This is a genomic window from Streptosporangium pseudovulgare (genome assembly GCF_014648055.1).
In the GTDB taxonomy this organism is placed as follows: Bacteria; Actinomycetota; Actinomycetes; order Streptosporangiales; family Streptosporangiaceae; genus Streptosporangium; species Streptosporangium pseudovulgare.
Window position 1 is genome coordinate 1 of sequence record NZ_BMQJ01000031.1, and the last position, 56870, is coordinate 56870.

Consider the following 56870-nt stretch of genomic DNA (forward strand, 5'->3'; position numbering starts at 1 on the left):
GGGGGGGCGGACGGCGCCCCCGTCCCGGCCTTCCCCGGAAGCTCCGGGGAAGGCCGGGCCTCCGATCAGCAGGCGGCGTAGCGGGCGGCCAGCGCGCGGGACGTCTCGGCGAGGCGGGCGCGCAGCTCCGGAGGTTCCAGCACCTCGGCGTCCACGCCGAGCGCGAGGAACGTCCGGTGGGCGTGTTCGAGCGACTCGACGGGCAGCGTCGCACGGATCCAGCCGTCCGGCTCGGTGACCCCGGTGGCGGCCAGCGCCCGGGCCGCCGCGCCGTCGAGGCCCGACGCGCCACGCGGCGAGAGGCGGACGACCGCCTCGCCCCGGTGCAGGCGGGCGTGGAAGTCCTCCTGGTGGCGCCGCCAGTGGGCGGCCAGGTCGAAGTCCCCGGGCGGCGTGAACTCCTCTTCCCGTACGGCGAGCTCCAGGATCTGGTCCACCCGGTAGGTCCGCGGCTCCGCCCCGGGGTCCGCCGCCGCGACGACGTACCAGCGGCCCGCCTTGAGCACCAGGCCGTACGGCGCCAGCCGCCGTTCGACGTCGGTCGGCTCCTTCCAGCGGCGGTAGCGGACGTCCAGCACCCGGCCGCGCCACACCGCGTCCGCGACCCGCGGCAGGAACCGGAGATCGTCGTCGGCGGCGTACCAGCCGGGTGCGTCGAGGTGGAAGCGCGCCCGCATCCGGTCGGCCTGCTCGCGCAGCTCCGGCGGCAGGGCCGCGCGCAGCTTGAGCTGCGCGGCCGCGAGGTCCTGCCCGAGCCCGAGCTGGGCGGCGGGCCCGGGGACGCCGGCCAGGAACAGAGCCTCCGCCTCGGCGGCGTTCAGCCCGGTGAGGCGGGTGCGGTAGCCGGCCAGCAGCCGGTAGCCGCCCGAGTGCCCGGCGTCCCCGTAGAGCGGCACGCCCGCCGCGTGCAGCGCCTCGACGTCGCGGTAGACGGTGCGCACCGACACCTCCAGCTCCCCGGCGAGCTGGGCGGCGGTCATCCGGCCCCGGGCCTGGAGCAGCAGGATGATCGAAAGAAGGCGGCTCGACTTCACTGACACAAGATGTCAGCGGAGCGGCCCTACGGTCCAGCCATGGCTTTCAGCGAGAGATTCCTGCGGGTGCCGCCCCCGATCCGGGTGGGCGGCCGTCACGTCAAGCGCTACCACGTCACGGCGGATCCGGCCGGCATCGAGCCGGAGGTCGAGAAGGCGGCCTGCGCCCTCGACCGGCCCGGCCTCGACGCCTACCTCGCCGGCTCCCTCCCCGAGGGCGCCGCCGGAGACCGCCCGTGAACGACTTCGACTTCCTCATCGGCACCTGGGACGTCGCCAACCGGCGGCGTACGGACTTCCTCGACGGGACGAGCGAGTGGGAGGAGTTCCGGGGCGTCTCCCGGGCCTCCCGGCACTTCGGCGGCGGGGCGAACTTCGACGAGATCGACTTCCCGGACAGGGGGTTCGCCGGGCTGACCCTGCGGCTGTACGACCCCGCGACCGGGCAGTGGTCGCTGTACTGGGCGAGCGGACGCACCGGCACGCTCTTCCCCCCGGTCGTCGGCCGCTTCTCCGGCGGCCGGGGCGAGTTCTACGGCGACGACACCTACGAGGGCACCCCGGTCCGGGCGCGTTTCATCTGGTCGGACATCACCGGGGACTCCGCCCGCTGGGAGCAGGCGTTCTCCGTGGACGGGGAGAAGACCTGGCTGACCAACTGGACCATGGTGTTCACCCGCCGCTGACCTCCCGCGGCGCCCGGGGCCGTCCCGTGCGTCCCCGCCGCGGTGAGGACGCTAGCCGAGCCGTACGGTGACCGTGTGCGAGGCGCCCGCGCGGTCCGCCAGCCGGCCCCAGGTGAGGGTGAGCCTCCGCCCGGTCACCGCGGACGTCAGGAGCGGGTGGCCGTGCGACACCGCGGAGACCGGGCGGTCCCAGGTCACGGTCAGCTCCTCCAGGTCACGCCGGGGGTCCGCGACGGTCAGCGTGGCCGTGCCGTCGCCGCGCTCCCTGACCAGCACCGCGCACGGGGCCGAGGCGGTCAGCGGCCCGGCGGTCCCGCCGCCCCAGAAGTTGACGGCGGTGACCCCCAGCGACGGCACGTGGACGCCCTGCCGGTGGCGGCTGCCGGCCAGCACGCGGACCCAGCCGGGGTCGGCGGCGCGGGCCCGGGTCGCGGCCGGGCTCGCCCCCGGCATCAGCAGGTAGAGGTAACCGGCCGAGGCGGGATCGACGCCGTGGTCCAGCCAGAGCGTCACGTAGCCCCTGGTCACCGTGTCCCCGGTCGCCGCGTCCGGCCGGGCGGCGTCCCGCGTCGCGCGTCCCTCGCCCGCCGCCACCGCGGGTCCTCCGCCCGCAGGGGTCACCGCGCGCCCGGCGGGCGGCCGCTCCGGCGCGGCCGTGCGTTCCTCGCGGAGCGTGCGCAACCGGGCGCAGGGCAGCACGTAGCCGCCGTGCCCCTCAAGGTGCGCCCAGCCCGCCGTACGGTCCACCGTGAGGCGCGCGCCGGTCCTGCGGTTGTCCACGACGGTCTCCACCGGAACGCCGTCCTCGCAGCTGATCCCGGCGCCCAGGCAGACCACGGCGTCGTCGAGGAAGAACCAGGACTTGAACGCCTCCAGTGTGCTCTCCAGGCCGGTCAGGTGCTGGCCGACCGCCGCGTACCGGCCGTCGGTGGCGCCGCCCGCCCAGCGGACCGGCGGGCGGGTGTCGCCCCACGCCGCGCCCGCGCCATCGGCGGGCCGCCGGGCGGCGACCGTCGTGCCGGGCAGGCGGCAGGGGTCCACGGTGTCCCAGAAGAAGTCGGAGTACTGGTCGCCGTGGCCCTCGGCCCACCAGTGGAGCATCCCGGAGCCGGTGTGCCAGCCGCGGAGGTTCTCACCGTTGCCGTGCTCGTAGTGGCCGATCCGGTCCGAGGCCATGCTGAGGCCCGCGCACCAGCCCCGGCCCCGGTGGACGGCGCGGGCGCTTTCCGGGAACAGCCGGTGCCCGGCGGGCTCGGCCGCGGCGGGCACCCCGTCGTCGTTCAGGAGCGCGACGAGCCGGGCGTGGAACCCAAGGTCCTCGCGTTCGGCCGCCCGCGGCATGGGCCGGACGGTGTCGCGCAGCGCCCACCCCTTGACCATGCTCCGCCAGCGGGCCCGCTCGGCGGCGGAGGCCGTCTCGCCCAGCAGCAGGACCGCCGCGGCGATCGCGCGTCCCCGGGCGTGGTCACCGTACGGCCCGCGGCCGACGGCGCGCCCGCTGACGAGGTCCATGCACAGGCCGTCGTGGACGAACGGGGCGAACGACCTCTCCACCGCGTCGAGGACGACCTGCCGGTTCGGGTCGGTGACCTCCCACGGCGAGCCGCGCAGCACCGCGAACAGGGTCGCGAGCCCCGACAGCAGCGAGGCCCCGTAGGTGCCCTGGTAGGGGACCCAGGTGTGCTGGAGGAACGATCCGTCGCGGTGGAACCCGTCGCCGTCCGTGACGTAGGGGAAGACCGGCGACAGCGCGGCGACGGCCCGCGCGGCGCCGTCCGGGTCGGCGGCCAGGACGGCGCGCAGCAGCCGCACCGTGCACAGGTCCACCCGGTTGGCCCCGGTGCTCGTCCCGTCGTAGTCGTCCAGGACGCACTCGGGCGCGAAGTGGTCCACCGCCTCCAGCAGCGCCCCGGCCCGCCGTCCCCCCAGGTGGGGGTCTGTCAGCAGGGCCGCGTCGAGGAGCGCCCGCGGGACGCCGATCCGCCAGTGCCACCAGTTGCCGGTCGCCTCGGCGCCCGCCGCGTACACCCGCCGCCGGTAGTGGTCCACGCCGTCGGCGATGGCCGCGGCGAGGCCCGCGTCGCCGGTCAGGCCGGTCCCCGGCAGCGCGTACGCGCGGGCCATGGCCCGCAGCCGGGCCGGGGTGGCGGTGAAGGAGGGGAACGGCAGGCCGGGCCAGAGCGACGACGTGCCCGGACGCATGGCGTCCCGGTGCCGCGCCGCCGCCGCGCCCAGCTCCGCCAGCCGGCTCCGGTACGGCTCGGCCGCCGCGTCGAACCCCGACCCCGCCGTGACGTCCCGCCAGGCGCGACGCAGCGCGGCGAAGGGGCCGTCCTCCCGCGGATCTCCCCGGCGGGTGCCGTCCCGGCGCCCGGTCCACGGATGTTCGGTCCACGGGCGTTCGGCCGGGGGCAGGGCCAGGGCCCCGGCCGCGACGGTCCCGCCGAGGCGGAGCAGCGATCTCCGGGAGTATCCGATCATGCCGGTCATGCCGGGATTATCACGCGTGAGACCCGTCGCGCGATCGGAACGGCCGGGAGACCGCCTGCCGGTCCGGCGGCCGACGGTGAAACGGCCGTACCCGCCCGGCGGGAGGACCGGGCGGGCACGGGACGGCGTCGCGGTGCCCGAACGGCACCGCGCCGAGGTCTTCCGGGAGGTCAGCCCGCCGGCGCGTGGACCTCCCTCAGCAGCCGCGATCCCCACGGGCACCAGTGACCGCCGGGCAGGAACGCGCCGCCCGCCTCGTCGAGATGGTCATCGACGTACCGTGGCGAGGCGTCGCACACCTCGATGGCGAGCTGGAAGAACGAGATCGTGGCCGGGTCGAGGGTGAAGCTCCAGCCGGGGTTGTAAGGAGCGGGACGCTTGACGATCCTGCCCATGACGTGGGTGCGGTCCCGCTGCGCACCGCTCAGGATGTCCCGGGCCTCCTTGATCTTGGCGGGGTCGCTGAGCTTGAAAACGAACGTGTCGGGGGCCGGCGGGTAGTCGAACTCGAAGTAGGCGTCGCCGTCGGCGGCGCGCGGGCTCACGTCGTCGGCCTGCTTCGCCGCGGCGGGCTGGGCGAGGGCGAGCATCGCGACCGCCGCGAGGATGCCGATCCTGATGGTGATGGTGCGTCGCATGGGCAGCTCCGGTGCCGTCGGGCCGTGTCCACGGCCGTTCGTGACGCAATGTAACAGTAAAGTAACTTACAGTCACTGATCCGAGGCGGCGCCACGCTGCCAGGCGGAAGGCGGACTTCCGTCTGGCGTGGAAGCGGGCTTCGATCAATAGGCTGGTCCCATGCCGACCGGCCCGCGCCCATGTGACGTCACCTTCCCGAACGGGGAGGTGACGCTGGCCGGTTCGCTGACGGTCCCCGACCGGAGCGGGGGAGCGGCGGGTGTGGTCATGGTCGGTGGGTCCGGACCGTCGGACCGCGACAACGACATCTACTTCCCCCCGATCCGGCGGCACCTGGCCGACGCCGGGGTCGCAGTGCTGTCCTACGACAAGCGTGGCGTCGGCGGGTCGTCCGGTGACTGGCGCGACGCGACCATCGGCGACCTGGCCGCCGACGCGGCCGCCGCGCTGGACTTCCTGCGCGCGAGGCCCGGAGTACGCGCCGGCGCGGTGGGGCTGTTCGGTCACAGCGAGGGCGGCTGGGTCGTCCTGCGCGCCGCCGCCGTCCGGGACGACCTGCCCTGGGTGATCACCAACAGCTGCCCCGGTACCACCCCGGCGGTCCAGGAACGTCACGCCCTGACCGGCGCCCTGCGGCGGGCGGGGGCGGACGTGGGGGACACCGACCGGACCCTGGCCCTGTACGACCGTCTCGTCGAAGCGGGACGGGACGGCGCGGACTTCGCCGCGGCGACGAGATCCGTCGACTCGGCCGGTCCGTCACCGGCGTTCGCCTCCTACTGGGCCGAGGTGGACGAGCGCCTCTGGGAGTTCCTCAGACGAAAGCAGGATCACGACCCCGTCCCGGACGCGGCGCGCCTGCGCTGCCCGCATCTGGCGATCTTCGGTGGCGCGGACGAGCTGGTCCCCGTCGCCGAGAGCGTCCGCCTGTTCGGCGCTGCGGCGTGCCGCCCGGACCGTCACCCCCGGGCGGGACTGACCGCGGAGGTGTTCCCCGGGGCCGACCATCGCGTCCAGACGAGCGGTGACGGTCTCCTGGCGCCCCACTACCTCGCCACCCTGACCCGATGGATCGGGCACCACACGCCCATGACTCCCACGTCGTGACCTGACCGGGACCGCCGAGGCGATCGGCGGCGCCTGGGACGGACCGGTCTTCGTGCTCACCCACCACCCCGAGGACGCGGCACCCGCCGACGGGATCACGTTCCCGAACCGCGACCCGGCCGGTTCAGGTCCAGCTCGCCGACGAGCTCGTCCTCGCTCTTCTCGCCGGTCGGCCGGAAACCCAGCTTCAGGTAGAACGGCTCGGGGCCGCCCTCACCCGGGTGCCAGGTCACCGTCACGCGCGTCTGCCCGCGCCTGCGGACCTCCTCGCACACCTCCCGCACCGCGAAGCTCCCGTACCCGCGGCCCTGCTCACCGGCGGCGACCGCCAGCCGCCAGAGCCCGGAGCGCGGGCGATCGTCCGGGTCGCCGGGGTTGAAACGGACGTCGAAGAAGGCCATCACGAACGCCACGAGCCGGTCGCCGTCGAAGACCAGCCGCGGCCAGGCGATGTCGGGCTGCGCGTACGCCTCGGCCAGCGAGCGCGCGACCGGAGCCACGAAGCGCTCCTGGTCGGGGCGGACCTTCAGGTCGCACGCGGCGAGGACGTTGCCCGGAGTCACCTTCTCCAGGCGAAGAGACCCTGTCATGCCGGCGACCCTACAGAGCCCCACCGGGGCCACGGCAACCGAATATCCGCACCGCCGTCACCGGCCCCGCACCGGCTTCGCCGATCATGGCGATACGGCGGGACCACCTCATGGGAGACCGCCATGCGGAAGCCCGCGACCGGAAGCCGGGGGATCGCCGGCCGGCCGCGATCGGGGCGGCGCGGTCAGAGGTCGGGGGCGGCGGGGCGGACGAAGCCGCTCTCGTAGGCGAAGACCACCACCTGGGCGCGATCACGCAGCCCGAGCTTGACCAGTACGCGGCTCACATGCGTCTTGACCGTCGCCTCGGCCAGATGCAGTGCCGCGGCGACCTCGGCGTTGGACAGCCCGCGCGCCACCTGCGTCAGCACCTCGTGCTCGCGCGCGGTCAGCTGCGCCAGCCGTTCGTCCCGCTCGGCGGGCCCCGGCGTCATCTGCGGCGCGAACCTCTCCAGCACGCGGCGGGTGACGCGCGGCGACAGCGCCGCCTCTCCCGCCGCGACGTCGCGGATCGCGCTCAGCAGCTCCTGCGGCCGTGTGTTCTTCGGCAGGAACCCGGCCGCTCCGGCCCGCAGCCCGGCGAAGGCGTACTCGTCCAGATCGAAGGTGGTCAGGATGAGCACGCGCGAGCGCGGGCTGTCGCGCACGATCCTGCGGGTGGCCTCGATGCCGTCCAGGCCGGGCATGCGCACGTCCATCAGCACCACGTCCGGACGCAGGTGCCGCGCCAGCCGGGCCGCCCGCTCGCCGTCATCCGCCTCCCCGGCCACCTCCATGTCCGGCTCGGCCTCGAAGACCATGCGGAAGGCCATCCGCAGCAGCGACTCGTCGTCGGCGATCAGCAGCCGGATCATCGTGGCGCTCCCAGGTCCAGTACCGCCAGCATCCGCCATCCGCCGTCCGCCACCGGCCCGGCGTCCAGGGTCCCGCCGTAGGCGGCCACCCGTTCCCGCATGCCCGCGATCCCGCGCCCGTCACCCCGGAGCCCGGGGCGGGCCCCGAGGGCGCCGGGTACGGCCGGGTCGCGAACATCGGTGACCTCCACCTCGGCGCGGCGCGACGACACCTCGACCCGCACATCGGCGCGGGCCCCGGGCGCGTGCCGCAGCGTGTTCGTCAGCGCCTCCTGAACCAGCCGGTAGATCGTCAGCTGGGCGGCGGCGGGAACCGCCCCGGTGTCACCGGCCACCCGGACACACGTCGCCAGCCCGGCCGCGCGCATCCGCTCGGCCAGCGGACCGAGCTCGGCGATTCCGGGCGCGGGCTGAAGCATCTCCTGGAGGCGGTCCCCGCCCGAGGTGGCGCGGTCGCGGCCGGTGCCCAGGGAGCGGCGCATGTCCTGCAGGGCTTGGCGTCCCGTCGCGGCGATCTGCTCCATCGCCGCCGCGGCCCGGTCCGGCGCGCTGTGGCGGACGTAGGCGGCGCTGTCGGCCAGCGCCACCATGACCGACAGGTTGTGGGTGACGATGTCGTGCATGTCGCGGGTCATCCGCGCGCGTTCCTCGGCGACGGCCAGCCGTGCCCGCCGCTCGCGGTCGTGTTCCAGGGAGGTCACGTACGCCCGCCGCGCCCGCATCCACAGGCCGGTCATGAGGGCGGCGGCCGCCATCGCGCTCAGCGCGGCCACCGTGAGGGGGAACCGGCCGGGCGGCGCCCAGCGGGCGGCGGCCAGCAGCACCCCGGCCTGCAGCGCGAGCGCCGCCGGCAGGGTGTGGCGCCAGGGGCGGTGCGCGGCGACCGTGTACAGGGCCGTCAGGAGGGCGGCGTCGGCGGGAAGCTGCACGTCCAGCGCCCACTGGACGGCGGCGGCGAGGCCGATCGCGCCCAGGACCGTCATCGGAGCGCGCCGTCTCCAGGCCAGCGGCGCCACCAGCGCCGTCTGCAGCGCGAGCAGCCACGGGGGACCCGCCGGCACCTGGCCGGGTCCGAGCGTGGCCAGGAACAGCGCGGCGGCGAGCAGAGCGTCGGCGGGCACGGTCGACCATCGGCTCAGCGCGGTGAGGCGGGCCGCCAGATGGCCGGCTGGTTCCATGCACGTCACCCTAGGCGTCCTGCGGGCCGGCTCCCGGTCCTCCCCGGGGATGACCGTCATCCGAAAGTCGCACGCGCGCGTGCGACCTCCGCCGCTGGCCCGCGGGCGTGCCGGGCTGCCAGCCTCGTCGGACATCCTTTTCCGTTCGAGGAGCTTTCACATGTCCTATGCCAGGAGAAACACGGATCGGACGATGGGTGCCGAGGCCACCGGCCCGTCCGCCGTTTCCGAGAGCCCGGCGTCCGCCGTCTCGAAAACCGCGGGCAAGGCCGCGGGGCTGGCCGTGCTGGTGCTGGCGGTCTCCCTGCCCGCGGCCGGCGCCGACGCCGGGAACCCGATCGGGGTGAGCCTGCCCGCGCCCGGCGGCCCCTATCCGGTCGGGACCGTGGCCATGCGGTTGGTCGATCGTTCGCGGCCCGATCCGCTGGTGGCGGCCAGGCCGTACCGGGAGTTGATGATCAGCCTGTGGTACCCGGCGGCGGGCGGCGGGCCGCTCGCGCCGCACATGGCGCCGCTGGCCGCCGCCGACTGGGACCGGCACTCGGCGCCGCCCCTGGGCGTCGCCAAGGGCGCCGTCGCCTGGGCCGCCACGCGCACCCATGCCCGCGTGGGCGCGCCGGTCGAGCCGCGTGCGGGCAAGCTGCCGGTGGTGCTGTTCGGTTCGGGGGACGGCGGGCCGCGCACGCTGGGCACCACCCTGGTCGAGGACCTGGCCTCGCGCGGCTACCTGGTCGTCACCGTCGACCACACCTACGAGGCCGACCAGGTGGAGTTTCCCGGCCGACGCCTGGTGCGCGCCCTGCCGCTGCCCGCGAAGCCGACGCCGAAGGTCATCGCCAAGCTGCTGGCCGAGCACGCGGCGGCGCGCCTGGCGGACATGCGCTACGTCCTGGGCCAGGTCGCCGCCCTGGCCCACGGCCGTCCGATCGGCGGCACGCTGCCCGCGGGGATGCTCGGCGCGCCCGACGTCTCGCGGGTGGGGGCGCTGGGACAGTCGCTGGGCGGGTCGGTCGCCGCGCAGCTGATTCGCGAGGACGCCCGCGTGGACGCGGGTGTCAATCTCGACGGCGCCTATGTCGGCCCGGTGGCCACATATGGTGTGACCAGGCCGTTCCTGCAGCTGGCGGCCGAGACCCACACGCGTGGCGGCGAGCCGAGCTGGAAGTCGTTCTGGCGGGCCTCGACCGGATGGAAGCGGGAGCTGCGCTTCAAGGGTGCGGCCCACGGCTCGTTCACCGACCTGCAGCCGCTGCTGCCGCAGATCGCGGCCAAGCTCCCCGAGGTGCCGCTCGCGGACTACGTGGGCACGATCGATCCCGGCCGTTCGGTGGCGGCCCAGCGCGCCTACGTCGGGGCCTTCTTCGACCTGCACCTGCGGGGCAGGCCGACCCACCTGTTCGAGGGCCCCGGCACCCGTTTCCCCGAGGTCTCCCTCATCCCCTGACCTCGCGGGGTCCCGGCTCGCCGAACCGGGCGGCGAACCGGGCGGCGAACCGGGCGGCGAACCGGGCGGCGAACCGGGCGGCGAACCGGGCGGCGAACCGGGCGGCGAACCGGGCGGCGAACCGGGCGCATGCCGTCGTCCGTCGCCCTGCACGGCGCCCTCCGGCCCCCGACCCCAGGGCACCGTGAGGTCCCGCGTCCACCACGCGTCCTGCGCGGCCTGAGCACGATCCCGGGGGAACGCGGGACCCGCCGTGCCCGGTCAGTGGGTCGGCTGCTCCCTGGGGGAGCGGCGGTCGGCCAGGACGTCGGCGAGGGCCACCGCGAGCGTCACCACCACGAACCCGATGGTGACGTACAGCGCGTGCCGGAACGCCGTGGCGTAGTCGCCGTGGGAGGAGGCCACCTGGGTGAAGAACGCCGAGCCGACCACGGCGATGCCGACGGCGGTGCCGATGCGCTGCCCGGTCTGCAGCACGCCCCCGGCGCTTCCGGCGTGGGCCACCGGCACCTCCGACAGGGTGAGCGTCTGGTTGGGGGAGATCACCAGGCCGCTGCCCGCGCCGGCGACCAGCAGCGGCACCGCGATCGCCCAGGCCACGTGCTGGCCGGGCACCAGCCGTACGGCGATCTCCACGGCGACGAGGCCGACACCGACCAGCACCAGGCCCACCGCCACCAGCGGACGGCCGAGCCGGGTGACGATCCGGCCGCCGAACACCGAGGCCGCGGCCGACCCCGCCGCGAACGGCGTGCTCGCCAGGCCCGCCGCCAGCGGCGAGTAGTGCAGGCCCTCCTGCAGGTAGAGGGTCAGGATGAAGAAGATCGCGGTGAAGCCCGCGAAGTAGAGCGCCGCGATCAGGGCGCCGAGGCCGTAGGAGCGCCTGCGGAACAGCGCCAGGTCGACGACCGGCTCGCCGCGCCGGGCGTACCGGCGCTCCCAGGCCACGAAGACGCCGAGCACCGCGACCCCGGCGGCCGGCAGCACCCACTTCACCGCGCCGTGCCACTCCTGGCTCTCCACCAGCGGCAGCAGGATCAGCACCACGCCGATGCCCAGCAGCAGCACGCCGACCGGGTCCATGCTCTTGCGCGGCCGTTTCTCCGCCGGTTTGGGGATGTAGCGGTAGGCCAGGACGATGGCGAGGACGCCGATCGGCACGTTGACGTCGAAGACGTAGCGCCAGCCGTCCTGCTCGCCGCCGAGGCGGATGATCACGCCGCCGAGCATCGGGCCGATGGCCGTGGATATGCCGATGGTGGCGCCCAGCAGCCCGAACGCCTTGCCCCGCTCGGCGCCCCGGAAGAGCTGCTGGATGAGCCCGCTGACCTGCGGGTTGATCAGCCCGCCCGCGATGCCCTGGATGAGCCGGGCGACGACCAGCCAGGTCGAGTTCTGCGCGATCCCGGCGGCGGCGCTGGACAGGGTGAACAGGGCGACGCCGAAGGCGAAGGCGTTGCGCCGGCCGTACATGTCGCCGAACCGGCCGGCGGGCACCAGGATCAGCCCGAAGGTGAGCGCGTAGCCGGAGACCACCCACTGCAGGTCGCTCTGCGGGGCTTCGAGGCCGGTGCGGATGGAGGGCAGGGCGACGTTGACGATGCTGACGTCCAGCAGCGTCATGAAACCCGCCACCAGGCAGACGCTCAGCGCCTTCCAGCGGCGCGGGTCGGCGGCCTGGTCGTCCCGCGTGGTCGAGATGTCTCCCTGCCGGGCCCCGGCGCTCACAGGACCGGAGGCCGGCGCGTGCCGGTCCGTCCAGCGCCGTGCCGGGTTCCGAGCGGCGTCGGCCGCGGGATGGGAGTCATCGTTACCGCCTCGTTCTCTCCGTCGGGGAGCACTTTCCGCTGTTCAGAAGCGCGTACCTACCCCTTTTCGTCAGGTCATTCACCATACCGACCATCCGGGCAGGTCACGGCGGAGAACCCGTGAGCGGAGGAGAGGAGGAACGGGTACGGCGGGCGGCCGTGGCCGCCCGCCGTACCGGGTCGCGGAGCCGTCAGCGGGTCAGGTCCGCTGCCACAGCGCCGGGACGTTCGGCGGCTCCCAGCCGGGCACCGAGGTGTGCGCCTGCAGGCACCGGTAGCCGATGCCGTTGTAGGTCACCGTGTCGCCCACGGCGTAGGAGGTCCAGGCCGCCCAGGTGCCGCCGCCCTGGCCGTCGCCGCCGACGGTGAGGGTGAGCTGCGCCGCGTGAGCGGCGTCCGCACCGGTCGCGGTGAGGGTGACCGGGTATGTCCCCGCCGGGGTGTTCGCCGAGGTGGCGACCGTGACGGTGGCGGACTGGCCGGAGCTGATGGAGGCCGGGCTGAAGGACGCGGTGGCCCCGGAGGGCAGGCCCGAGGCGCTCAGCGTGATGGTCTGCGCGTTCCCGGAGGTCACCTGGGTGGACAGCGTCGCGGTCGCCGACCCGCCGGGCTGCACCGTGGCCGAGGACGGGCTCACCGTGACCGAGAAGTCGTTGCCGGTCGGGTTCGGGGTGCAGGTCGGCTCGCCGCCCTGCGCCGGGACGCTGACGGCGGACCAGGCGGCCTTGACCGCGTTGACCTCGGTGCAGCTACCGGGGAAGAGCTGCCGGGCCGCGGCCACGGTGGCGGCGCGGGCCTTGGCGTGCGTCCACGGGGCGGTCTTGCTGTTCAGCCCGGCCATGAAGATCTGCCCGGCCTTCTGGATGCCGATGCCGGTCAGGGACGGGCCGGAGCAGACGGGGCTGGACGGCTTGCCCGCCGGGTTGCTGCCCTCGGCCAGCAGGTAGAACCAGTGGTTCTGCGGGCCTGCCGCCGCGTGCACCTCGGTGTTGGGGATGGCGGAGCTGTAGCAGTTCGGGTCGCCCAGCGCGCCCGGGTTGTACATGTTGCGGATCGGGCCGCTGCCGGTGAGGTTGACCTCCTCGCCGACCGTGTAGTCCGGCGGGTCGGCGGAGTTGGCGGCGAAGTGCTCGGTCAGCGCGCCGAAGATGTCACCGGTCGACTCGTTCAGGCCACCGGCCTCGTTGCCGCTGCCCGCGCCGCCGGACCCGGAGAACTGGAAGATCGCGTGGCCGAACTCGTGGGCCACCACGTCCATCGGTGTGGCCTGCTGGCTGCCGGCCTGGTTGCGCCCGAAGTTGGTGTAGGAGCCGTTCCAGTAGGCGTTGACGTCGGTCAGCCCGACCCGGGCCGGGTACGCGCCGCCCGAGCCGTTGAACCCGTTGCGGCCCAGCCAGGAGCGCAGCATGTCCCACTCCCGCTGGGCGGCGTACAGCGCGTCCACGCAGGCGGTCTCCAGGTCGGTTCCCCGCCCGTTGCCCCAGGAGTCGTCGGCGCCGGTGTAGGCGGCGCCGTTCTGCCCGCCGCAGCGCAGACCCGGCCGGGTGCCGTCGGTCATCGAGTAGGAGCCGCCGGAGCCGGAGGTCTGGATGGTCACCGGGTTGCCGTTGTAGAAGGAGTTGCCGGTGCCGGCGCGCACGTCGTCGTAGGAGTCGACGACCGAGCCGTCCCGGGCGTCCACGAAGACGTGCAGCACGCTCGGGACGCCGTTCGCGGCGGCGCCGGTGACCACGACCTCCCACGCCGTACGGGGCCGCGGGCCGGCGGCGTGGACGACGAGGCGGGGCGTGTCGGTGTTCTCCACGGTCGGCAGCAGGCGGCGGGCGGTGGCGGCCGCGGCGTCGGCGCCGATCTTGCTCTTCACGTCCACTTTGATCTCGGCCTGCTGGCCCGAGACCACGGACCCGACCTGATCGCCCGTGCCGTCGGTGGCGACGATCACGTCGCCGCCGTAGACCGGCAGCCCGCGGTGGGTGCGCGCGTAGGTGAGGTACTGCAGGCCGCGGGTTCCGACGATGGTCCTGGACAGGGTGAAGGTGTCGTCGGGGCTCTTGAACAGCGAACCGGACCTGGCGGAGAGGGCGTCGGCGGCGCTGGCGGCCGCGCGCCTGCGCGCCTCGGGGCCGGGCGGCGCGAACGCCGGCGGGTCGGCGGGCGCGGTGCGGGCGGCGGGGACCGCCTGCGCGGCGGCGGCGGGGACGGCGGCGCTCGCCGCCGGGCCCGTGGTCATGGCGACGGTCGCCAGTACGGCGACCGCGCCCAGTTTGGCCTTGGAATTCACGCGGGGTGACTCCTTCTCGGTTTCCCCTGGGGGGTGGAGGGACACGAGGAGCCCGGGACGCCCGGTGGCGGGCCCCGCGGGGGCGGGAGCCCCGCCGGGAGGCGTTCCGACGGTTCGGGCTGGACCAAAACTGACATCGCCGCAGCGGGCCGAGTACCCCACGAAATTGCATAACCCGGCCATATGGGGAAGGCGGGACGGATGAACCTCAGGTCAGCGAGGCGAGCGGGCCGTGGCGGTCCAGCCACGCGGCGTAGACCGGGGAGCGGCCCACCTCGGCCCAGTAGGCGGCGGTGACCGCCTGGACGAGCGCGGCGGAGTGCGGGGCCACCGGACCCAGTTCGGTCCATCCGATCATGTGGCGGAAGCGCAGCGGGGTCCCGGTGAGGGGCCGGATGGCGATCCCGGGGTAGCCCTTGCTCGTCGCCTGGAACATCCCCACGCACCGGGCCGAGGCGATGAGGTCGAGGGCGAGGCCGAGATCGGCGGAGTAGGCGATCTGCGGCGTGAAGCCCTGCCCGGCGCAGGCCGCCCAGAAGTGCTCCCGGTGCCCGGTCTCGGCCAGCGCGTGCAGGCTCCAGTCCTCGGCCGCGAGATCGCGCAGCTCGATCTCCTCCCGCCGGGCGAGGGGGTGGGACTCGGCCAGCCCGACGAAGATCGGCTCGACGGCGACGCCCGCGTACCGCACGCCCGGGGGCGGCGACAGCTCGTGCCCCGGGTAGTCGCCGAGGGTGGCCAGCTCCAGCCGCTCGGACTCCAGCAGCCCCGGCAGCAGGTCCATGGCCTCCTCGGTGCGGACGACGACGTCGGCGCCGGGCAGGAGCTCCCCGAGGCACTTGATGACGTTGATCGCCAGGTGGCTGGACATGCAGCCCACCCGGACCGTGATCCGCTCGGCGGCCTGCCCGGCGTAGCGCATGCCGTCCCGGCGCAGCTCGTCGAAGGCGGGCAGCAGCGAGCGCGAGCGCACCAGCACCCAGGCGCCGAGCTGGGTGGGCCGGGCTCCGTCCCGGCCCCGCTCGAACAGCGGTCCGCCGAACATCCGCTCGATGCGCCGCAGCTGCGTGGCGAGCGCCGGCTGGGACATCTTCAGCGTGGTCGCCGCCTTGGAGATGCTGCCCGAGTCGGCGATCGCACATATCGCGCGTAGATGACGTACTTCCAGGTCCACACCGGCAGATTAATAGTTAATAATCTTTCCGATAAGCCTTGTGACGGAAACGCCGGGAAACGGTGTCCCGGCCTGGCCGCGCGGCCGGACGGGGAAGGCGGGGCGTGGCCGCGTGCGGCCCGTCCGGATCGGGACGTCCCGCCTCGCGCCGTCAGTGGTGGTGGGCGTGGGCGACGGCGTGCCCCCGGCCGCGGGCGATCATCCAGCGGTTGACCGGCACCGTCACCACGAAGGCCAGGGCGAGGGAGAAGGCCAGCGACGCCCAGAACAGCACGGTGGTCAGGCCCGCGTCCATGGCCCCGGGGACGGCGACCATCACGGTGTTGTCGATGATCTCCATGACCACGATGGACACGGTGTCGGCGGCCAGCGCCACCTTCAGCGCCCGGCGAAGGCCCAGCCCGGCCGCGAGCATGCCGCGCATGGTGAGCGCGTAGCCGAAGACGAAGGCCAGCGCGACCGACAGCGCCACGGTGGCGCCCGAGTGCAGCCCGGCCGCGGTCCCGATGACCATCCCCAGGACCTCGCCGATGGCGCAGCCGGTCAGGCAGTGCAGGGTCGCCTGTACGGCGGTGCGCCAGGAGGCGTCACCGCGGGCGTGGCCGTGGTCGTGAGGGCCGCCCTGGGAGCCGTCGTGCCCGCCGGAGCCGGTGCCGGCGTGGTCGTGCCCGCCGGGGCGGACGCCGCCGTGCGGGTGCGCGCCGCCGTCATGGCCGGTGTGGTCCGTGTGGTCCATGTGGTCCATGTGGTCCATGTGGTCCATGTGGTCCATGCTCGTCGTCTCTTCCCTTCCTCCGGGATCGCGAACCGGCCGGCCCGCGATCCATGGAACGGGGTACCCCTATCGGGTATTCCGATAACGCGAGGACGAACCGGCGGTGCTCCGGGAGGCACGTGCGGGGCGCGGCCGGCCGCGGATCCGGGCGGGCGGATCGGGCCCGGACGCGGCCGGGCCCGATCAGCCCGAGGCGTGCTGCCAGTAGGGGTCGCGGTAGAGCACGACCGAGGGCCCGCGCAGCAGCTCGTCGGGGGCCGAGACCAGGATGAGCTCACCCGCCGCCTCCAGCCGGCGGAGGATCTCCCGGACCCGTGGGCCCACCGGCAGGCGGCCCACCGGAAGGCCCAGGGCGTCGCGGACGGCGTCGGCCACCTGCGACAGGCGGAACGGCTCCCGCATCGGCGCGATGATCGTGCGGACGACGTCGGGGGTGATCATCCTCTCGGCCTCGGCGTAGGCGAGGTTCCAGGTGACCTGGACCTTGCGGCGGCCGGTGCCGGCGCAGGCCGTGCACGTCTGCGAGTAGCCCGGCACGACGTCCTCGGTGGTGGAGCCCAGGCAGGCGGTGCACTGCTGCGTCTCCAGGGCGTGCAGCTCGGCCGAGGCCCGGTCGGGAAGCCGCTTGCCGCAGAAGCAGAGATAGGTCCGGTAGCCGCCCCCGACCAGGGCGAGATCGTCGGCGTCCTCGGGGATCTCATCCCACGTCGCGGTGATCGTGTGCTTTTCCATGGTCGTCCGACTCTACCGACCCGGCCTCACGCCCGCCTGTCCCGAACGCGAACGCCGCGCCGCCCGGAGATCCCACCCGGGACCCGGCCTCGCGCCCGCCCGGGGCCCGGCTCCGCGCCCGCCTGGGATCCGGCCCCGCGCCGCCCGCCGCGCCGGCGGCCCGTCAGGCCGCCGACGCGACGGGGACCAGCCGCATCGGCGCGCTCCAGAGCCACTCCTCGGTGACGTAGACGCCGGTCAGCAGGGTCATCAGCGCCAGGATCCGCTCGGCGGAGGTCGAGGGGTGCGCGCCGCAGTCGCCGAAGTGGCACATCCACAGCTCCAGCGGGCTGTCGTCGCTGAGCTGGTCGTAGACGGAGGGCCGCCCGACGTTGAACCCGTCGCGCCAGATGTCCACCGAGGAGCCGCAGTCGGGGAAGGCCCCGGCCAGCACGCCGCCCCCGGCGGTGACCATCCGGGCGACGCCGTCCCGCACCGGCAGGGAGCCGTCGGACTGGGCGAGCACCACCCCGCCGCCGGGCGGGCAGGCCACCCGCAGCACCTCGCCGCCGCGGGCCAGCTCCGCCTCCCGCAGCGCGCCGGCCGCCACCGGCGGGCACAGACCGGGGGAGGACCCCAGGCGCCGGACGACCTCCTCCTCGCTCACCCCGCCGACGAAGGCCAGGCAGAAGCCCTCGGCGTAGTCCTCGTAGGAGAACATCATCTCGTCGACGGTCTCCTGGAGGTCGCGCAGCCGGTGCCCGATGTGCGGCGCCCCGGGCAGTCCGGCGAACATGTCGGCCAGTTCGGTGAAGAGGGCCTGCACACCGGGGGAGCGCCCGGCGATGCACGGCCGCCACGGGTCGGCGCCCGCGTCCAGCAGCGTCCGGACGGCGTCCTCCTGGCCGTGCCGTACGGCCTCCCACAGCGGGGTCGCGCCGTACCGGTCGGCGGGATCGACCTCGGCGCCCGCGGCGAGCAGCAGCTCGATCACCTGCGTCGCGCCCTCCTGGGCCGCCTGGTGCAGCGGCGTCGAGCGCAGCCAGAAGAGCCGCCGCCCGGGGTCGAACCCGCTCGCCAGGCGCGCCCTGATCTCCTCCAGGTTCGTGTCACGCCAGACGCCGACGTCGCCGCTCCACCCGTCGTCACTCACATTCCGGTCCCATCTCATCACGCTGAAGGTCTCATCACGCTGAAGGATCAAACCAGCCTAAGCCGACATTTCCTTCGGTGTCCGGATCAGAGGCCCGCCAGAGCCCGGCGGGACAGCCGGTCGGCGACGCGGGTGGTCTCCGGGAGACGGTAGGAGGGGGTCAGCGCGAGGACGTTGTGGCAGGCCGTGTCCAGGTCGACACGGTGGCCCACCGAGACGAAGACCGGCTTGACCCCGTCCCGGGTGCGCAGCACGCGGCCGACCACCTCGCCGTCCAGCGTCAGGTCGCTCGCCGAGCCCCGCTCCGGGCCGGGCTCGGCGTAGGAGCCGACGAAGGCCGTCTTGCCGACCCCGATCGCCGGCAGGCCGGTCAGCACGCCCAGGTGGCAGGCCAGGCCGAAACGGCGGGGGTGGGCCAGGCCGTACCCGTCGCACACGACCAGGTCGGGGACGACGGTCAGGCGGCCCAGCGCGTCGAGGAGGGCGGGCAGTTCCCGGAAGGCCAGCAGGCCGGGGACGTAGTCGAAGGCCACCGGGCCGCCGACCGCCACCTGCTCGACGACCTCCAGCGTGCCGCCGTCCAGCACCGCCACCGCCGCGGCCAGCCGGTCCCCGGCGTAGGCCACGTCCACCCCGGCCACCAGGGCGGGCCGCCGCGGCCCCGGCCCGGTGAGGTCCAGCAGTGGCCGCAACTCGTCCTGGATCGCCTCGGCCTCCGCGATGGACCGGGGGGTTCGTGTCTGCATGAACCTATGATCGGTATTTTTGTGGCATGAGTGTGTATCGGGGTCGTGTCCAGCGGGTCCTCAGGTGGCCGGTGAAGTCGCTGCGCGGCGAGGAGCTCGAAGGAGCGCGCCTCGACGAGCGCGGCCTGGCCGGGGACCGCGCCTACTCGCTGGTCGACGGGCGCGAGCACCACGACGGCAAGGTGCTGACCGTACGGCAGCGCGCCGAGATGCTCCACTGGAGCGGCGCCCTGCCCGCGGCGGACATCCTCCCGGCCGGTACGGACGTCCCGGACGGCACGGGAAGCGGTGCGGCGAACGGACCCGTGCTGACCGCGCCCGACGGCACCGTCTGGCACTGGGACGACCCCGGCCTGACCGCCGCCCTGCGGGAGTCCCTGGGCGTCCCGCTGAGCCTGCGCGCCGCCGACGGCCAGCAGGACCGCGGGCCGACCGTCCTGGTGACCTGCGAGGCGTCCCGCGCGGCGCTGGAGGAGGAACTGGGCGCGCCGCTGGACGTGCTCCGGTTCCGGCCCAACCTGCACCTCGACCTCGACGCGCCGGCCTTCGCCGAGGAGGACTGGGGTCCGGGGACCGTCATCACCGCGGGCGAGACGGAGCTCACGGTGACCGGCCCCCGCACCGGGCCGTGCATCCGCTGCGCCGTGCCGAGCTGGGACCCGCACGGCCTGGAGCGCTGGCCCGAGCTGCAGAAATGGCTGATCGCCGAGCACGCGAACAAGTTCGGCGTCATCATGCGGGTCACCCGCCCCGGCACCGTACGGCGGGACGACCCGGCGACCGCGACCCCGGAGACGCCGGCGGGCGGATCCTGAGGCCCCGAGGGACAGTCCCCGGCGGCTTCGGCGGCCGGGCCCGAAACCGACGGAGACCGGCACCCGATGCGCATCGCCTATGAGACCGCCGCGGCTCCCGGCCGCCCGCACAACGAGGACTTCGTGGTCGCCGGCCCCGACTGGGTCGCGGTGCTCGACGGCGCGACCGCCCCGGCCGGCGTCGCCTCCGGCTGCGTGCACGACGTGCCGTGGCTGGTCGCCCGGCTCGGCGGCGCCCTGGCCCACCGGCTCGCGACGGGGCCGCGGGAGGGCCTGCCCGACCTGGTGGCCGCCGCCATCCGGGACACGATGGCGGCGCACGGCAACGCCTGCGACCTGACCAGCCCCGACAGCCCGTCGTCGACGATGGCGGTCCTGCGCCGTCGCGGCGACGTGCTGGACCACCTGGTGCTGTGCGACTCGCCGATCGTGCTGCGGCACACCGGCGGCGCCGTCACCGTGGTCGACGACGACCGCCTCGATCACCTGCCGGGCGGGCGGCCGTACAGCCGGGAGCTGGTCCGCGGCCTGCGCAACCGGCCGGGCGGGTTCTGGGTGGCGTCCGTCGTCCCCGAGGCGGCGTACGAGGCGCGGGCCGGGTCGGTGCCGCTGGCGGGCGTGTCGGGCGCGCTGCTGGCCACCGACGGCGTGACCCGCCTGGTCGAGGCGTACGGCTGGACGTGGGAGCGGCTCGTCGCCGTCGCCGGCTCCGACGGGCCCGGCCGGCTCATCGCCGAGGTGCGAGCGGCCGAGCTGGAGCACGGCGCGCCGTACCCCACCGCCAAGGTCCACGACGACGCCACCGCGGCCTGGGTGACCTGGTGACCGTCAGGCGGCGCCGAAGATCCTGCCGACCGATACGCGCCGGCCGTTCGGACCGAAGGCCGGGAGACTCCGGCGCCGTGAACATAGCGTTGCCGCTCCGCCGGATTCCGGTCGATCTCAACGGCGGGCGGCAGGACGGCCCGTGCCGGGATGCCGATCCGCCTGATCATCTCAAGCACCTTGAGATGATCCGTCATGGAACGCTCGGTGCGGGTCGGCCGTCTGATCGATCATGAACCTGCGGCACCTGAAACACTCGCCCGCTTTGCTGTGTGCTCTGGCAGCGCCGTTGCTGTACGCCGGAGTGACCCTGATCGCGCTCCGGTCGGCCGCCCGGACGGGGCTCGACTCCCCGCACGAAAACCCCCTGCTGCCGAGCCGGCTGGACGGGGAGATCGCGTCGGCGCGGGGGGTGACGCTCGGCATCGCTCTCATCCTCGCCGCCGAGGCCGCCGTGCTCGCCGCGCTGGGCGGCCGGCTGAACCGCCGATCCACCGCCGGCGGCCTCATGCTGTGCACGGCCGCCGGCGTGGTCTATCTGCTCACTCTCGTCCTGGCCGTGTTGGGCACGTACGTGATCGTGCTTTATCCCTCTGGCGATGTCGATCTCGGGCTTCTTTTCCCGGATTGGTACTTTCCCGCACTGATCGTCATCGCCATCGTGGCCCTCGCCGCGCTGACCGTCTGGCTGTCCGCCGCGGTCAGACGGACCTCGGTCTCCTGACGGCCGACGCCGCGGCCGCGGTGGCCGCAGCGTCGTCCGCCCGCCGGCACCTCACGCCGACGGCGCCGCGGTCAGGTCAGCTCGGCCAGTACCGCTGCCAGGTCGTCGTAGGTGCCGCGGACGTCTCCGGCGTTGCCCAGGCGGTGACGCTCCAGGCGGATGGCCCCGATGTGGCGGGCCTCGTAGATCCGGGAGCGCCACACCGCGGAGGGGGAGCGGTCCAGCGGGCCGTAGCCGTCGTCGTCCCAGAACGCGTCCCGCTCGGTGCCGGGCTTGGCCAGCGCCATCCGGATCGTCCAGTCCGCCGCTGGATCGCCCCACAAGGTCCGGTCCAGGTCCAGGACCCCGGTGATCACGGGCTCCGGGGCGGTGGCGTCCAGCATCACGTTGACGGTCCACAGGTCGCCGGAGAGCATGCGCGGCTCCGTGATCTCGTCGAGGAGTGAGTGGTGCTCGGCGGCCAGGGCCGTCACCTCGCGCAGGTCAGCGGCGTCCAAGCCGATGTCGTCCAGGTCGGCGGCGATGTCCCGCAGGGACGCGATCACCGCCTGACTCCAGGTGATGTACGACGGACCCGCGACGGGGCCGAAGTGCGGGCCGCGCACCGCGTGCACCGCTTTGGCGATCGCCCCCATCTGCCGGAAGAACCCGGGCCGGGCCGAACGCGGATAGGCGCCGAGGCGGTCCGGGGCGGGCACGCCGTCAAGCAGGCTCTGGACCATCCAGTCCCGGCCGATCACCTCGTGTGACCAGTCCGCCGCGACCACCTGCGGCATCAGCGGCGCAATCACCGTGAGCCATGGCAGGCTCGCGTACTCGTTGCGCATCAGTCGCCGCTCGGATCGGAACTGCCGCTCCGGCTCCGGGGCGACCCGCAGGATCACCGGTCGCTCCTGCCCGGTCACGGTGACGCGGTAGGTGGTGTTGTACATCCCCAGGCCCAGTTCGACGGCGGAGACGGCACGGGCGTCAGCGCCGAAGACACGATGGCAGATCGCCTGGATCTCCTCTGCGGTCACCGACCGCTGGAACGCCTGTGCGCAGCGCTCGATCGGCTGGAATTCCATGGGGGCTCCTCAGTCCGGGGGATGCGGGCGGCCGGGATCGGTGCCGTTGCCGGCCGAAGGCGGTCGGCACGGAGGTGGTGGCTCCACCTCGACGTAGGCGGGTTCCGGTGTCAGCGAGCCTTTCATCCCGAGCGGCGAACCGCTGGTCACGGCATGACCGCGAGTCCGGTGTTCGGCCGGCGACGTGAGAAGCCCCTGACAGTGAGAAGCCCCTGACAGAGGGATCGGTCACCACGACCGGATCCGTCGCCACCGGGAGCTTCCGGTGGTGTTCTACCGTGCCGCGGTTGATTTGTCGCATCCGGCGCCGGACCACGTGGCCGGACCGATCTCGCCCTCGAAGAGGACCGGACTTCGGGTGAGCGCCGACCTGCGGTGATCTACGGCCCCGGATTTCTCACCCTCGCGGGGAAGCAGGCCCGCGCCCGCGCGGTTGGGCATGCACGGGCGGGTGGGCAGAATGAGCTGTCCGGCCGGGCCGAGGGCGTCGCCGCCGGGGGAGGAGAAGGTCATGTCGGTGCTGGTGGCGTTCAGCGTGACGCCGATCGGGGTAGGGGAGGACGTCGGCGAGCTCGTCGCCGACGCGGTGCGGGTGGTTCGCGAGTCGAGCCTGCCGAACCGTACGGACGCGATGTTCACCACGGTCGAGGGTGACGACTGGGACCAGGTGATGGGGGTCGTCAGGGACGCGGTCGCGGCGGTTGAGGCCCGGTGCGGCCGGGTCAGCCTCGTGCTGAAGGCCGACATCCGCGCGGGCGAGGGCGGCCGGATGGAGAGCAAGGTCGCCACCGTGGAGCGGCATCTGTCCTGACGGGTTCCCCCCGGGGACGACCGAGGGGCAGGCTGGGGAGTCTCCTGCCGGTGGTGCTTCGCCAGGTGCGAAGGACGATCGTCGCGCGGGCCCGGGGTCCGCCGGACCGGCCGAATCGATGTTCACCGCCGCCGAGGGCGACGACTCGGATCAGGTGGCAGGGGTCGCCGGGGAGGTGGCCGGCACGCCGGTCGCCGCAGGCCCGGAGGCCAGCCGCCTGAGGCAGACGCGCCGCTGTACGGCCGACAGCCCCGCGACCGCCGCGCCGAGCGCGAGCCAGCCCACCGGTCCGGCGGCCGTCACCGCGCCGGTCAGCAGCAGCGGTCCGGCGGACTTCTGCACGCCCTGGGACATGCCGGCCACACCAAGGTAGGCCGCCCGCGCCTCCTGGGGCGCGAGTGACACCGCCAGTTCCCAGGAAGTCGTGGAGCGCATCAGCTCCGCCGAGGTGATCAGCACCGCCACGACGAGCATGGCGATCGAGGCCGTCCAGGCGCTCCCTCCGGTGGCGATCGCCAGGAGCGCGCAGCACGCGAGCACCGTCAGCCCGTACAGGGCCACCGCCGCCGCGGCCCGGCGCGGCTCCTCGATCCTCGCCGACACGTGGATCTGCAGGACGACGACGAGCACGGTATTGATCACGAGGAAGGCGGGGACGAGGGCGTGCGGCGCCGCGGTGTGGCCGACCAGCCACAGCGGCAGCCCGACGTTGAGAATCGAGTCGTCCAGATTCATCGGCACGTCGAGCAGCACGAACAGCAGATACCCGCGGTCCCGCCACGGGCTCGGCGTACCCGCCGTGGCCGCGCCGTCCGGACGCGCCGCCGCGTGTTCCGGGCCGCGCGGCTCCCGGGTACGCCACACCAGTACCGCAGCCGCGAGGAACGACAGCGCGTCGCACAGAATCAGGGCGTGGTAGGCGCCGTGGGTTCCCACGGCGAGACCGATCGCGGAGATGCCCGCACCGAGCGCGTAGCCGGCGTTCGCCGCGCTGCGCGACAGCGCCCGGTAGGTGGAGCACCGCTCGCCGGCCACCCGTGTGGCGAAGAGCATCTCCAACGTCTTGGCCGCCCGATCGGCCACGTAGGTGGCGGCGACCACGGGCAGCAGCACCTCGAAGCCGGTGCACACGAGCATCAGGCAGAGGGTCACGATACGGAGGAGGTGACAGCCGATCAGCAGCGAGCGCACCGGGAAGCGTCCGGCCAGGCGGCCCGCCAGCGGCGAGCCGGCGATGCCCATCACCCCGGCCGCGCTCAGCAGCAGGCCCAGCCGCCCGGCGTCCAGCCCGGCCACGAAGGTGAAGTACAGGACCGAGGACGCGCTCCACACTCCCGATCCGGTCCTGTCCAGGAACTGGGCGAGGAGCATGGTCCGGGCGTCACCGCCGCCCGGCGGACGGCGCAGTTGCGCGAGCAGACCGGTTTTACCCCGCCGGCTCTCCCGGCCTCCCATGCTCCGCCGCATCCCCGACCTCCATGCCGCAACGAATTTCTCTTGACGTCAAGAGACCCGGGAGAGCTTGCACGACATTAACCTTGATGTCAAGATACTTGATGTCAACATGAATGGATGGAGTCGTTGTCATGTGACCGGAGCCGTCCCGATGCGCATTCGGAGCCGGAGCCGCCCGGACGACGCCGGCTCGACCACCCGGGCAGGCCGCCTCCGGCGGAGGCGCTCGGCATCCGGCCGCTGACGCCGCCATGGCCTCGACCGGTCGGCCCGTCCACTCATCGGACGCGGGAGGCCGACCCCTGCCGGGCCCCGTACGGCGAAGCGGAAAAATAACCCCGAAAGACATACCAGGCACATTCCAGGAAGTGGTGACCGATGGCGGGAAGAGGATCGGCCGGGAAGCTCGTCGCGGGCGGGTTGGCACTGGCCGCGCTCGGGTGGGCGGTCAGGGAGGTACCGTCCGAGCTGGGCGGCCGGGCCAGGGGGGAGCGGCTGGAGCGGATGCGGCGCTCGCCGCGGTTCCGCGACGGCGCCTTCCATAACCCCGTGCCGAGCACGTACACCCCGCAGCCGAGCAGCTTCCCGGAGATGCTCAGGGAGATGGTCGCCGACGGTGACGGGCGGCGGCCGAGCGCGCCGGTGCCCCTGGTGGCGTCGCCGGCCGTACCGCCGTCGGAGAACGGCCTGAGCGCCGTCTGGTACGGCCACGCCACCACGCTGGTGGAGATCGAGGGACGGCGGGTCCTGTTCGACCCCGTGTGGAGCGACCGGGTGTCGCCGTCCCGGCTGGTCGGCCCGCGGCGGCTGCACCCGATGCCGGCCCCGATGGAGAGCCTGCCGCCGGTCGACGCGATCGTGATCTCCCACGACCACTACGACCACCTCGACCGGGCGACGGTCCGCGCGCTCACCGCGTCGCACACCGCGCCGTTCCTGGTCCCGCTCGGCATCGGCGCCCACCTGGAGCGCTGGGGCGTGCCCGCGCCGCGGATCGTCGAGCTCGACTGGGAGGAGGAGGCGAGCGTCGCGGGGCTGCGGTTCGTCTCCACCGCCGCCCGGCACTTCTCCGGGCGCACGCTCACCCGCAACGACACCCTGTGGGGGTCGTGGGCGGTCATCGGCGAGAACCGCCGGGTCTTCTACGCCGGTGACTCGGGCTACTTCGACGGCTACGCGAAGATCGGCGCGGCGCACGGCCCCTTCGACCTGACGCTCATGCCGATCGGCGCCTACAGCCCCGCCTGGCCCGACATCCACATGACGCCGGAGGAGGCGGTCGCCGCCCACCTGGACCTGGGCGGGCGGCTGTTCCTGCCCGTCCACTGGGCGACGTTCAACCTGGCGTTCCACGCGTGGGCCGAGCCGGTCGACCGTCTCTGGCGGGAGAGCAAGGCCCGGGGCGTCGGCATCGCCGTCCCGCGGCCGGGGGACCGGATCGACGTGGACGACGTCCCGCTGGTGGAGAGCTGGTGGGAGATGTTCGGCCCCCGCTGATCGTACGGTCCCGCCGGCTGTACGGTCCCCGCTGACCGCTCGGCCCGCGGAGGCCGAGGGTCGACCTGAAATACCTAGATCAAGGCGGAAAATCCCCCTACAGAAGGAAGAAGACGGGTTTCGGGCTGCTGATCGCAATATGATGTCCCCCTGTTTACCGATCTTCGATCCGGCCTGACGGCGCTGTGCGCGCGGCCGATGCGAACCAGCCTGGGGGGACAGTGCGGCGCTTCGTTGTGCCCGCGATGAGGCGGCCGGACTGATGAGGGCGGCCGGGCGGAGGGCTGGGCGGGGGACGGCCGGGGCGATGCGCCCGGTCGAACCCACGAAGATCATCCTCTACGACTACGAGCGGTTCAGCAGGCTCGCCGGGCCGGTGACCGAGCCTGAGCCGGGCCTGCCGTACCGGGTGCGCTACCGGTCGATGCTGGCCGCCGAGCCGCACCGGGTGCGGGCCGTGCTGCTGATGACGGCCGCGCTCATCGTGGAGTTCACGATGATGGTGTGGCTGCTGCTGCCCGCCCACTGGACGGTCCGCCCCGACCCCTACGGCACGCTCCCGTGGTACGTGCCGGCCGCGGACAGGGCCATGCTGGTCATGATCGCGCTGATCGAGATCTTCCGCCTGGTCAGCGTGATCTCCAACGTGCACGCCATGCTGGCGGCCAGGGACCCCGTCCCGGTCGCGCCCGAGCCGGGCACCCGGGTGGCCTTCATCACCACCTGCGTGCCCGGCAAGGAGCCGCTGGAGATGGTCCGGGAGACCCTGGCCGCCGCCCTGCGGGTCCGCCACGACGGCGTCCTCCACGTATGGCTCCTGGACGAGGGCGACGACCCGGAGATCCGCGAGATGTGCGAGTGGATGGGCGTCCGCCACTTCAGCCGCAGAGGCGTGCCCCACTGGAACCAGCCCAAGGGGGCCTTCCGGGCGAAGACCAAGCACGGCAACTACAACAGCTGGCTGGACGCGCACGGCGACGACTACGACTTCTTCGTCTCGGTCGACACCGACCACGTTCCGCTTCCGGAGTTCTGCGAGCGCATGCTCGGCTACTTCCGCGACCCCCGGGTGGCCTTCGTCGTCGGGCCGCAGGTCTACGGCAACTACACCTCGGCGGTCACCAAGGCCGCCGAGAGCCAGCAGTTCCTGTTCCACTCCCTCATCCAGCGGGCCGGCAACCGGTACGGCGCGCCGATGTTCGTCGGCACCAACAACGCCGTGCGGATCAGGGCGATCAAGCGGATCGGCGGGCTGTACGACTCGATCACCGAGGACATGGCCACCGGCATCGAGTTCCACCGCTCCCGCGACCCCGAGACGGGCGAGCGCTGGATGTCGGTCTACACCCCCGACGTGCTCGCCGTGGGGGAGGGCCCGTCGTCGTGGACCGACTTCTTCAGCCAGCAGCTGCGCTGGAGCCGGGGCACCTACGAGACGCTGCTCACCCAGTTCTGGAAGGCGGTCTTCCAGCTGTCGCCGGGACGGCTGTTCAACTACACGCTGATGGTGACGTTCTATCCGATGTCCGCGCTCAACTGGCTGCTGGCCGGACTCAGCGCGACCCTGTTCATGGCCGTCGGCGGCTCGGGCGTGATCGTGCCGATGGACGTGTGGCTGATGCTGTACGGCGACGCGGCCCTGCTGCAGGTCATGCTCTACACCTGGAACCGGCGGCACAACGTCAGCCCGCACGAGCCGGAAGGCTCCTCCGGGGTGGCCGGGATGGTGATGTCGGCGCTGTCGGCCCCCATCTACGTGGCGTCGCTGATCGGGGCCGCGCTGCGCCGGCCGAGCAGGTTCGTGGTCACCCCCAAGGGCGACTCGGCCAGCCCCGACCGGCTCGCCACCTTCCGCATCCACCTGTGGTGGGCGCTGATCTTCGGCGCCGGGCTGCTGCTCGCCGCCGTCTGGACCGGTCACGTGCACCTGGTCATGACCCTGTGGGCGGTCCTCGCCCTCGTGATCTGCCTGGGGCCCGTGGCCACCTGGGCCTGGAACAGCCGGGGTGCCCGTTGAGCCGTCTGCGCAAGAACCTCATCGCCGCCGCCGTGGTGACCGCGGTGCTGGGGGTGAACGTCCCCGCCATGGCCGGGTTCGCCTCCCGGCGGTGGCACGACTACAAGATCAACACCGATGACTACAAGGCGCGCAACGGCCACTGGGATCTGCTCGACATCCCCGACGAGTACAAGGTCAACGCCATCCACGCGGCGCTGCTGCGCACCGGCAAGGTGCTCATCGTCGCCGGGTCGGGCAACAACGCCGCCAACTTCGACAAGGGCACCTTCAAGACCGTCATCTGGGACCCGTCCAGACCCGGGCGGCCGGGGGAGTTCAAGCTGGTGCCGACGCCGGTGGACCTCTTCTGCTCGGGGCACGTGTTCCTGCCGAACGGCAACCTCCTCATCGCCGGCGGCACCCTCCGCTTCGAGGTGCTCAAGAGCAAGGTGAAGCGGGCCGGCGGCGCCCTGGTGATCAAGAACGAGAATCCCGACGCCGGGCCCCGCGTGCTGCGCGCAGGCACGCTGGTCGCAGAACCCGGCGGGCGGCTCTACCGCACCACCGCGGCCGTCACGGTGCCGCCCGCCACGAAGACCGAGACCGGTGTGCCCGGCCGGGTCCGGGTCAGGCCCAGCGAGACCAAGGTCTTCGCCGAGGCCACCGTCGAGGGCGCGCCCGGCCTGCTCGACACCGGTGGCCGCATGGTCAAGTACGAGATCCAGGGGCTGACCCGCCGCGAGCGGCGTGACCTGTACGCCATGGGTGGCGCCATGACCATGGACAAGCAGGACTACCAGGGCATCAGGGACGCCTTCGAGTTCGACCCGGTCGCCGAGCGCTACATCCGGGTCCCGAACATGGCCGAGGGCCGCTGGTACCCCACCATGACCGCCCTGCCCGACGGGAAGGTGATGACGGTCTCCGGCCTGGACACCGTCGGGCAGATCACCCGGGACAACGAGATCTACGACCCCGCCACGAAGACCTGGTCGCCCGGCCCCAGGCGGTTCTTCCCCACCTACCCGGCGCTGTTCCTGCTGGACGACGGCACCCTCTTCTTCTCCGGCATGAACGCCGGGTACGGCCCCGGCCAGCTCGCGCTGCGCCCGCCGGGCATCTGGGACTACCTCCGGGACACCGACCGCCTGGTGCGGACGCCCGGCGCGCCCGGCGGCAAGGCGCCCGACGAGATGGAGGCTTTCGCCCCCGTCCCCGGGCTGCCCGAGCCGGAGCTCAACGAGACCGGCGCCTCGGTGCTGCTGCCCCCGGCACAGGACCAGCGGATCATGGTGATGGGCGGCGGCCCGGTCGGCGAGCGCCAGCCCGGCCAGAAGAACGCCACCGACCGGACGGCCATCATCGACTTCAAGGACCCCGGCCCCCACTACGAGCGCGGCCCGAACCTCTCCCACCCCGTCCGCTACCCGTCGGCGGTCCTGCTGCCCGACGACACGGTCTTCTCCTCCCACGGGTCGGGCAACTACCGCGGCCGGGGCGGCAGCGACGTGCTGCGGGCGGAGGTCTACCGGCCCGCCACCAACACCTTCCACGAGGCCGCCGCCCCCTCGGTGGGCCGCAACTACCACTCCGAGGGCCTGCTGCTGCCGGACGGCCGGGTGCTCAGCATGGGTTCCGACCCGCTCTTCGGAGACAGGGCCGGCACGATGCCCGGCACCTTCGAGCAGAGGGTCGAGGTCTACAGCCCGGCCTACCTGTTCAACGGGGAGAAGCGGCCGGAGTTCACCGACGGCCGCCAGGAGCTGAGGCCGGGCGGCCGGGGCGGGTTCAAGACGCCCGACGCCGCGCGCATCACGGAGATCCGCCTGATGCGGCCCAGCGCGGTCACCCATGTCACCGACGTCGAGCAGCGCTCCATCAAGCTGGACTTCACCCGCGTGCCCAGCGGCGTCGTGGTCACGATCCCGTCGAACCCCGCGCTGGTGCCGCCCGGCTGGTACATGCTGTTCGGGGTCACGGCCAAGGGCACCCCGTCCCAGGGCCGCTGGGTTCACGTGCAGCAGGCCTCGACCGGCCGCTCCCGCCGGACGAACCAAGCGAACCGGACGGGTCAGGCGAACCGGACGGGTCAGACGGGCCGGACAGGGCAGGCGGACCCGGTGGATCAGGCCGGCCGGGCGGTCCAGCCGGGTCCGGAAGACCGGACAGCTCAAGGAGGATGACGATGAACAGGTACGGCCGCGCCGCCGCGGCGCTGGCGTTCGCGCTCGCGGTGGCGGCCTGCTCCGGGGACCCCGAGTCCTCTACGGCCCCGCCCGCCGCCTCCGCCGGGGCGAAGACCGCCTCCGGCGCGACGCGCTTCTACGTCGACGCCGACGGCGCCGCGGCCAGGGAGTTGCGCCGGGTCACCGAGCAGGGCCGTACCGAGGAGGCCGCGCTGCTGAAGAAGATCGCCGAGCGACCGGCCGCGATCTGGATCGGCGACCGGGACCCCCACGACCGGGTGCGCGACATCACCGCCGCGGCGCAGCGGGCGGGTCAGATGCCGGTCCTGGTCGCCTACCACATCCCCGACCGTGACTGCGGGCGGTTCTCCGCAGGCGGCGCCGCCGACGCCGGCGAGTACCGCACCTGGATCGCCCGGTTCGCCGAGGGCATCGGCGACCGGCCCGCCTGGGTCGTCGTCGAACCCGACGCCCTGGCCCACATCCTGGACGACTGCACCCGGGGCGGCCGGGCCGCCGAACGGCTCGGCCTGCTCCGCGAGGCCGTCCAGACGCTCAAGCGGCGGCCCGCCATCCGGGTCTACCTCGACGCGGGCAACGCCGGGTGGATCGCCGACCCCGCCGCCTGGGTCGAGCCGATGCGCGAGGCCGGGGCGGAGGAGGCCGACGGCTTCGCCTTCAACGTCAGCAACTTCTTCACCACCGAGGAGAGCACCGAGGCCGCCCGCCGCCTGTCCGACGGCCTCGGCGGGGCACACTTCGTGATCGACACCTCCCGCAACGGCAACGGCCCGCTGCGCGAGGGCGGCGACTCCTGGTGCAACCCGAAGGGCCGGGCACTCGGCGCGGAGCCGACCACCGAGACCGGGGACGAACGGCTGGACGCCCTGCTGTGGGTCAAACGGCCGGGGGAGTCCGACGGCGAGTGCGGCCGGGGCGAGCCGAAGGCGGGCGACTGGTTCCACGGCTATGCCCTGGACCTGGTCCGCAACACCCGCTGACGCCGCTCCCGCCCCGGCCGCCGCCGCCCGTCTCCGACCGGCCTGTGGCGCCGTTCCAGCCCCGGGCCGTTCGCCGACACGGCTTTCCGGCCGGGATGTCACCTGCCCCACGGGGTGACGTCCTGATTCGTTATCCGCCCGATATTGCAGAGGAAGATTGTTTCGCAGGAGATTGACCGCAGTCGTTGATTCCCTGACCCCCCGGAGTCTCCTGCGATGCGCAGATGGAAGACAGTCCTGATCGCCCTGGCGGTGGCCGTACCCTCCGGCGCGCTGCCCGCGGCGGCCGCGCGATCCGCGGCCGCGCCGATCCAGAACAACGAGACCCAGCCGGTGTACTCGCGCGCCGACGCCGTGACCCAGACCGTGTTCGTCGAGGTCGCGGATACGGACAGCGACGCGGACGGCCGGCTCGACCGGGTCGCCGTCGACATCATGCGGCCCAAGGAGACCGAGTCCGGGCTGAAGGTCCCGGTCATCATGGAGGCCAGCCCCTACTACGCCGGCGGCAACGACGTGCCCAACCACGTCGTCGACCTCGACGGCTCCGACCCGGCGGGCATGGACTACCGGCGCAACAAGTTCAACGAGCTGCGCGACGAGATGTTCGGCCTCGACGAGCGGCAGGGCGCCGCCCGCGCCGACCAGCCGCCCTTCCCGGGTTACTACGACAACTACTTCGTCCCCCGCGGCTACGCCGTCGCGCTGGTGGAGAACCTCGGCTCGGGCCGCGCGACCGGCTGCCCGACGACCGGCCTGCCCAACGAGACCGCCGGCCCCAAGGCCGCCATCGACTGGCTCAACGGCCGCGCCCGCGGCTTCGACGCCGACGGCAACGAGGTCAGGGCGACCTGGTCCACCGGGAACGTCGGCATGATCGGTGTCTCCTACAACGGCACCCTGCCCAACGCCGTGGCCGCCACCGGCGTCAAGGGCCTCAAGACGATCGTGCCGATCGCCGGGATCTCGTCCTGGTACGACTACTACCGCTCCGGCGGCGGCGTGGTCGCCCCCGGCGGCTTCCAGGGCGAGGACGCCGACGTGCTCGCCCGCTACGTCCTCACCCGGGAGAACGGCCAGGAGGCCTGCGGCAGGCTGATGGACGCGATCGAGCGCGACCAGGACCGCGTCACCGGCGACTACACCGCCTTCTGGGCCGCCCGCGACTACCTCCGCGACGTGAACAGGGTCCGCGCCAGCGTCTTCCTCGTCCACGGCCTCAACGACTGGAACGTCAAGACCTCCCAGGCGGTGCGGTGGTGGGACGCCCTGGCAAGGCGGGGCGTGCCGCGCAAGATCTGGCTGCACCAGGGGGCCCACTTCAACCCCTTCTCCTTCGCCGACCGCAACGCCGAGTGGCTGCGCCAGCTGCACCGCTGGTTCGACTTCAACCTGTACGGCCTGCGCAACGGCATCATGGACGAGCCGCAGGCCGACGTGGAGTCCGGTCCGGGCCAGTGGGGGCGGTACGCCTCCTGGCCGCTGCCCGGCACCCGCGACGTGACGCTGCGCCTGTCCGCCGGGAAGGCCGGAGAGGACGGCGGCAACGGCGCCCTGGGCGCCGAGGGGCGGCGCGGCCACGCGATCGAGTCGTTCACCGACCAGAACGTCCGCACCGCCGAGCAGCTCGCCGCGGACGTCACCGCCACCGACCCCAACCGCCTGGCCTACCTGTCGCCCGCCCTGACCAAGGACGTCCGGATCTCCGGCACCCCGGCCGTGTCGGTCCGGGCGGCCTACGCCAAGGGGCGCTCGCCGTACCTGACGGCGCTGCTCGTGGACTACGGCACCGACGCCCGCGCCTACGGCCGAGTCGCCTACGACGCCACCCCGGTCTGCTACGGCCAGGGCGTGCCCGGTGACACCGGCTGCGCCCGCCTGGCCCGGCACGTCACGGAGACCGCCCCCTACAAGATCATCACCAGGGGGTGGCTCGACGTCCGCAACCGCCACTCGGCCGCGCGGACCGAGCCGCTGCGTGAGGGCCGCTTCTACGACTTCGACCTGAACCTCCAGCCCAACGACTACATCGTCAAGGCCGGGCACCGGATCGGCGTCGTGCTCATCTCCACCGACCACGACTTCACCCTCCGCCTGCCCGCCGGGACCGCCGTCTCGGTCGACCCGGGCGCGAGCTCGGTGAGACTGCCCCTGGCCGGCGGCCGATCCGCCCTGTGACCCGGCCGCGCGCGACGGACACCGGAGCCGTCGGGGCCGCGGGGGCCGCCGCCCGGGAGACCCGTCCCGGGTGGCGGCCCCCGCGGCTCGCGGGGTCCCGGCGGTCCAGGCCGTTCCGGTGGCCCGGATGGGCGTCCTTCGCCCTGGTGGCGCTGGGCCTGCTCGCCGCCGGGATCTCGGCGAGCGCGATCCGGCCCGGCGCCGCGTTCCACCTGCGGTCCCTCGCCCCCGACCCGCCCACCGGGCGTCCCCGTCCGTCGCCGGCCCCCGGGTCCGGTGACATGCCGCTCACAGGGGAGGACACGCTGGGCGGGGTCCCGTTCTGGACGCTGGTCGTGCTCGGCGCCGCGTTCGCCTCCGTCCTGCTGGTCTCGTTCCTCCGGACGCTCGGCCGCCTGGAGTACGGGTCGCCGGAGGCCGCCCCGGCCCGGGAGGAGCCGCCGGTCACCACCGGCGGCGAGATCCGGGCCGCGCTCCGGGCGGGCCTGGCCGACCTGGACGCGGGCGGCGACCCGCGCCGCGCGGTGATCGCCTGCTGGCTGCGCCTGGAACACGCCGCCGCCGGCGCGGGCACCCCGCGCATGGCCGCCGACACCCCCGCCGAGCTGGTCGCCCGGCTGCTGGCCGGTCACCGGGTCGGCGAACCGGCGCTGAACCGCCTCGCCGCCGCCTACCGCCGGGCCCGCTACGCCCCGCACGAGGTGACCGGCTCGCTGCGCGCCGAGGCGCGGGCGGCGCTGGCCGAGGTGGACGCGGAGCTGGCGTCGTGACGGCCCCGCAGCGGCACCCCGGCGGGCCGGCCGCCGCCGCGCCGGACGCGGAGCCGGCGTCGTGACGGCCCTGCTGTGGCACCTCGGCGTGCTGGCCGCCGCCGCCGTGCTGGCCGCGGTGATCGTCCGCCGGATCCCGGCGCCGCCGCCCGAGCCCCCCGCGCCGCCCCCGGCGTCCGACGGCCCCGAGACGTCCGACCGGGCGTTCGCCACGGCCCGCTGGTGGGAGCGCCGGCTCGCCTCCGCCCGGGACGACCCGCAGCGGTTCCGCACGCTGGTCCAGCCGCGCCTGGCCGAGATCGCCGCCGAACGGCTCCGCCGCCGCCACGGCCTGGCGGGCCCCGGCCGCGCCGAGGAGATCCTCGGCCCCGACCTGTACGAACTGCTCACCGCCCCCGTGACGGCGGTCCCTACCCGCGCCGAGCTGGCCCGCCTGCTCACGCGCATCGAGGAGATATAGATGGAGCTCGCCGACGTCGGCGCGCGCGCCCGCGAGGTGCTCGACAGGGTCGGCACCGTCGTGGTCGGCAAACGCGACGCCCTGGAGCTGGTGCTCGCCGGGATCCTGGCCGGCGGCCACGTGCTGATCGAGGACTTCCCCGGCCTGGCCAAGACCCTCGCCGCCCGCTGCTTCGCCCAGACCCTGGGCCTGGACTTCACCCGCCTGCAGTTCACCCCCGACCTGCTGCCCGCCGACGTGACCGGGTCGTTCCTGTACAACCAGCGCGAGGGCGACTTCGTCTTCCGGCCCGGCCCGGTCTTCACCCAGCTACTGCTGGCCGACGAGATCAACCGCACCCCGCCCAAGACCCAGGCGGCGCTGCTGGAGGCCATGCAGGAGCGCCAGGTCAGCGTCGAGGGCGTCACCCACCCGCTGCGGGCGCCGTTCCACGTCCTGGCCACCGCCAACCCGATCGAGTACGAGGGCACCTACCCGCTGCCGGAGGCCCAGCTCGACCGGTTCCTGCTGCGGGTGTCCTTCGGTTACCCCTCCCCGGAGGAGGAGTGGACGATGCTGGGACGGCGGATGGCCCGCCGCAGGGAGGAGACCGTGCTGGAACCCGTGGTGGACGCCGCGACGCTCGGCGAGATGCAGCGGGCGCTGGAGGACGTCGCCGTGGAGGACTCGGTGGGCCGCTACATGGTCGCGCTGGTCGCCGCGACCCGCGAGCACCCCCAGCTCCAGGTCGGCGCGTCCCCGCGCGGCTCGCTCGCCCTGCTGCTGACCGCCCGCGCTCGCGCGGTCCTGGACGGCCGCGACTACGTGGTCCCCGAGGACGTCAAGCGCGTCGCCCCGGCCGCGCTGTCCCACCGGATCGGGCTGCGCCCGGAGACCTGGCTGCGCCGCGTCGACCCCGTCTCGGTCATCGAGGAGATCTGCGCCCGCACCCCGGCGCCGCTGTCGGGGCAGCTGCCCGCCTACACCGGCGGCACGTGATGCGCGCGCGTCGCGGGACCCCCGAACGGGCCGCCGCGCCGATTCCCGGACCGCCGCCCGCGTGGGCCGCCGCCGTACGGGCCGATTCCGTGGAATCCGATGCCCGCCTGGTCCCCGCGCCGGCGGATCCGGGCGGACCGGCCGCCGGCTGGGCGCCCACCGCGGCGCTGCGCCGCGCCGCCGTGTTCGGCTGCGGCCTGTGCCTGCTCGCGGTCGGGCTCGGCCGGCCGGACCTGCTGGCGATGGCCGTGCCGTTCGCGCTGGGCACCGTCTGGACGCTGCGCGCCCGCCCCGGCGGTCCGCCGCGTGCCGCCCTGCGCCTGGGCGGCGCCGACGTTACCGGCGGCGTCGCCGACGCGGTCGAGGGCGACGCCGTCGAGGCCGCGGTCGCCGTGGAGGCCGAAGGCGCGACGCTGTGCGTGGTCAGCCCCGCCGCCTCTCCCACGCTGGGCCTGGCGGCGGGCCACCACGTCGCGGCGCCGCCCGCCACGGTGGAGATCACCGGTACGGCGCACCGCTGGGGCGTCCACCCGCTGGGGCCGGTGCGGGTCCGCGCGGTCGCCTGCGACGGCCTGCTGGCGTTCCCCGCGCTGACCCTGCCCGCGGCCGACATGCGGGTTCTGCCGCTGGCCGGGCCGTTCACCTCGCGCGCCCCGGTGCCCCGCCCCGGCGGGATGTCGGGCGTGCACCGCTCCCACCGCTTCGGCGAGGGCGGGGAGCTGGCCGGGGTGCGCCCCTACGGGCCCGGCGACCGGCCGCGCCGCATCGACTGGCGGACGACCCTGCGGACCGGCGAGCCGTACGTCGGCGCCACCCGGCCGGAGCGCGACGCCGAGATCGTGCTGCTGCTGGACGTCCTGCACGAGGCGGGCGGCGAGGAGTACGGCGTGCCGAGCGTGCTGGACACCGCCGTCCGGGCCGCCGCCGCGATCGCCGAGCACCACGTCCGGCAGGGCGACCGGGTCTGGCTGATGGAGTTCGGGCCCCGGATGCGGCGGCTGCGCCCCGGCACCGGGCGGCGCCACCACCTGGCCCAGCTCGCCTGGCTGGCCGAGACCAGGCCCATGCCCGAGGGCCGGGAGACGCACGGAGACCGGCCGCCGGTGGCCGGGCTGCCGCCGAACGCCCTGGTCGTCATGCTGACCCCGCTCCTGGACTCCCGCAGCGCCGCCGCCCTGGCCGCGCTGGCCCGCGCCCGCCGCCCCCTGGTCGCGGTGGACACCCTGCCGCCCGGGCTGCGCCGCCGGGCCACGGGAGAGTGGTCGGACGTCGCCGAACGGCTCTGGCGCCTGGAGCGGGAGAACACCGTCGGGCGGCTGCGCGAGGCCGGGGTCCCGGTCGAGGCGTGGCACGGCGCGGGCAGCCTGGACGCGGTCCTGCGGGACGTCGCCCGGATCGCGGCGGCGCGCCGATGAGCGGCCCGCGTCCCGCCGGGCGTCCCGGACCCGGACGGGCGGAACCGCGCTCCGGAGGCCCGGACCGCCGTGCGGCGACGGGTGCGCCGCCCCGGGCGGTGATGGCCGCGCCGCCCCGGGCGATGGCGGCCGCGCTGCCTTCCCTGGTCTGGCGGTTCCTGGTCTGGGCCTGCGGGACGGCGGCGCTGCTCGCGGCGATGCCGCCGGACTACCGCGCCGGGGCCGTGATGCCGCTGTTCGCCGCCCTGCTGGGCCTGCTGGCCGCCGCCGAGCCGGAGGGGGTGTGGGTGCTCGCGCTGGAGGTCACGACGGTCGGGGCCTGGCTGGTGACCACCGTCGCCTACGGCCACGACCCGTCGCCGCTCACGGCCCTGGCCATCGGGTCGGTGCTGTACGTCCACCACGCCATGGCCGCCCTGGCGGCCCACGTACCGGTGCGCGCCCGGCTCCCGGTGCCGCTGCTGACCGCCTGGGCCGGCCGTACCGGGGGAGTACTGGCCGCGTCGGCCGCCGTCTGCGCGGCCCTCGCCGCGCTGGTCGCCCTGCCCGCCGGGCCGTCCCCGGCCGTGGCCGTCGTGCTCGGCGCCGCCGGGGCCCTCGCCGTCGCCTTCGCCCTCACCCGTTCCCCCTGACGCCCCTGCTCCTCGTGCCCCGCTCCGGCCCGGGGCAGGGGAGCCGGGCGGCTCCGCGGCGGTCGCCGTACGCGGGGCACGGGCCCCGGTCCTCAGGGGAAGGCCCCGGACCACGGATCACGAGGTGAGGGGAAACCCTGGCTCGTCCCTGACATCGGCGTCCGGACCCGCCGCGGGCCGGTGTCCCGGCGTAGCGTGGGGGCCATGGGACGAATCCTCCTGATCGTGGCGGCCGTGGTGCTCGCCTTCTTCCTGCTCGGCTCGATCCTGGGCTTCCTCGTCGGACTGGTCAAGTGGGCGCTGATCATCGGCCTGGTGGCCGTGGTGGTCACGTTCGTGACCAGGCTGCTGCGCTCCTCCGGGGCACGGCGCTGATCCGGGTTCCGTTCCGCGGGTCTCCGCCTGACCGGCCGCGGCGGGCGGGACGATCCGCGGAACGGAACCCGGTCTCCGGTCGTGCCCCCGGTCCCCGTTCCCGGCCGGTGGGCCCCCGACGCGGGGCCCACCGGCCGGGCGGAGGCCGCCGGATGAGATCACCGCGGCGCACCACGCCGGCAGGCGAGGTCACCGCGGCGCGGTACGCCGGCTAGGTGAGGTCACCGCGGCGCGGTACGCCGGCTAGGTGAGGTCACCGCGGCGCGGTACGCCGGCTAGGTGAGGTCGCCGCAGGCCACGGCGTCGGCGTCCTCGGCCGCGTGCGGCACCCACCGGACGTTCGCGAACGACGCGGAGAACGCGCCCTCGGTGTAGACGAGGAACGGCGTGTTGACCTTCTCCAGGTCGAGGCCGGCGTCCGCGAAGCACGAGATCGGGATCTTCACCGTCGCCCTGCTCCCGGCGGGAAGCCCGCGGAACAGTGACGTCGCCACCACCTCCGACAGGCACGGGTAGCCGCAGTGGACGCCGATCACCGTCCGCGCGGCCGGGGCCTGGTGGACCACGGTGTCGAAGACCAGCGCCGCGCCGGAGTTCAGGTAGCCCCGCAGGTCCGCGCCGCCCGCCGGGTTCTGCATGTACACCTGGGCCGGCCCGCCGCCGCTCCAGGTGACCTTGAGGGCGTCCTGCTGCACGTTGACGTCGGAGCGCGTCACGCCGATGACCGAGTGCGCCGCCTCGCCGTCCTCGCCGATCTCGGTGCCGCCCCAGTCGTCGCCGGATCCGATGAAGCTCCTGTACGGCGCGACGTCCGTGCGGTTGAAGACCTCCAGATCCTCGGTCGCCTGGCCGCCGCCCTCGTTCGTGCCGCAGCCGGACGGCGGCGAGGTCTCGTCGAGCGTCCCGACCGGCCGGGACCGCCCGTCGCGCAGGCCGTACCCGAGCGGGAAGAGCGGGTCGTAGTCCTTGTCGCCCGCGTTGAGTGGCGTCTGGCAGGCGCTCTTCGGCCAGGAGTACGGCAGCGTGCCGGTGTAGCCGGCGCCGTGCCGGCGTCCCCGTACGAGCAGGTCCGCCACGCCGCCGCCCTCGGTACCCGGCAGCCAGGCGGCGACGAAGGCGTCGGAGCGGTTCAGTTCCTTGTTCATCCACAGGGGACGTCCGCCCACGTACACGGTGGCCACGGGCGCGCCCATGCCGCGGACCCGGTCGAGGACGGCCAGGTCACCGGGGTACAGCCGGGCCGCCTCCAGCGAGCGCCGCCCGAGGTCGCCGACGCCCTCGGCGTACGGCGTCTCGCCGATCACCGCGATGACCGCGTCGTACGCCGACGGGTCGGCGCCCCCGCCGGTCTCGTCGAAGGTGACGTTCGCCGCGCCCAGCGCCTCGCGCAGGCCGCCGAGGATCGTGGTGCCGCTGGGGAAGTCGGCGTTGACGTTGCCGGTGCCCTGCCAGGTGAGGCTCCAGCCGCCGGTCTGGTTCGGCAGGCTGTCGGCGCTCTTGCCGACCACGAGCACCTTCGAGCGGGCCGGGAGGGGCAGCAGCCCGCCGTTGTTCTTGAGCAGGACCTGCGACTCGCGGACCGCCCGCCGGGCCAGCTCACGCGCCTCCAGCGCGGCGGCCGACCCGGCGCGGGCCCGCAGCGACGGCTTGGGCGCGTCGAACACGCCGGCGCGCAGCTTCACCCGCAGGATGCGGGTGACCGCGTCGTCGATCCGCGCCATCGGGATCTCGCCGCTCTCGACCTGCCCGACCGTCGTGGCGATGAACGCCTTCCAGTCGTCGGGCACCATCACCACGTCGACCCCGGCGTTGATCGCCCGCGGGCAGCTGGAGTTGGTGCAGCCCGCGACCTGGCCGATGCCGTTCCAGTCGGAGACGACGACGCCGTCGAAGCCCATCTTCCCCTTGAGGATGTCGGTGAGGACGCGCTTGCTGCCGTGCACCTTGCCCTCGTCGATGCCGAGGTCGGCGTTGGCCCAGCTGTTGAAGGACGCCATCACGGTCTGCGCGCCGGCCGCGAGCGCGCCATAGTAGCCCTGCCCGTGGATGTTGATCATCTCGGCCTCGGAGGAGGGGTTGACCCCCTGGTCGGTGCCCTTGAGGGTGCCGCCGTCACCGATGAAGTGCTTGGCGGTCGCGATGACGCCGTCCGCGCCGATGCCGCGCGGGTGCCCGCCCTGCAGCCCCCGGACGGCCTCGTAGCCGTAGGCGCGGGTGATCCGGGGGTCCTCGGAGAAGCCCTCGTAGGTGCGGCCCCACCGGTCGTCCCGGACGACGGCGAGCGTGGGCGCGAACGCCCAGTCCTGGCCGGTGGCCCGGATCTGCCCGGCCGTGGCCGCGCCGATGTCACGGATCAGGCAGGGGTCGTGCGCCGCGCCCAGGCCGATGTTGTGCGGGAAGATCGTCGCGCCGTGGACGTTGTTGTTGCCGTGGACGGCGTCGATGCCCCAGATGACCGGGATCTTCGTCCGGCTGGTGGTGGACGCCTCCCAGTAGGCGTCGGCCAGGTCGAGCCAGGCGCGCGGCGCGGCGTGCTTGTCGCGGCCGGGCCACGAGCCGCCGCCGTTGAGCACCGAGCCGATGGCGTACTCGCGGACCTCGGCGGGAGTGATCGCGTTGATCTCCGGCTGGGTCATCTGGCCGACCTTCTCGGCCAGGGTCATGCCCGCGACGATCTTCGCGATCCGCTTCTCGTCGGCCGGGTTGCGCCTGATACGGCTCTCCACCCGGGGCCAGTCGGAGAGCGTTTCCAGCCGCTTCTCGGTGCGGGCGCAGCCATGGGCGTCCAGGGCGGGCTTGCCGATCACCGGCCGGTCCTTGCCATGCCCGGCCCGGGCGTCGGCCGCCGGGATCCCCGCCATCCCCGCGGCCAGCAGGGTGAGGGCTGCTATCAGCGCCGATGACCGTTTCCTGTGGCGCGGCATGAGGGGGGAGCGTCGGGCCATGGGGAGTCCGTTCTCGAGGCGCGGGGGTCGCCCGCCCCCTCACGGGGGCGTTGCGCCGATCGTGACGTCCGGCGGCGGCCGGGTCAAGAGGAACGAGAGAGCGCTCTCTCACCCGTCGCCGCACCCGGCTCCATGACCCGGCGGGGCGGTACGGCGCACGAACGGCCCGGGTCTCCGGCGGTACGGCCGCGTCGTGGTTCCGGCTCCGCGCACGCGGGTGATCCGGTTTCCCCCGCCTGTCTGCCGGCCGCCGTACGGTGTCCGGCTCCGCGCACGCGGGTGATCCGGGCCCGGTGCGCGCGGGCGGCCGGGACCCCGGACACGCGGACGGCCCGCGCCCGGCGGCCGTCTCGTCGGGACCGGTGGGCACGGGCCGTCCGCGGGGCGGGCGGCGGGCCGCCGTCTAGAAGCGGTGCTCCTCGCCGCCCAGACCGGCGGCCCTGGCCACGTCACCGATGTTGCGGAACTTCTCCCCGGCGGGCAGGGCCCGCAGCACGGCGACCACGCCGTCGGGGACCGCCTTGGCGTCGGCGTGCGCCAGCAGCGCGTCGCGGTCGGCCGGCCACTCGGCGTCGGTCAGCCACCGCGCCATGTCGCTGCGCCGGTCCACGCCCTCGGCGCTGATCCCCTCGGCGGCGCCGGGCTCGTGCCCCGGCGGGTAGCTCCTGGGCGCGGCGTCGTCGTCGGCGGCCCGGATGCCCTCCGGGTCGGCCCACTCCTCCGCGTGGGTGGGGCCGCCACCGCGGATCGCGCCCTCGCTCTCGTGCTTCTGGTACTCGTCCATCTGCGGACCGTGCTTGGCGCTGCCACGTTCGGCGCTCATCTGCATCCTCCAGTGTGAAGATCCACGAGACGTCCGTCTCGGTCAGGGAAAACGCGGCGCGATGCCGCGGGTCGTTCGGAACGGGGATGTCACGAAAGGGGCCGTACCCGTTACGGCGCTCCCAAACATCGCCGGGCCCCGGTCCGGCCGTCCCGTTTCCCCCGGTCCTGAGCGGATAGGTCTTCCCTGTCCAGTTCCCTGCCCACCATCGCCGACCGCCCGACGTCGCCCGGGACGGCGGCGGCCGAGAAGGAGGTACCGATGCCGATCGCGACGATCAACCCGGCCACGGGCGAGACCCTGAAGACCTTCGAGCCGCTCGGCGACGAGGAGGTGGAGGAGCGCCTCGCGCTCGCCGCCGCCGAGTTCGCCACCTACCGGACGACCGGTTTCAAGCAGCGGTCCGAGTGGATGCGCGCCGCCGCCGACCTCCTCTCGTCCGAGCAGGAGGACGTGGCCCGGCTCATGACCACCGAGATGGGCAAGACGCTGGTCGCCGCCCGCGCCGAGGTGGCCAAGTGCGTCAAGGGGATGCGCTACTACGCCGAGCGCGCCGAGGAGTTCCTGGCCGACGAGCCGGCGGACGCCCCGGCCGTGGGGGCGCGGCGGGCGTACTCGCGCTACCAGCCGCTCGGGCCGGTCCTGGCGGTGATGCCGTGGAACTTCCCCCTGTGGCAGGCGATCCGCTTCGCCGCGCCCGCGCTGATGGCGGGCAACGTGGGGTTGCTCAAGCATGCCTCGAACGTGCCGCAGACCGCCCTCTACCTCGGGGAGCTGTTCGCCAGGGCGGGCTTCCCCCGGGGCTGCTTCCAGACCCTGCTGATCGGTTCCGACCAGGTCGAGCGGGTGCTGCGGGACCGGCGGGTGGCGGCGGCGACCCTGACCGGCTCCGAGCCGGCCGGCCGGTCGGTCGCCTCCGTCGCCGGCGGGGAGATAAAGAAGACCGTCCTGGAACTGGGCGGCTCCGACCCCTACGTCGTGATGCCCTCCGCCGACCTCGACGCCGCCGTGTCCACCGCGATCACCTCGCGGGTGCAGAACAACGGCCAGTCCTGCATCGCGGCCAAGCGGTTCATCGTGCACGCCGACGTCCACGACGCCTTCGCCGAACGCTTCGTGGCGCGGATGGAGGCCCTGCGGGTCGGCGACCCGATGGAGGAGGGGACCGACGTGGGGCCGCTCGCCACCGAGCAGGGCCGTGACGACGTGGAGATGCTGGTGGCCGACGCGGTCGGGCGCGGGGCGCGGGTGCTGTGCGGGGGCTACATCCCCGACCGGCCGGGCTGGTTCTACCAGCCGACGGTGGTCGCCGGCGTCACCCCGGAGATGCGGATGTTCTCCGAGGAGGTGTTCGGCCCGGTGGCGGCGCTGTACCGGGTCGCCGACGTCGACGAGGCGATCGAGCTGGCCAACGTGACCGACTTCGGTCTCGGCGCCAACGCCTGGACCACCGACTCCGCCGAGCAGGACCGTTTCGTCACCGACCTCGCGGCCGGGGCGGTCTTCGTCAACGGCATGGTCACCTCCTACCCGGAGCTGCCCTTCGGCGGCGTCAAGAACTCCGGGTACGGCCGGGAGCTGTCCGCGCACGGCATCCGCGAGTTCTGCAACCTCAAGGCCGTCTGGATCGGCTGACCGCGGCGCCGCGCGGGGGGAGCCGGATCCAGGGTGCGGACCCCGCCGGTGCGGCCGGACGGCCGTTCGCGATCCGCGGCGCCGTGGGAGAAGGGCGGACCGGCCCGCCAGGGGACGAGCCCCAGGGGGTCGAGCGGGCCGGTCCGGGATCGTGGGACGGCCGCGGCGGCGTGCCGCGGCCTTCCGGGAGGACCGCGAGGGACGGCTCGGTGATACGGCCGGCGGTACGGCCGGCACCGAGGGCCGCCATCCCTCGGCATAGATTCTTCCGATATTCACGCTGCTTTTCAGGTATATCGGTCAACAATATTAATTTTCCTGATCACCGAGAGGCGACCGTACCGGCCGCACCGACTGCGCCGGCCGCGCCGGCCGTACCGGCCGCACTGACCGCGCCGGCCGCGCCGCGGGCCCGGAGATGGAACCTCCGGGTGAGAACTCCCTCTCCCGCCCCGGCCCACCCGCCGCGCCGCGGTGTGGCGCCGGGCGGATCCGGGCACGGTTCCGCGGGTGCTGCAGTTGATCAGCGACTTCGTCACCCTCATGGTCGTCTTCGCGCTCGTCTGGCTGGCGCTCCTGCTCGCCTCGGTGGTCCTGCTCGCCGGCCTCGCGGTGCTGGCCCTGGCGACCGTATGGGAGCAGGATGGTGACAGGGGACCAGGGAGGTAGGAGATGCGGCAGCTCAACCCGGTGGACGCGCAGTTCCTGAACTTCGAGACGCCGACGAACGTCGCGAACATCGCCGGCCTGGCCATCCTGGCGGGTGAGCTGACCCGCGCCGACCTGCTCTCCCTGCTCGCCCGGCGGCTCCACCTCGCCCCGCCGTTCCGGCGCAGGCTCGTCACGGTGCCGCTGGGCCTGGACCGCCCCTACTGGGCCGACGACACCCGGGTCGACCTCGACTACCACGTGCGCGAGATCGCGCTGCCCGCGCCGGGCGGCGACGAGCAGCTCGGCGACCAGGTGGCGCGGCTGCACGCCCGCCCGCTGGACCGCGCCCGCCCGCTGTGGGAGATGTACCTCATCCACGGCCTGGCGGGTGGCCGGACGGCCCTGTACATGAAGGTCCACCACGCCGCGATCGACGGCGTCACCGGCGCCGACGTCCTCGCCGCGCTCCTGGACACCTCACCCGATCCCGCCGAGGTCCCGGCGGTGCCCGAGCCGGTGCCGGACGGCGGCGTCGACACCGCGGAGATGATCGCCAGGGGGGTGGCGGGCGTCGTCCTCAACCCGGCGAACACCGTGCGGTTCCTCGTCAACGCGGTCCCGCACCTCGACGAGATCCCCGTGCTGTCCCAGCTGCCGGGGGCCCGGCCGATCTCCCGTGTCACCCGCGACCTGGCCCGCCGCCTGTCCGGGGAGCCCGAGACCCCGGTCATGCCCCGCCTCACCGCCCCCCGCACGCCGTTCAGCGGGCGGATCACCGCGCACCGCAGGTTCGCCTTCACCGCCCTGCCGCTGGCGGACGTCAAGCAGGTCAAGAACGCCTTCGGCGTCACGGTGAACGACGTGGTGATGGCCGTCTGCGCCGGGGCGCTGCGGCAGTGGCTGATCAAGCACGACGCGCTCCCGGACCAGCCGCTGGTGGCCGGGGTGCCGTTCTCGCTGCGGGTCCCCGAGGGCGCCGGCGCCGGCAACCAGGTCACCCTGATGATCACCACGCTCGCCACGCAGGTCGCCGACCCGGTGGAGCGGCTGACGGCCGTGCACGACGCGATGTCCCTGATCAAGGACCGCGCGTCGCTCGCCCCGGCCCGCTGGATCCAGGAGGTCAGCGACATGATGCCGTCGGCGCTGACCGGTCTGGCCGCCCGCGCGGCCTTCAACCTGCTGGCCGGTACCGCGGGCCCGATCAACGTGCTGATCTCCAACGTCCCCGGCCCGCAGCTGCCGCTGTACGTGAGCGGCGTCCGGCTGCTCGCCTACCACCCCGTGTCGGTGATCACCGACGTGAGCGGCGGCCTGAACATCACCGTCTTCTCCTACGACGGCTCACTTGACGTCGGCGTGATCGCCTGCCGGGAGATGGTCCCCGACGTCTGGCTGGTCACCGACTACCTCCGGGATTCCCTGTCCGAGCTCAAGCTCCTCGTCGAGCAGGAGTGAGCGCCCGGGGGCGTCGTCCACGAACCGCAGGGTCTTCTCCAGGCAGACGATCGACCCCCGCTCGGGCCGGGTGACGAACCTGACGTCGTCGGCCAGCGCCTGCATGATGAGCAGCCCGCGGCCGTGCTCGGAGGTGGGGGAGGGGACGCGCGTCATGGAGGAGTCGAAACCGTTGCCCGCGTCCACCACCTTGATGACGCACCTGTCACGGATCAGTTCGGTGCTCACCATGTAGTCGTCGCTCGGCTCGGCGTGCTGTATGACGTTGGAGCACGCCTCCGAGAGCATGAGCTGGATGTCGTCCCGGATCTGCGGCTCCACTCCCAGGGCGCCGAGCGAGGCGTCCAGAAGCTGCCTGATCACCGGGACGCTCGCGGCGTCACGCGGCAGGCGCAGCGAGATCGTGGCCTCCACGGTTCCTCCTTCAACAGATGGCTCTCCAGTGCCCTGCCCTCACTCTGTGGTCTTAACCGGAAAGGGGCGGCGGGCCGCTCCGGACGCGGCCCGCCGGCCTCTCCTGACCGGGTGGCCGGGACGGCTAGGCGGAGAAGACGTCCATCGCGGCCTGGCAGAAGGCCTTGAGATCGTCGGGCTTGCGGCTGGTGACCAGGGTGTTGGGCCCTCCGGTGCACACGACGACCTCCTTGTCCTCCCAGGTGGCCCCCGCGTTGCGCAGGTCCGTCTGGAGGCTGGGCCAGGAGGTGAGCATCCGGCCCCGTACCACGTCGGCCTCGATCATCGTCCAGGGCGCGTGGCAGATCGCCGCCACCGGCTTGCCCGACTCGAAGAACTCCTTGACGAACCGTACGGCCTCCGGGACCGTCCGCAGGAAGTCGGGGTTGGCGACGCCGCCCGGCAGCACCAGCCCGTCGAAGTCGGCGGCCCGGACGTCGCCGGTCGTCCCGTCGACCGGGAACCTGTCGGCCTTGTCGAGGTGGTTGAACGCCTGGACCTCACCCGCCTCGGTGGAGATCAGTTTGGGCGTGCCACCCGCCTGCTCGACCGCCCTCCACGGCTCGGTGAGCTCGACCTGCTCGATGCCCTCCGGGGCGACGAGGAACGCGATCGTCTTGTTGTTGAGCATGGTGCCCCCCTTTGACGTGCTTTCTTGGGCTTCAAGGGGCCCATGCCCCGGTCATGGGTATCCATGCGAGCCGCGGCGGGGCGATGACGGGCGCTCCGAGGCGCTCCGAGGCGCCCGGAGGTGCGCGGGCGACGGACTCGGCGGCGGGTCCGGCGCGGGCTCAGCGTGCCGGGCTCAGTGCCGGACGAGGTCGAGGGCGACATCCAGCGCCGCCGTCCGGCGCTCGTCCTCGGTGAGCGTCTCGTCCCGCAGGACGAACCAGGCCGCGTGCAGGGCGAACAGCGCCATCGCGCTCTTCAGCCGGGTCGCGGGCGGGTCGCCGGGCTCGATGAGGAAGTCGAACAGGCTGAACATCCGCTCGTGCATCTGCTGCATGACCGGGTGGCCCTTGAGCGCGGTCTGGTTGCGCTCGAAGAAACGCATGACCTCCCGGTGCTTGCCCCGGTGCAGGTCCGCGGAGTAGCGGCGGACCAGGTCACGGCGGCTCTCCTCGGTGCGGGGCTGCTTCCCGGCCCAGGCGATCAGCTCCTCCAGCGTGCGGATCCGGTCCTCCACGAGGCTGGTGACGATCTCTTCCTTGCTCTTGAAGTGGTAGTAGAGTGCCGCCTTGGTCACGCCGAGGGCCTCCGCTATCTCCCGGAGAGAGGTGGCCTCGTAGCCCTGCTCGGTGAAGAGCCGGAGGGCGGTCTCCTGGATGCGGGTGCGGGTGTCGGCGTGTTCGCTCATGGTTCCCTTTGCGGCGGAATTGACTTGACGGCCGGTAAGTGATCGTCCTACATTCCCATCATATCCGACACTAGCCGGACGGCAAGTAAGCAAGATCTTTAGGGGGCTGGAGAAATGACGGAGACCACGGTCGCGCCAGGGCGACGGCGCGAGGTGATGGTCGTCTTACCGGGGCTGATGCTCGCCATCATCCTCGCGATGCTCGACAACATGATCGTCGGTACGGCGATGCCCCGCATCGTGGGGGAACTGGGGGGCCTGTCGCACCTGTCGTGGGTGGTCACCGCCTACGTCCTCGGCACGACCGTCTCGACCCCCATCTGGGGGAAGATCGGCGACCTGTACGGCAGGAAGAACATCTTCATCGCCTCCATCGTCATCTTCATGGTCGGCTCGGTGCTGTGCGGCATGGCCGGATCCGACCTGCTGGGCGGCCCCGAGGACGGCATGGCGCAGCTCATCGCCTTCCGCGCGCTCCAGGGCCTCGGCGGCGGCGGCCTCATGGTCAACGCCATGGCCATCGTCGGAGACCTCGTCCCGCCGCGTGAGCGCGGCCAGTACCAGGGCATCATGGCCGGCGTCATGTCGCTGGCCATGATCGCCGGACCGCTCGTCGGCGGCTTCATCACCGACCACCTCGACTGGCGCTGGGCCTTCTACGTCAACCTGCCCGTCGGGTTCGTCGCCCTGGCGCTGCTGATGGTCACGCTGAAGCTGCCCAAGCTGCGCACCGAGCACCGCATCGACTGGCTCGGCGCGGTCCTGCTGTCCATCGGCATCACCGCGCTGGTCCTCATCACCACCTGGGGCGGCAACGACTACGCCTGGGACTCGCCGCAGATCATCGGCCTGGCCGTGACGGCCCTGGTGACCCTGGTGCTGTTCATCCCGGTGGAGCGCCGCGCCGCCGAGCCGATCATGCCGCTCCAGCTGTTCCGCAACCGCAACTTCACGCTGATCTCGCTGATCGGCTTCCTGCTCGGCTTCGCGATGTTCGGCGCCATCACCTTCCTGCCGCTGTTCCAGCAGACGGTCCAGGGCGCCACGGCCACCAACTCCGGCCTGCTCCTGCTGCCGATGATGGCCTCGTCCATGGTGATCTCGCTGTTCGTCGGCCAGGCCATCACCAAGACCGGCAAGTACAAGGTCTACCCGGTCATCGGCGGCGTGATCATGGCGTTCGCGATGTGGCTGCTCTCCCTGATGGACGCGCAGACCCCCACCTGGCAGACCGGCGTGTTCATCGCGGTGCTCGGCCTCGGCATGGGCTTCCTGATGCAGACCACCATGCTGATCGCCCAGAACAGCGTGGAGCAGAAGGACCTGGGCGTCTCCAGCAGCGCCGCGACCTTCTTCCGGTCCATCGGCGGCTCGTTCGGCGTCTCCCTGTTCGGCGCCATCTTCAACCACCACCTGTCCGACAGCCTGACCCAGAAGCTCGGCCCCGCCGGAGCCCAGCTCGCCGGCGGCGGCGGCCGGGCCGACGCCGCCACCCTGGCCCACCTCCCGGCCCAGGTGCGGGTCGGCTTCCTGGACTCGCTGGCCTCCTCGATCGCCGGCGTCTTCTGGTGGGCGATCTTCTTCGCGGTCCTGGTGCCGGTACTGGCCGTCTTCGTCAAGGAGATCCCGCTGCGCGGCGCCCCCGAGCAGGGCGGCCCGGCCGAGGAGACCAAGACCCCGGCCCCCGTCCTGGAGTAGGGACCGGGACGGGCGCCAAGCCACGGCCCAGCCGGAGGCAAGTCGGGCCGGACACACTCGGGGACATGGAAGACACCCTCGAAGCGCCCCCCGTCCACGGGCCCGGCCGCGCCGCCGCGCCCGCCGCGCCGGCCGTCACGGCCGCCGGGTACACCACCCGGCGGCCCACGGCCGACGACGCCGGGGCCGTCCACGAACTGATCTCCCTGTGCGACATCCAGGTGATCGGCAAGGCCGACATGACCCTGGACGACGTCGCCGACCAGCTGAACGACCCCTCCTTCGACCCGGCCGCCGACGGCTGGCTCGTCCACGACCCCTCCGGGCGCCTGGTCGCCTGGGCCTGGGCCTGCCGCAGGGGCGACGGCGGCGCCGTGGAGATCGACGTGGTCGTCCACCCCGCGGCCCCCGAGCTGACCGGCCGCCTGTGGGACACCGTCCTCGACCGCGCCCGCCGCATCGCCGCCGGCCTCGGCCACGACCACGCCGTGACCGACATCGCCATGTACCGCGAGGACAGCGGTAAGCGCGCCCTCGCCACCGCCCGCGGCTTCGCCCACGCCACCAGCTTCATCCGGCTCCGGGCCGACCACGGCCCGTCCCTCGCCCCGCCGGAGCCGCCGCCCGGCGTGACGGTCCACCGGGGCACCACCGAGGAGGTGCGCCGCCAGGCCCACGCCGTCGAGCAGGCCGGATTCGCCCGGCACTTCGGGTTCGCCCCCAAGGACTACGACGAGTGGCACGCCGAGCTCGGCTCCTCCGCCGGCACCGACTGGGCGCAGCTCGCCGTCGCCCGGCTCGACGGCGAGCCGGTGGCGATGCTCCTGGGCACCGACGCCTTCGCCGGCGACGAGAACTGCGGCTATGTCCGCCGGCTCGCCGTACCGCCCGCCTTCCGGGGGCGCGGCCTGGGCCGGTTCATGCTGCGCACCGCCTTCGCCGACGACGTACGGCGCGGCCGGATCGGCACCTACCTCCACGTGGACGCGGGCAACGTCACCCCCGCCCTGGACCTGTACCTGTCGGTGGGCATGCGCCAGGTGCTGGCCATCGACGTCTGGCGGCGGACCCTCTGACCGTCCCCGGGTACGGCACGGTCGCGCCGTACCCGGGAAAGACCGTGTCTCGAAGCGCCCGTGCCCACCCGCGCGCCGTGAGCCGGACCCTCAGTGGTCGGCGGCCACCCGGTGCTTGGCCAGGTGCGCCAGCACCGCCTGGTTGGCCTCCCACCCGTCGGGGAACTTCACCGGCACCCCGAGCTGCACCGGCTCGGCCGACGGGTGGGCGTCCAGCAGTTCGGGGATGCCCGCCCTGGCCACCACCACGCAGGCGTGCCGGTGCCGCGAGGCCAGCACGCACAGCCGCCCCGACTCCAGGTGGAACGCCGTGGCGTCGCGGCGGCCCGACAGCGGGTGCAGCACGATCGTCACGTCGTACTCCCGGCCCTGCAGCCGGTTGGCGGTGTCCACCGTGATCTCCTCGGGCACCCCGGCGGCGCGGATCGCGGCGACCTGGTCGCGGTGCGCCGCGCCGACGGCGATCCGGTCGGCCGTGACCCGGTGGCTGCCCCGCTCCGAGTGCGCCACCGGCGCCCGCTGCAGCAGCCGCACCGCCAGCACCGCCACCGCCCGCACCGCCTCGGCGTCGGTGCGCACCGTGTGGCGGCTCGGCAGCTCGTACAGCGCCCACCCCGAGGCCGCCGCCTCCTCCAGCGCCCGGTCGTAGGAGGTGCGCATGCCGTTCACGGTCAGCTCCAGCGCCCGGTCGGCGTCGCCGGTCCCGGCGCGGAACCCGGTGAACGGGTAGAACGCCTCCGACACCACCGGCGCCGCCGAGGCGGGCAGCCGCCAGGACACCGGCAGCCGGTGCACCGGCAGGTCGGGGTTGTGCCGCAGCAGCACCGAGACCGCGCTCTGCACCGGGTCCCACGACAACCCCGCCCAGCGGTCGCCGTCCACGATCGAGAACGGGTCGAGCTGCCCCGGGTCGCCCACGAACAACGCCCGCTCGAACAGCGAGGCGATGCGCAGCAGCTTGTCCGAGCGCATCTGGTACGCCTCGTCCACGATCGCCCACGGCCAGGTGCGGTCGCCGATCCAGGCCCACTTGTCCGCGGTGGCCACCACCACCGCCGGATCCCCCAGGTCGGGCAGCTTGCCCGCCACCGACACGTTGGGATGGCCCAGGACGCGGCCCGGCGTGACGTAGCCGCTCGCCGACAACCGGCCGATCGTCAGGTCAGGGTGCTCGGTCGCCAGCCGGTCCACCAGGTCGTCGACCTGCTCGTTGGTCTGCGCGACGATCATCAGCGGCTCGCCGGTCTCCGCGATGTGCCCGGCCGCCCGGACCACCAGCGTCGACTTGCCCGCCCCGGGCGGGGAGTCGACCACCACGCCCCGGTGGCGCGGCAGGTCGGCCAGCACCGCCTCGACCACGGCCGCCGCCTCCCGCTGCGGCGACACGACGGGAACCGCGCCGCGCGCCCCGGCCGGGCCGTACGGCAGCGCCTCCGGGCGCGCCTCCGGCACCACCCCGAGCACCCCCGTGCGGCGCGCCCCCGGCGTCCCCCGGTGAACGTTCACGACCATTCCTCCCGCGCGTCGTCGTCATCGGGCACGTACTCCTCCGGCGGGCCGCCGTGGGTCCACGGCGTCCGCTCGGGCTCCGGCAGCGCCGCCGAGGACTGGAAGTCGTCGGTCAGCGTGGTGTAGGTGACCCGCTCGCCCGGCTCGGGCACCGCCCCGGGGGCGGCCACCTTCCCGCGGCCCATCCCCTTGGTCACCTTCAGCGTGATCTCGTCGCCGTCGACCTCCACGACCTCGGCGGCGTGGCCGCGCCGGTCGGGGCTGCCGAGCACGGCGCCGGGCGTCAGCCGCGCCGGGTCGGCGGTGCGGACCGTGACCAGCGGGCGCAGCTTGCGCGAGCGGCCCTCGCCCTCGGTGTTCTCCGGATCGGCGGAGACGACCGTCCCGGTGAACGCCTCACCGGTCAGGCGGTACTCGGCCATCACCAGCGGGTCGTCGTAGGCGCGCTGCACGTCGTAGCTCGCCCGCGCCCGCTCCAGGGCCGCCAGCCGAGCCGCGGCGCCGACCGCGCCGTCCCGGCGCGCCTGCGGAGGCCCGCCCTCGGCGACCAGTTCGAGGAACCGGGTGAACGACCCCCGGTCGGTCTCCCAGCGGCCGGCCACCCGCGAGCCCTCCGGCAGGGCCCGCAGAAGCTCCACCGCCCGCCACATCAGCCGCCAGGTCGGCTCCAGCTGGGTGCGCAGCGCCTGGGCGACGCGCTCCACCGCCCGCGCGGTCGGCGCCTCCTCGTAGGCGCGGACGGCCGGGCCGAGCACCTCGTTGTCGAACCCCGGGTCGGTGGCCGGACCGGCGGGCGGCCACAGCAGCGGGTCCTCCGCCTCCTCGGCGGCCCGCCTGCCGTCCATCCCGGCGGGCGGGTCGATCCACCCCACCAGCGCCGCCAGGTTGGCGTCCTCCAGGGCGCTCTGCCCGGTCGCCCAGTGCGCCGACAACGCCTCCGTCATCGACATCATCAGGCACGACCCCGGCCGCCGTGACCGGTCGGCGAAATACGTCAGCCACCGCCCGAGCAGCGGCACCGACGGATGCACCGGGTAGGGGCCGTCGGCCCGGCGGAACCGGGTGGAGCGGCCCAGCAGCCCGGCGAAGGCCGCCGCCGAGCGGTTCGGCACCAGGATCTGCGGCGCGTCCAGGCACCGCTCGTACGGGTCGCCGCCCCTGCGCTCCACCGTCTCGGTGGTCTTGGCGAACCCCTCGACGTACGGCAGCAGCACCTCGGCCAGCTCCGCGGCGAAGGCGAACCGCAGATCGCGGTTGCGCGGCTGGGGCACCACCAGCAGTCGCGGGTGATCCGGGTCGGCGCCGACCATGGCGCCCAGCGGGGCGAGGGCCTCCCCGGCGAGCTGGAGCGGCACGAACACCATGGGGCGCGGGGCCAGGTGGCAGTGGCGGACCGTGGTGATCCGCTGCGCGGTCCCGTCGCGGACGGCCTTGAGGCGGGCCAGCGCCGTCAGCGTGCTCATCCGAGGCACTCCTCACGCAGGCGGTGGGCCAGGCGGAGCAGCTGGGCGATCTCCTCCTGCCCCTCGGCGGGCTCCGCGGCGCCCTCGGCCAGGGCGAGCGCCTCGTCCACGCCCAGGACGCCGCCGAGCTGGTCGCGCACCTGGCGGCCGAGCTGGTCGGTGGAGCCGCCGCAGCGGGCCTCGTCACGGCAGAACATGCACATGTCGCACGTGGACAGGCAGTCCGGCGCGTACCGGGCAGGGACCTGGCGCAGCGCGCCGGCCACCTCCCGCGCCGGCCGGGTCGGCGTCCCCTCGGAGTCGGGGGCCAGGTCGAAGGTGATTCCCGGGGGCAGCTCCTCGACGAGGTGGTCCACCCGGGTCATCCGGTCGAGCTGCCGCCGGAGCACCGCGAGCTGCCTGCGCACGTCCACCAGCGTCGCGACCGGCCGGTTGGCGAAGTTCTCCGGGCACACCAGCACCACGTCGTGCGACACCCGCTCCGGGTCGTGCCCGAGATCGGCCAGCAGCGCGCGCAGCGCCAGCACGTACACGGCGGCCTGCCGGGCCGCCGCCGCGACCTTCTCCGGCTCGGCCTGGCCGTCGATCACCGCGAACGACTTGATCTCCACGATGTGGAAGCGGCCCCCGACCTGGAAGGCCACCACGTCGGGCTCCAGGTAGGAGGTCTGACCGGCGATGCGGAGGCTGAGCAGCGGATGGTCGTAGAAGACCGCCGCGTCGTCGCCCTCGCGCGCCGCCCGGTCGATCAGGGCGCGCGTGTGGGAGTGACGCAGGTGGGAGCCGACGCTCTCCACGTCCTGGTAGCCCACCTGCGCGATCGGCAGCCCGAGCAGCTCGCGCAGCAGCCGCAGCAGTTCGGCGCAGCCGTTCTCCTTCACCAGCGCCTCGAAGACGTTCCCGCGGGTGATCGCGAACTGCGACTGGCCGAACGGGGCCGGGAAACCGACGTGCCGCGCCGTGAGGTCCTTGTCCACCCCGGCGGCGTCCAGCACCGCCCGGCGGGCGCAGCCGGGGTTCGCGGCCAGCGCCGCGATGGCCCTGGCGTCGTGGGCGCGGGGCGGCACCGGCCCGCGCAGCTCGTCCAGCCTGCCCCTCAACAGGCCGCCCCCCTCAACGCGCCCAGCGCGGCGGCGCCGAACAGGCGCTCCACGTCCGGCAGCAGCCTGCCCGCCCGCGCCGCCACCTCTGCCCGCTGCGCCGCGTCGGCCGCCCGGTGCACCTCCAGCTCGGCCCGCGCGGCGCGGATCGCGGTCACCGGGTCGGCGGGCGCGAAGCCCTCGGCTGCGCCGGGGATGTTCTGCGCCATCCGCGTCAGCAGCCGCACCGCGCCGGGCGGCGGCTCGGGCAGCCGGGCCAGGTGCTCGGCGACGCGCACCGCGGAGGTCAGGAAGTCGACGCGCGGGCTCAGCGGCCCCAGCACCCGCAGCTCCGGCGCCCACGTGCTGACCGCGAGCAGCCCGCGCGCGGGGGAGAGGCGGTCGGTCAGCGCCGAGCACAGGTAGTACGGCCGCGCGTACGGGTCGCTCCGGAACGAGCGCTCCTCGTCCCGCCGCAGGCTGGTGAACTGGGAGCCGCGCAGCGCGCGGGAGAAGAACGCGTCGTTGACCGCGACGATCAGCTTGGGGGCGGCGGGCACGCCCAGCAGGGCCAGGGCCTGGTGCACCTGCTCCCGGATGGGCAGCAGCGGTGCCTCCGGCTCGGGGGCCGGGAGCTCCTCGGCGCCGACGGCCCGGTCCCACTCGTGCTCCATCCGGCGCAGCTCGCCGCGCAGCGACCGGGCCAGGGAGTGCTCCCTGGCCTTGACCGCGCGGCGGACCTCGGCGCGAAGGTCGGCGATCCGCCGTTCCAACGCGTCCAATGATTCACTCACGGCACGGAGCGTAACAGGAGTTCCACCAGTCTCCTGGGAATTCCAGCGAATTCCAGTCTTCGGGTCGTGCCGTCCGGTGTCCGCTCTTCGGGTCGTGCCGTCCGGTGTCCGCTCTTCGGGCCGTGTCGCCCGGTGTCCGCCGTGGGAGCGGGCGTCCCTCACCCGTGCGGTGAGCCGTCCGGCCTCACCCGGAGACGCCCGTCCCCGCCGCGGTCAGACCTCGATCTCCGTACGGTCGCCGGACCACAGTGTGTGGAAGGTCCCCTCCCGATCGGACCGCTGGTAGGTGTGCGCGCCGAAGAAGTCGCGCAGCCCCTGGACGAGCGCCGCGGGCAGCCGGCCCGCCCGCAGCGAGTCGTAGTAGGCCAGCGCCGTCGAGAAACCGGGCGCCGGGACGCCCGCCCCGGCCGCCGTCGCCACCACCCGCCGCCACGACTCCTGCGCCAGGCCCAGCGCCTCGGCGAACAGCGGCGCCGTCAGCAGCGTCACCGGAGGGCTCTCCTGCTCGTACGCCTCGCGGATGCGGTCGAGGAAGACCGCCCGGATGATGCACCCGCCGCGCCAGATCGTGGCCAGCGCGCCCGGATCGACGTCCCAGCCGTACTCGGCGCTGCCGGCCCGGATCTGGTCGAACCCCTGCGCGTAGGCGATGATCTTCGACGCGTACAGCGCCCGCCGTACGTCCTCCACGAACTCCGCGCGGCCCTCACGGTCCCCGGCCGGCGGGGCCTGCGGCGCGCCCTCCGGGCCGGGCAGGTCCCGCGCGGCCCGCCGCAGCTCCGTGTGGCCGGACACCGACCGGGCGAACACCGCCTCGGCGATGCCGCTCACCGGGACGCCCAGCTCCAGCGCGTTCTGGACGGTCCAGCGGCCGGTGCCCTTCTGCTCGGCCCGGTCGGCGATCACGTCCACCAGCGGCCGGCCGGTGGCGGCGTCCACCTGCCGCAGCACCTCCGCCGTGATCTCGATGAGGTAGGACGACAGCTCGCCCCGGTTCCACTCCTCGAAGACGTCGGCGATCTCGGCCGGGCTCATCCCGAGGACCTGCCGCAGCAGGTCGTACGCCTCGGCGATGAGCTGCATGTCGGCGTACTCGATGCCGTTGTGGACCATCTTGACGAAGTGCCCCGCGCCGTCCGGCCCGATGTGCGTGCAGCAGGACACGCCGTCCACCTTGGCGGCGATGTCCTCCAGCAGCGGGCCCAGCGCCTCGTAGGACTCCTTGGATCCGCCCGGCATGATGCTCGGCCCGAGCAGCGCGCCCTCCTCTCCGCCGGACACACCCGTGCCGACGAAGTGGATCCCCCGCTCCCGCAGCGCCGCCTCCCGCCGCCGGGTGTCCAGGAAATGGGCGTTCCCGCCGTCCACCAGCATGTCGCCCGGCTCCAGGAGCGGGGCGAACTCCTCGATCACCGCGTCGGTCGGCGCGCCCGCCTTCACCATGATGAGGACGCGCCGGGGCCGTTCCAGCGCCGCGACCAGCTCCTCCGGGGTGTCACAGGCGACGAACTCGCCCTCGTGGCCGTACTCCTTCAGCAGGGCGTCGGTCCGGTACCGCGACCGGTTGTGCACGGCCACCGTGTGCCCGTGCCGGGCCAGGTTCCGCGCGAGGTTGGCCCCCATCACGGCCAGACCGGTGACTCCGATACGCGCCTTCGTCATCTTCAACTCCCGATCATGGGCTTTCTCTCACGATTTCATGGGCCCATGTCCGGAAAATGCCGGGGTCCCCCGAAGCGCCGCCGAGGAGAGCGCCGAGGGGGCCCCTCGGGACTACGAAGCGATCGGGTACGGCGTGCGGTCGGCCTCACCGCCGGCCTCGCCGCGGACCTCGTCGCGGATCTCATCCCGGGGCTCGTCCCGGGTCTCGTCGCGGACCGGGAGCGTCTCGACGCCGCCGCGCGCCGTACGCTGAAGATCGTCGAGCAGCGCGTCCCACCTGGCCCCGACCGCGTCGAGGGAGTACGCGGGCACCGTACGCAGGGCGTTCCGGCCGAGGGTACGGCGCAGCCCGGGATCCTCGATCAGCCGCGAGATGGCCTCGGCCAGGAGCGCAGGCTTCTGCGGGCGCACC

General features: G+C 73.8%; 51 protein-coding genes (1 of these 51 running past the window's edge). 24 read left to right on the forward strand and 27 right to left on the reverse strand.

What is annotated here, in order from left to right; genetic code table 11:
- Window positions 1-65: 65 nt before the first annotated feature.
- On the reverse strand, window positions 66-1034 hold the full coding sequence (locus IEZ10_RS35965; protein WP_189250985.1) for a helix-turn-helix transcriptional regulator: 969 nt from the start codon (window positions 1032-1034) through the stop codon (window positions 66-68).
- A gap of 39 nt (window positions 1035-1073) precedes the next feature.
- Here IEZ10_RS35965 and IEZ10_RS35970 point away from each other — a divergent pair, with 39 nt between their 5' ends.
- Entirely contained in the window at window positions 1074-1274 is a 201-nt protein-coding gene (locus IEZ10_RS35970) for a hypothetical protein (protein ID WP_189251034.1), read from the forward strand.
- On the forward strand, window positions 1271-1720 hold the full coding sequence (locus IEZ10_RS35975; protein ID WP_189250986.1) for a hypothetical protein: 450 nt from the start codon (window positions 1271-1273) through the stop codon (window positions 1718-1720). The genes IEZ10_RS35970 and IEZ10_RS35975 overlap by 4 nt, the downstream gene beginning before the upstream one ends.
- Before the next feature lie 51 nt (window positions 1721-1771).
- Here the strand turns inward: IEZ10_RS35975 and IEZ10_RS35980 are convergent, their stop codons facing one another.
- Window positions 1772-4210: a polysaccharide lyase 8 family protein gene (locus IEZ10_RS35980; RefSeq protein WP_189250987.1), complete on the reverse strand. Its 2439-nt coding sequence runs from the start codon at window positions 4208-4210 to the stop codon at window positions 1772-1774.
- 170 nt (window positions 4211-4380) lie between these two features.
- Window positions 4381-4848: a BP74-related protein gene (locus tag IEZ10_RS35985; RefSeq protein ID WP_189250988.1), complete on the reverse strand. Its 468-nt coding sequence runs from the start codon at window positions 4846-4848 to the stop codon at window positions 4381-4383.
- 160 nt (window positions 4849-5008) lie between these two features.
- On the opposite strand from IEZ10_RS35985, the gene IEZ10_RS35990 reads away from it, so the two are divergent.
- Window positions 5009-5956 (forward strand): alpha/beta hydrolase family protein, encoded by a 948-nt coding sequence (locus IEZ10_RS35990; protein ID WP_189250989.1) that lies wholly within the window; start codon window positions 5009-5011, stop codon window positions 5954-5956.
- A 95-nt stretch (window positions 5957-6051) separates the two neighbouring features.
- Here the strand turns inward: IEZ10_RS35990 and IEZ10_RS35995 are convergent, their stop codons facing one another.
- From IEZ10_RS35995 to IEZ10_RS36005, 3 genes are all read right to left on the reverse strand, one after another.
- Entirely contained in the window at window positions 6052-6546 is a 495-nt protein-coding gene (locus tag IEZ10_RS35995) for a GNAT family N-acetyltransferase (RefSeq protein ID WP_189250990.1), read from the reverse strand.
- 185 nt (window positions 6547-6731) lie between these two features.
- Window positions 6732-7400 (reverse strand): response regulator, encoded by a 669-nt coding sequence (locus IEZ10_RS36000; RefSeq protein ID WP_189250991.1) that lies wholly within the window; start codon window positions 7398-7400, stop codon window positions 6732-6734.
- Window positions 7397-8578: a sensor histidine kinase gene (locus IEZ10_RS36005; protein ID WP_229812004.1), complete on the reverse strand. Its 1182-nt coding sequence runs from the start codon at window positions 8576-8578 to the stop codon at window positions 7397-7399. The genes IEZ10_RS36000 and IEZ10_RS36005 overlap by 4 nt, the downstream gene beginning before the upstream one ends.
- A gap of 193 nt (window positions 8579-8771) precedes the next feature.
- Between IEZ10_RS36005 and IEZ10_RS36010 the strand changes: the two genes are divergently transcribed.
- On the forward strand, window positions 8772-10022 hold the full coding sequence (locus IEZ10_RS36010; protein ID WP_189250992.1) for an alpha/beta hydrolase family protein: 1251 nt from the start codon (window positions 8772-8774) through the stop codon (window positions 10020-10022).
- Here the strand turns inward: IEZ10_RS36010 and IEZ10_RS36015 are convergent.
- From IEZ10_RS36015 to IEZ10_RS36050, 8 genes are all read right to left on the reverse strand, one after another.
- A complete protein-coding gene (locus tag IEZ10_RS36015; RefSeq protein WP_189250993.1) occupies window positions 10012-10224 on the reverse strand; it encodes a hypothetical protein in 213 nt (70 codons plus the stop codon). The genes IEZ10_RS36010 and IEZ10_RS36015 overlap by 11 nt on opposite strands.
- A gap of 59 nt (window positions 10225-10283) precedes the next feature.
- Complete coding sequence (locus tag IEZ10_RS36020) at window positions 10284-11750, reverse strand: MFS transporter (RefSeq protein ID WP_189250994.1); 1467 nt, start codon at window positions 11748-11750, stop codon at window positions 10284-10286.
- Window positions 11751-12029: 279 nt separating this feature from the next.
- Window positions 12030-14111 (reverse strand): M4 family metallopeptidase, encoded by a 2082-nt coding sequence (locus tag IEZ10_RS36025; protein WP_229812005.1) that lies wholly within the window; start codon window positions 14109-14111, stop codon window positions 12030-12032.
- Window positions 14112-14319: 208 nt separating this feature from the next.
- On the reverse strand, window positions 14320-15282 hold the full coding sequence (locus IEZ10_RS36030; protein ID WP_189250995.1) for a LysR family transcriptional regulator: 963 nt from the start codon (window positions 15280-15282) through the stop codon (window positions 14320-14322).
- Between the two features lie 151 nt (window positions 15283-15433).
- Window positions 15434-16045, reverse strand: coding sequence for a DUF4396 domain-containing protein (locus tag IEZ10_RS36035; protein ID WP_229812006.1), 612 nt, complete (start codon window positions 16043-16045; stop codon window positions 15434-15436).
- A gap of 195 nt (window positions 16046-16240) precedes the next feature.
- Window positions 16241-16789 (reverse strand): hypothetical protein, encoded by a 549-nt coding sequence (locus tag IEZ10_RS36040; protein WP_189250996.1) that lies wholly within the window; start codon window positions 16787-16789, stop codon window positions 16241-16243.
- A gap of 163 nt (window positions 16790-16952) precedes the next feature.
- Window positions 16953-17921: an ankyrin repeat domain-containing protein gene (locus IEZ10_RS36045; protein ID WP_189250997.1), complete on the reverse strand. Its 969-nt coding sequence runs from the start codon at window positions 17919-17921 to the stop codon at window positions 16953-16955.
- Between the two features lie 86 nt (window positions 17922-18007).
- Window positions 18008-18667, reverse strand: a complete 660-nt coding sequence (locus IEZ10_RS36050; protein ID WP_189250998.1) for an endonuclease V — start codon at window positions 18665-18667, stop codon at window positions 18008-18010.
- Between the two features lie 26 nt (window positions 18668-18693).
- Here IEZ10_RS36050 and IEZ10_RS36055 point away from each other — a divergent pair, with 26 nt between their 5' ends.
- From IEZ10_RS36055 to IEZ10_RS36065, 3 genes are all read left to right on the forward strand, one after another.
- Window positions 18694-19482: an MOSC domain-containing protein gene (locus IEZ10_RS36055; protein WP_189250999.1), complete on the forward strand. Its 789-nt coding sequence runs from the start codon at window positions 18694-18696 to the stop codon at window positions 19480-19482.
- Between the two features lie 66 nt (window positions 19483-19548).
- Window positions 19549-20307 carry a protein phosphatase 2C domain-containing protein gene (locus IEZ10_RS36060; protein WP_189251000.1) on the forward strand — a complete coding sequence of 253 codons (759 nt, stop codon included), beginning with the start codon at window positions 19549-19551 and terminating at the stop codon, window positions 20305-20307.
- Between the two features lie 232 nt (window positions 20308-20539).
- Window positions 20540-21031 carry a hypothetical protein gene (locus tag IEZ10_RS36065; protein ID WP_189251001.1) on the forward strand — a complete coding sequence of 164 codons (492 nt, stop codon included), beginning with the start codon at window positions 20540-20542 and terminating at the stop codon, window positions 21029-21031.
- Window positions 21032-21102: 71 nt separating this feature from the next.
- Here IEZ10_RS36065 and IEZ10_RS36070 read toward each other — a convergent pair whose 3' ends face one another.
- The gene (locus IEZ10_RS36070; protein WP_189251002.1) at window positions 21103-22098 is read right to left on the reverse strand and encodes a phosphotransferase family protein; all 996 of its coding nucleotides are present in this window, start codon (window positions 22096-22098) and stop codon (window positions 21103-21105) included.
- Between the two features lie 511 nt (window positions 22099-22609).
- Between IEZ10_RS36070 and IEZ10_RS36075 the strand changes: the two genes are divergently transcribed.
- Window positions 22610-22909, forward strand: coding sequence for an MTH1187 family thiamine-binding protein (locus IEZ10_RS36075; protein WP_268246415.1), 300 nt, complete (start codon window positions 22610-22612; stop codon window positions 22907-22909).
- A 150-nt stretch (window positions 22910-23059) separates the two neighbouring features.
- On the opposite strand, the gene IEZ10_RS36080 is transcribed toward IEZ10_RS36075, so the two are convergent.
- Window positions 23060-24376 (reverse strand): MFS transporter, encoded by a 1317-nt coding sequence (locus tag IEZ10_RS36080; protein ID WP_229812007.1) that lies wholly within the window; start codon window positions 24374-24376, stop codon window positions 23060-23062.
- 366 nt (window positions 24377-24742) lie between these two features.
- On the opposite strand from IEZ10_RS36080, the gene IEZ10_RS36085 reads away from it, so the two are divergent.
- From IEZ10_RS36085 to IEZ10_RS36135, 11 genes are all read left to right on the forward strand, one after another.
- Window positions 24743-25861, forward strand: coding sequence for an MBL fold metallo-hydrolase (locus IEZ10_RS36085; RefSeq protein WP_189251003.1), 1119 nt, complete (start codon window positions 24743-24745; stop codon window positions 25859-25861).
- Window positions 25862-26168: 307 nt separating this feature from the next.
- Entirely contained in the window at window positions 26169-27878 is a 1710-nt protein-coding gene (locus IEZ10_RS36090; RefSeq protein ID WP_229812008.1) for a glycosyltransferase family 2 protein, read from the forward strand.
- A complete protein-coding gene (glxA, locus tag IEZ10_RS36095; protein WP_229812009.1) occupies window positions 27875-30043 on the forward strand; it encodes a radical copper oxidase GlxA in 2169 nt (722 codons plus the stop codon). The genes IEZ10_RS36090 and glxA overlap by 4 nt, the downstream gene beginning before the upstream one ends.
- A gap of 2 nt (window positions 30044-30045) precedes the next feature.
- Window positions 30046-31047, forward strand: coding sequence for a glycoside hydrolase family 6 protein (locus tag IEZ10_RS36100; protein WP_189251005.1), 1002 nt, complete (start codon window positions 30046-30048; stop codon window positions 31045-31047).
- Between the two features lie 216 nt (window positions 31048-31263).
- The gene (locus tag IEZ10_RS36105) at window positions 31264-33225 is read left to right on the forward strand and encodes a Xaa-Pro dipeptidyl-peptidase (protein WP_189251006.1); all 1962 of its coding nucleotides are present in this window, start codon (window positions 31264-31266) and stop codon (window positions 33223-33225) included.
- Window positions 33222-33995, forward strand: coding sequence for a DUF4129 domain-containing protein (locus IEZ10_RS36110; RefSeq protein WP_189251007.1), 774 nt, complete (start codon window positions 33222-33224; stop codon window positions 33993-33995). Before IEZ10_RS36105 ends, IEZ10_RS36110 begins: the two co-directional genes overlap by 4 nt.
- Before the next feature lie 61 nt (window positions 33996-34056).
- Complete coding sequence (locus IEZ10_RS36115) at window positions 34057-34455, forward strand: hypothetical protein (protein ID WP_189251008.1); 399 nt, start codon at window positions 34057-34059, stop codon at window positions 34453-34455.
- Window positions 34456-35433 carry an AAA family ATPase gene (locus tag IEZ10_RS36120; protein ID WP_189251009.1) on the forward strand — a complete coding sequence of 326 codons (978 nt, stop codon included), beginning with the start codon at window positions 34456-34458 and terminating at the stop codon, window positions 35431-35433.
- 89 nt (window positions 35434-35522) lie between these two features.
- Window positions 35523-36848: a DUF58 domain-containing protein gene (locus tag IEZ10_RS36125; RefSeq protein WP_229812010.1), complete on the forward strand. Its 1326-nt coding sequence runs from the start codon at window positions 35523-35525 to the stop codon at window positions 36846-36848.
- A gap of 101 nt (window positions 36849-36949) precedes the next feature.
- On the forward strand, window positions 36950-37480 hold the full coding sequence (locus tag IEZ10_RS36130) for a hypothetical protein (RefSeq protein WP_189251010.1): 531 nt from the start codon (window positions 36950-36952) through the stop codon (window positions 37478-37480).
- Window positions 37481-37684: 204 nt separating this feature from the next.
- Window positions 37685-37855 (forward strand): hypothetical protein, encoded by a 171-nt coding sequence (locus tag IEZ10_RS36135; RefSeq protein ID WP_179817711.1) that lies wholly within the window; start codon window positions 37685-37687, stop codon window positions 37853-37855.
- 275 nt (window positions 37856-38130) lie between these two features.
- Here IEZ10_RS36135 and IEZ10_RS36140 read toward each other — a convergent pair whose 3' ends face one another.
- Window positions 38131-40779: a glycoside hydrolase family 3 protein gene (locus tag IEZ10_RS36140; RefSeq protein ID WP_189251011.1), complete on the reverse strand. Its 2649-nt coding sequence runs from the start codon at window positions 40777-40779 to the stop codon at window positions 38131-38133.
- A gap of 424 nt (window positions 40780-41203) precedes the next feature.
- Window positions 41204-41623 (reverse strand): DUF2795 domain-containing protein, encoded by a 420-nt coding sequence (locus tag IEZ10_RS36145; RefSeq protein ID WP_189251012.1) that lies wholly within the window; start codon window positions 41621-41623, stop codon window positions 41204-41206.
- 261 nt (window positions 41624-41884) lie between these two features.
- On the opposite strand from IEZ10_RS36145, the gene IEZ10_RS36150 reads away from it, so the two are divergent.
- From IEZ10_RS36150 to IEZ10_RS36160, 3 genes are all read left to right on the forward strand, one after another.
- Entirely contained in the window at window positions 41885-43258 is a 1374-nt protein-coding gene (locus IEZ10_RS36150) for an NADP-dependent succinic semialdehyde dehydrogenase (RefSeq protein WP_189251013.1), read from the forward strand.
- A 510-nt stretch (window positions 43259-43768) separates the two neighbouring features.
- Window positions 43769-43927, forward strand: coding sequence for a hypothetical protein (locus IEZ10_RS36155; RefSeq protein ID WP_189251014.1), 159 nt, complete (start codon window positions 43769-43771; stop codon window positions 43925-43927).
- 3 nt (window positions 43928-43930) lie between these two features.
- Complete coding sequence (locus tag IEZ10_RS36160) at window positions 43931-45367, forward strand: WS/DGAT/MGAT family O-acyltransferase (protein ID WP_189251015.1); 1437 nt, start codon at window positions 43931-43933, stop codon at window positions 45365-45367.
- Here the strand turns inward: IEZ10_RS36160 and IEZ10_RS36165 are convergent.
- The 3 genes from IEZ10_RS36165 to IEZ10_RS36175 all read right to left on the reverse strand — a co-directional run bounded on the left by IEZ10_RS36165 (window position 45254) and on the right by IEZ10_RS36175 (window position 47177).
- Window positions 45254-45781 carry an ATP-binding protein gene (locus IEZ10_RS36165; RefSeq protein WP_189251016.1) on the reverse strand — a complete coding sequence of 176 codons (528 nt, stop codon included), beginning with the start codon at window positions 45779-45781 and terminating at the stop codon, window positions 45254-45256. The two genes, IEZ10_RS36160 and IEZ10_RS36165, sit on opposite strands and share 114 nt — an antisense overlap.
- A gap of 124 nt (window positions 45782-45905) precedes the next feature.
- The gene (locus IEZ10_RS36170) at window positions 45906-46451 is read right to left on the reverse strand and encodes a type 1 glutamine amidotransferase domain-containing protein (protein ID WP_189251017.1); all 546 of its coding nucleotides are present in this window, start codon (window positions 46449-46451) and stop codon (window positions 45906-45908) included.
- A gap of 174 nt (window positions 46452-46625) precedes the next feature.
- Window positions 46626-47177, reverse strand: coding sequence for a TetR/AcrR family transcriptional regulator (locus tag IEZ10_RS36175; RefSeq protein WP_189251018.1), 552 nt, complete (start codon window positions 47175-47177; stop codon window positions 46626-46628).
- Window positions 47178-47291: 114 nt separating this feature from the next.
- Here IEZ10_RS36175 and IEZ10_RS36180 point away from each other — a divergent pair, with 114 nt between their 5' ends.
- Together IEZ10_RS36180 and IEZ10_RS36185 are read left to right on the forward strand one after the other, a co-directional pair.
- On the forward strand, window positions 47292-48875 hold the full coding sequence (locus tag IEZ10_RS36180; RefSeq protein ID WP_189251019.1) for an MDR family MFS transporter: 1584 nt from the start codon (window positions 47292-47294) through the stop codon (window positions 48873-48875).
- Window positions 48876-48940: 65 nt separating this feature from the next.
- Window positions 48941-49951, forward strand: a complete 1011-nt coding sequence (locus IEZ10_RS36185; RefSeq protein ID WP_189251020.1) for a GNAT family N-acetyltransferase — start codon at window positions 48941-48943, stop codon at window positions 49949-49951.
- 90 nt (window positions 49952-50041) lie between these two features.
- Here IEZ10_RS36185 and IEZ10_RS36190 read toward each other — a convergent pair whose 3' ends face one another.
- The 6 genes from IEZ10_RS36190 to IEZ10_RS36215 form a co-directional block, all read right to left on the reverse strand.
- The gene (locus tag IEZ10_RS36190) at window positions 50042-51457 is read right to left on the reverse strand and encodes an AAA family ATPase (protein WP_229812011.1); all 1416 of its coding nucleotides are present in this window, start codon (window positions 51455-51457) and stop codon (window positions 50042-50044) included.
- The gene (locus IEZ10_RS36195) at window positions 51454-52923 is read right to left on the reverse strand and encodes a hypothetical protein (RefSeq protein WP_189251021.1); all 1470 of its coding nucleotides are present in this window, start codon (window positions 52921-52923) and stop codon (window positions 51454-51456) included. Before IEZ10_RS36195 ends, IEZ10_RS36190 begins: the two co-directional genes overlap by 4 nt.
- Window positions 52920-54023 carry a hypothetical protein gene (locus IEZ10_RS36200; RefSeq protein WP_229812012.1) on the reverse strand — a complete coding sequence of 368 codons (1104 nt, stop codon included), beginning with the start codon at window positions 54021-54023 and terminating at the stop codon, window positions 52920-52922. The genes IEZ10_RS36195 and IEZ10_RS36200 overlap by 4 nt, the downstream gene beginning before the upstream one ends.
- Window positions 54020-54796, reverse strand: a complete 777-nt coding sequence (locus IEZ10_RS36205; RefSeq protein ID WP_189251022.1) for a hypothetical protein — start codon at window positions 54794-54796, stop codon at window positions 54020-54022. The genes IEZ10_RS36200 and IEZ10_RS36205 overlap by 4 nt, the downstream gene beginning before the upstream one ends.
- Before the next feature lie 213 nt (window positions 54797-55009).
- A complete protein-coding gene (gene gnd, locus IEZ10_RS36210; protein WP_189251023.1) occupies window positions 55010-56458 on the reverse strand; it encodes an NADP-dependent phosphogluconate dehydrogenase in 1449 nt (482 codons plus the stop codon).
- Window positions 56459-56569: 111 nt separating this feature from the next.
- On the reverse strand, window positions 56570-56870 hold the 3' portion of the coding sequence (locus tag IEZ10_RS36215) for a glycosyltransferase family 4 protein (protein ID WP_189251033.1). The gene runs 1064 nt beyond the window's last position; the window shows 301 of its 1365 coding nt (coding positions 1065-1365); its start codon lies beyond the right edge, outside the window; its stop codon occupies window positions 56570-56572.

Excerpts from the sequence above, each read along its gene's own strand:
- IEZ10_RS35970 (WP_189251034.1), top strand. The coding sequence starts at position 1,074 with ATGGCTTTCAGCGAGAGATTCCTGCGGGTGCCGCCCCCGATCCGGGTG.
- IEZ10_RS35980 (WP_189250987.1), bottom strand. The coding sequence starts at position 4,210 with ATGACCGGCATGATCGGATACTCCCGGAGATCGCTGCTCCGCCTCGGC.
- IEZ10_RS35985 (WP_189250988.1), bottom strand. The coding sequence starts at position 4,848 with ATGCGACGCACCATCACCATCAGGATCGGCATCCTCGCGGCGGTCGCG.
- IEZ10_RS35990 (WP_189250989.1), top strand. The coding sequence starts at position 5,009 with ATGCCGACCGGCCCGCGCCCATGTGACGTCACCTTCCCGAACGGGGAG.
- IEZ10_RS35995 (WP_189250990.1), bottom strand. The coding sequence starts at position 6,546 with ATGACAGGGTCTCTTCGCCTGGAGAAGGTGACTCCGGGCAACGTCCTC.
- IEZ10_RS36000 (WP_189250991.1), bottom strand. The coding sequence starts at position 7,400 with ATGATCCGGCTGCTGATCGCCGACGACGAGTCGCTGCTGCGGATGGCC.
- IEZ10_RS36005 (WP_229812004.1), bottom strand. The coding sequence starts at position 8,578 with ATGGAACCAGCCGGCCATCTGGCGGCCCGCCTCACCGCGCTGAGCCGA.
- IEZ10_RS36010 (WP_189250992.1), top strand. The coding sequence starts at position 8,772 with ATGGGTGCCGAGGCCACCGGCCCGTCCGCCGTTTCCGAGAGCCCGGCG.
- IEZ10_RS36035 (WP_229812006.1), bottom strand. The coding sequence starts at position 16,045 with ATGGACCACATGGACCACATGGACCACATGGACCACACGGACCACACC.
- IEZ10_RS36040 (WP_189250996.1), bottom strand. The coding sequence starts at position 16,789 with ATGGAAAAGCACACGATCACCGCGACGTGGGATGAGATCCCCGAGGAC.
- IEZ10_RS36050 (WP_189250998.1), bottom strand. The coding sequence starts at position 18,667 with ATGCAGACACGAACCCCCCGGTCCATCGCGGAGGCCGAGGCGATCCAG.
- IEZ10_RS36055 (WP_189250999.1), top strand. The coding sequence starts at position 18,694 with ATGAGTGTGTATCGGGGTCGTGTCCAGCGGGTCCTCAGGTGGCCGGTG.
- IEZ10_RS36060 (WP_189251000.1), top strand. The coding sequence starts at position 19,549 with ATGCGCATCGCCTATGAGACCGCCGCGGCTCCCGGCCGCCCGCACAAC.
- IEZ10_RS36065 (WP_189251001.1), top strand. The coding sequence starts at position 20,540 with ATGAACCTGCGGCACCTGAAACACTCGCCCGCTTTGCTGTGTGCTCTG.
- IEZ10_RS36070 (WP_189251002.1), bottom strand. The coding sequence starts at position 22,098 with ATGGAATTCCAGCCGATCGAGCGCTGCGCACAGGCGTTCCAGCGGTCG.
- IEZ10_RS36075 (WP_268246415.1), top strand. The coding sequence starts at position 22,610 with ATGTCGGTGCTGGTGGCGTTCAGCGTGACGCCGATCGGGGTAGGGGAG.
- IEZ10_RS36080 (WP_229812007.1), bottom strand. The coding sequence starts at position 24,376 with ATGCGGCGGAGCATGGGAGGCCGGGAGAGCCGGCGGGGTAAAACCGGT.
- IEZ10_RS36085 (WP_189251003.1), top strand. The coding sequence starts at position 24,743 with ATGGCGGGAAGAGGATCGGCCGGGAAGCTCGTCGCGGGCGGGTTGGCA.
- IEZ10_RS36090 (WP_229812008.1), top strand. The coding sequence starts at position 26,169 with ATGCGCCCGGTCGAACCCACGAAGATCATCCTCTACGACTACGAGCGG.
- IEZ10_RS36100 (WP_189251005.1), top strand. The coding sequence starts at position 30,046 with ATGAACAGGTACGGCCGCGCCGCCGCGGCGCTGGCGTTCGCGCTCGCG.
- IEZ10_RS36105 (WP_189251006.1), top strand. The coding sequence starts at position 31,264 with ATGCGCAGATGGAAGACAGTCCTGATCGCCCTGGCGGTGGCCGTACCC.
- IEZ10_RS36120 (WP_189251009.1), top strand. The coding sequence starts at position 34,456 with ATGGAGCTCGCCGACGTCGGCGCGCGCGCCCGCGAGGTGCTCGACAGG.
- IEZ10_RS36130 (WP_189251010.1), top strand. The coding sequence starts at position 36,950 with ATGGCCGCGCCGCCCCGGGCGATGGCGGCCGCGCTGCCTTCCCTGGTC.
- IEZ10_RS36135 (WP_179817711.1), top strand. The coding sequence starts at position 37,685 with ATGGGACGAATCCTCCTGATCGTGGCGGCCGTGGTGCTCGCCTTCTTC.
- IEZ10_RS36140 (WP_189251011.1), bottom strand. The coding sequence starts at position 40,779 with ATGCCGCGCCACAGGAAACGGTCATCGGCGCTGATAGCAGCCCTCACC.
- IEZ10_RS36145 (WP_189251012.1), bottom strand. The coding sequence starts at position 41,623 with ATGAGCGCCGAACGTGGCAGCGCCAAGCACGGTCCGCAGATGGACGAG.
- IEZ10_RS36150 (WP_189251013.1), top strand. The coding sequence starts at position 41,885 with ATGCCGATCGCGACGATCAACCCGGCCACGGGCGAGACCCTGAAGACC.
- IEZ10_RS36160 (WP_189251015.1), top strand. The coding sequence starts at position 43,931 with ATGCGGCAGCTCAACCCGGTGGACGCGCAGTTCCTGAACTTCGAGACG.
- IEZ10_RS36170 (WP_189251017.1), bottom strand. The coding sequence starts at position 46,451 with ATGCTCAACAACAAGACGATCGCGTTCCTCGTCGCCCCGGAGGGCATC.
- IEZ10_RS36175 (WP_189251018.1), bottom strand. The coding sequence starts at position 47,177 with ATGAGCGAACACGCCGACACCCGCACCCGCATCCAGGAGACCGCCCTC.
- IEZ10_RS36180 (WP_189251019.1), top strand. The coding sequence starts at position 47,292 with ATGACGGAGACCACGGTCGCGCCAGGGCGACGGCGCGAGGTGATGGTC.
- IEZ10_RS36185 (WP_189251020.1), top strand. The coding sequence starts at position 48,941 with ATGGAAGACACCCTCGAAGCGCCCCCCGTCCACGGGCCCGGCCGCGCC.
- IEZ10_RS36195 (WP_189251021.1), bottom strand. The coding sequence starts at position 52,923 with ATGAGCACGCTGACGGCGCTGGCCCGCCTCAAGGCCGTCCGCGACGGG.
- gnd (WP_189251023.1), bottom strand. The coding sequence starts at position 56,458 with ATGACGAAGGCGCGTATCGGAGTCACCGGTCTGGCCGTGATGGGGGCC.